This window comes from Microcoleus sp. S36b_A4 (assembly GCF_036700645.1).
GTDB lineage: Bacteria > Cyanobacteriota > Cyanobacteriia > Cyanobacteriales > Microcoleaceae > Microcoleus.
In genome coordinates this window covers 40,877-98,547 of record NZ_JAUBPI010000003.1, presented here as the reverse complement: position 1 = coordinate 98,547, position 57,671 = coordinate 40,877, and the positions used below count along the sequence as shown (strand labels likewise).

Annotated in this window: 54 protein-coding genes (1 of these 54 cut by a window edge); 27 read left to right on the top strand and 27 right to left on the bottom strand. The window is 45.5% G+C overall.

Going from position 1 to position 57,671, the window contains the following annotated elements; all coding sequences use genetic code 11:
- Positions 1-1,269: the 3' portion of a GH39 family glycosyl hydrolase gene (locus QUA03_RS02120; RefSeq protein ID WP_333209274.1), read on the top strand. 60 nt of this gene lie to the left of the window's left edge; the window shows 1,269 of its 1,329 coding nt (coding positions 61-1,329); its start codon lies beyond the left edge, outside the window; its stop codon occupies positions 1,267-1,269.
- Between the two features lie 70 nt (positions 1,270-1,339).
- Here QUA03_RS02120 and QUA03_RS02115 read toward each other — a convergent pair whose 3' ends face one another.
- Positions 1,340-1,639, bottom strand: a complete 300-nt coding sequence (locus QUA03_RS02115) for a contact-dependent growth inhibition system immunity protein (protein WP_333209272.1) — start codon at positions 1,637-1,639, stop codon at positions 1,340-1,342.
- Positions 1,636-2,175 carry an RNase A-like domain-containing protein gene (locus QUA03_RS02110; protein ID WP_333209271.1) on the bottom strand — a complete coding sequence of 180 codons (540 nt, stop codon included), beginning with the start codon at positions 2,173-2,175 and terminating at the stop codon, positions 1,636-1,638. The genes QUA03_RS02115 and QUA03_RS02110 overlap by 4 nt, the downstream gene beginning before the upstream one ends.
- 317 nt (positions 2,176-2,492) lie before the next feature.
- Here QUA03_RS02110 and rfbF point away from each other — a divergent pair, with 317 nt between their 5' ends.
- From rfbF to QUA03_RS02085, 5 genes are all read left to right on the top strand, one after another.
- The gene (gene rfbF, locus QUA03_RS02105; protein ID WP_333209269.1) at positions 2,493-3,269 is read left to right on the top strand and encodes a glucose-1-phosphate cytidylyltransferase; all 777 of its coding nucleotides are present in this window, start codon (positions 2,493-2,495) and stop codon (positions 3,267-3,269) included.
- A 205-nt stretch (positions 3,270-3,474) separates the two neighbouring features.
- Positions 3,475-4,539, top strand: a complete 1,065-nt coding sequence (locus QUA03_RS02100; protein ID WP_333209267.1) for an acyl-CoA dehydrogenase family protein — start codon at positions 3,475-3,477, stop codon at positions 4,537-4,539.
- A gap of 77 nt (positions 4,540-4,616) precedes the next feature.
- Positions 4,617-5,348, top strand: a complete 732-nt coding sequence (locus tag QUA03_RS02095) for a cyclase family protein (RefSeq protein ID WP_333209266.1) — start codon at positions 4,617-4,619, stop codon at positions 5,346-5,348.
- A gap of 109 nt (positions 5,349-5,457) precedes the next feature.
- Positions 5,458-6,204, top strand: coding sequence for a DUF1995 family protein (locus QUA03_RS02090; RefSeq protein WP_333209265.1), 747 nt, complete (start codon positions 5,458-5,460; stop codon positions 6,202-6,204).
- Between the two features lie 329 nt (positions 6,205-6,533).
- Positions 6,534-7,304: a metallophosphoesterase family protein gene (locus QUA03_RS02085; protein WP_333209263.1), complete on the top strand. Its 771-nt coding sequence runs from the start codon at positions 6,534-6,536 to the stop codon at positions 7,302-7,304.
- A gap of 312 nt (positions 7,305-7,616) precedes the next feature.
- On the opposite strand, the gene QUA03_RS02080 is transcribed toward QUA03_RS02085, so the two are convergent.
- Complete coding sequence (locus QUA03_RS02080) at positions 7,617-8,468, bottom strand: M48 family metallopeptidase (protein ID WP_333209261.1); 852 nt, start codon at positions 8,466-8,468, stop codon at positions 7,617-7,619.
- 371 nt (positions 8,469-8,839) lie between these two features.
- Between QUA03_RS02080 and QUA03_RS02075 the strand changes: the two genes are divergently transcribed.
- The gene (locus QUA03_RS02075) at positions 8,840-9,364 is read left to right on the top strand and encodes a DUF4330 domain-containing protein (RefSeq protein ID WP_333209260.1); all 525 of its coding nucleotides are present in this window, start codon (positions 8,840-8,842) and stop codon (positions 9,362-9,364) included.
- A gap of 157 nt (positions 9,365-9,521) precedes the next feature.
- Here QUA03_RS02075 and QUA03_RS02070 read toward each other — a convergent pair whose 3' ends face one another.
- Positions 9,522-10,433 (bottom strand): alpha/beta hydrolase, encoded by a 912-nt coding sequence (locus tag QUA03_RS02070; RefSeq protein WP_333209258.1) that lies wholly within the window; start codon positions 10,431-10,433, stop codon positions 9,522-9,524.
- Positions 10,434-10,962: 529 nt separating this feature from the next.
- Here QUA03_RS02070 and QUA03_RS02065 point away from each other — a divergent pair.
- Positions 10,963-11,580: a hypothetical protein gene (locus tag QUA03_RS02065; RefSeq protein WP_333209257.1), complete on the top strand. Its 618-nt coding sequence runs from the start codon at positions 10,963-10,965 to the stop codon at positions 11,578-11,580.
- Here QUA03_RS02065 and QUA03_RS02060 read toward each other — a convergent pair.
- Complete coding sequence (locus QUA03_RS02060; protein WP_333209255.1) at positions 11,548-12,501, bottom strand: hypothetical protein; 954 nt, start codon at positions 12,499-12,501, stop codon at positions 11,548-11,550. The two genes, QUA03_RS02065 and QUA03_RS02060, sit on opposite strands and share 33 nt — an antisense overlap.
- A gap of 301 nt (positions 12,502-12,802) precedes the next feature.
- On the opposite strand from QUA03_RS02060, the gene QUA03_RS02055 reads away from it, so the two are divergent.
- From QUA03_RS02055 to QUA03_RS02040, 4 genes are all read left to right on the top strand, one after another.
- Entirely contained in the window at positions 12,803-13,021 is a 219-nt protein-coding gene (locus QUA03_RS02055) for a hypothetical protein (RefSeq protein ID WP_333209253.1), read from the top strand.
- 400 nt (positions 13,022-13,421) lie between these two features.
- Positions 13,422-14,324, top strand: a complete 903-nt coding sequence (locus tag QUA03_RS02050; RefSeq protein ID WP_333209252.1) for an MBL fold metallo-hydrolase — start codon at positions 13,422-13,424, stop codon at positions 14,322-14,324.
- A gap of 393 nt (positions 14,325-14,717) precedes the next feature.
- Complete coding sequence (locus QUA03_RS02045) at positions 14,718-15,932, top strand: bifunctional riboflavin kinase/FAD synthetase (RefSeq protein WP_333209250.1); 1,215 nt, start codon at positions 14,718-14,720, stop codon at positions 15,930-15,932.
- 178 nt (positions 15,933-16,110) lie between these two features.
- Complete coding sequence (locus tag QUA03_RS02040) at positions 16,111-17,019, top strand: MoxR family ATPase (protein ID WP_333209248.1); 909 nt, start codon at positions 16,111-16,113, stop codon at positions 17,017-17,019.
- Between the two features lie 203 nt (positions 17,020-17,222).
- Here QUA03_RS02040 and QUA03_RS02035 read toward each other — a convergent pair whose 3' ends face one another.
- The 3 genes from QUA03_RS02035 to QUA03_RS02025 all read right to left on the bottom strand — a co-directional run bounded on the left by QUA03_RS02035 (position 17,223) and on the right by QUA03_RS02025 (position 19,020).
- Positions 17,223-18,422, bottom strand: a complete 1,200-nt coding sequence (locus tag QUA03_RS02035; protein WP_333209246.1) for a glycosyltransferase — start codon at positions 18,420-18,422, stop codon at positions 17,223-17,225.
- 33 nt (positions 18,423-18,455) lie between these two features.
- Positions 18,456-18,605, bottom strand: a complete 150-nt coding sequence (locus tag QUA03_RS02030) for a hypothetical protein (protein WP_333209244.1) — start codon at positions 18,603-18,605, stop codon at positions 18,456-18,458.
- Between the two features lie 208 nt (positions 18,606-18,813).
- Positions 18,814-19,020: a hypothetical protein gene (locus QUA03_RS02025; protein ID WP_333209242.1), complete on the bottom strand. Its 207-nt coding sequence runs from the start codon at positions 19,018-19,020 to the stop codon at positions 18,814-18,816.
- Positions 19,021-19,134: 114 nt separating this feature from the next.
- On the opposite strand from QUA03_RS02025, the gene QUA03_RS02020 reads away from it, so the two are divergent.
- Both QUA03_RS02020 and QUA03_RS02015 read left to right on the top strand, forming a co-directional pair.
- Positions 19,135-19,461, top strand: coding sequence for an MgPME-cyclase complex family protein (locus QUA03_RS02020; protein ID WP_333209239.1), 327 nt, complete (start codon positions 19,135-19,137; stop codon positions 19,459-19,461).
- A complete protein-coding gene (locus tag QUA03_RS02015; RefSeq protein ID WP_333209237.1) occupies positions 19,458-20,195 on the top strand; it encodes a hypothetical protein in 738 nt (245 codons plus the stop codon). Before QUA03_RS02020 ends, QUA03_RS02015 begins: the two co-directional genes overlap by 4 nt.
- A 67-nt stretch (positions 20,196-20,262) precedes the next feature.
- Here QUA03_RS02015 and QUA03_RS02010 read toward each other — a convergent pair whose 3' ends face one another.
- From QUA03_RS02010 to QUA03_RS01995, 4 genes are all read right to left on the bottom strand, one after another.
- On the bottom strand, positions 20,263-22,359 hold the full coding sequence (locus QUA03_RS02010) for a tetratricopeptide repeat protein (RefSeq protein WP_333209236.1): 2,097 nt from the start codon (positions 22,357-22,359) through the stop codon (positions 20,263-20,265).
- 19 nt (positions 22,360-22,378) lie between these two features.
- Positions 22,379-23,323: an Rpn family recombination-promoting nuclease/putative transposase gene (locus QUA03_RS02005; protein ID WP_333209234.1), complete on the bottom strand. Its 945-nt coding sequence runs from the start codon at positions 23,321-23,323 to the stop codon at positions 22,379-22,381.
- Positions 23,324-23,383: 60 nt separating this feature from the next.
- Positions 23,384-24,319, bottom strand: a complete 936-nt coding sequence (locus tag QUA03_RS02000) for an NAD-dependent epimerase/dehydratase family protein (RefSeq protein ID WP_333209232.1) — start codon at positions 24,317-24,319, stop codon at positions 23,384-23,386.
- Between the two features lie 72 nt (positions 24,320-24,391).
- Positions 24,392-24,532: a hypothetical protein gene (locus QUA03_RS01995; protein WP_333209230.1), complete on the bottom strand. Its 141-nt coding sequence runs from the start codon at positions 24,530-24,532 to the stop codon at positions 24,392-24,394.
- Between the two features lie 11 nt (positions 24,533-24,543).
- On the opposite strand from QUA03_RS01995, the gene dnaG reads away from it, so the two are divergent.
- Positions 24,544-26,562, top strand: coding sequence for a DNA primase (dnaG, locus tag QUA03_RS01990; protein ID WP_333209229.1), 2,019 nt, complete (start codon positions 24,544-24,546; stop codon positions 26,560-26,562).
- A 157-nt stretch (positions 26,563-26,719) separates the two neighbouring features.
- On the opposite strand, the gene QUA03_RS01985 is transcribed toward dnaG, so the two are convergent.
- Positions 26,720-27,235, bottom strand: coding sequence for a pentapeptide repeat-containing protein (locus tag QUA03_RS01985; protein ID WP_333042425.1), 516 nt, complete (start codon positions 27,233-27,235; stop codon positions 26,720-26,722).
- 14 nt (positions 27,236-27,249) lie between these two features.
- Here QUA03_RS01985 and QUA03_RS01980 point away from each other — a divergent pair, with 14 nt between their 5' ends.
- A complete protein-coding gene (locus tag QUA03_RS01980; RefSeq protein ID WP_333209228.1) occupies positions 27,250-27,879 on the top strand; it encodes a YraN family protein in 630 nt (209 codons plus the stop codon).
- Positions 27,880-28,077: 198 nt separating this feature from the next.
- Here QUA03_RS01980 and QUA03_RS01975 read toward each other — a convergent pair whose 3' ends face one another.
- Positions 28,078-28,467: a hypothetical protein gene (locus QUA03_RS01975; protein ID WP_333057186.1), complete on the bottom strand. Its 390-nt coding sequence runs from the start codon at positions 28,465-28,467 to the stop codon at positions 28,078-28,080.
- Positions 28,468-28,624: 157 nt separating this feature from the next.
- Between QUA03_RS01975 and queA the strand changes: the two genes are divergently transcribed.
- Entirely contained in the window at positions 28,625-29,767 is a 1,143-nt protein-coding gene (gene queA / locus QUA03_RS01970; protein ID WP_333209226.1) for a tRNA preQ1(34) S-adenosylmethionine ribosyltransferase-isomerase QueA, read from the top strand.
- A 42-nt stretch (positions 29,768-29,809) separates the two neighbouring features.
- Here the strand turns inward: queA and rpmF are convergent, their stop codons facing one another.
- Entirely contained in the window at positions 29,810-29,983 is a 174-nt protein-coding gene (rpmF, locus tag QUA03_RS01965) for a 50S ribosomal protein L32 (protein WP_006632406.1), read from the bottom strand.
- A 180-nt stretch (positions 29,984-30,163) separates the two neighbouring features.
- Positions 30,164-30,640: a TM2 domain-containing protein gene (locus tag QUA03_RS01960; RefSeq protein WP_333209224.1), complete on the bottom strand. Its 477-nt coding sequence runs from the start codon at positions 30,638-30,640 to the stop codon at positions 30,164-30,166.
- A gap of 417 nt (positions 30,641-31,057) precedes the next feature.
- On the opposite strand from QUA03_RS01960, the gene acsF reads away from it, so the two are divergent.
- On the top strand, positions 31,058-32,134 hold the full coding sequence (gene acsF / locus QUA03_RS01955; RefSeq protein WP_333209316.1) for a magnesium-protoporphyrin IX monomethyl ester (oxidative) cyclase: 1,077 nt from the start codon (positions 31,058-31,060) through the stop codon (positions 32,132-32,134).
- A gap of 142 nt (positions 32,135-32,276) precedes the next feature.
- On the opposite strand, the gene QUA03_RS01950 is transcribed toward acsF, so the two are convergent.
- Entirely contained in the window at positions 32,277-35,639 is a 3,363-nt protein-coding gene (locus QUA03_RS01950; RefSeq protein ID WP_333209222.1) for a CHAT domain-containing protein, read from the bottom strand.
- 307 nt (positions 35,640-35,946) lie between these two features.
- On the opposite strand from QUA03_RS01950, the gene QUA03_RS01945 reads away from it, so the two are divergent.
- Positions 35,947-37,461, top strand: a complete 1,515-nt coding sequence (locus tag QUA03_RS01945) for a phospholipid carrier-dependent glycosyltransferase (RefSeq protein WP_333209221.1) — start codon at positions 35,947-35,949, stop codon at positions 37,459-37,461.
- Between the two features lie 149 nt (positions 37,462-37,610).
- Here QUA03_RS01945 and trmB read toward each other — a convergent pair whose 3' ends face one another.
- The 3 genes from trmB to csaB all read right to left on the bottom strand — a co-directional run bounded on the left by trmB (position 37,611) and on the right by csaB (position 40,173).
- Positions 37,611-38,243, bottom strand: a complete 633-nt coding sequence (gene trmB / locus QUA03_RS01940) for a tRNA (guanosine(46)-N7)-methyltransferase TrmB (RefSeq protein WP_333209314.1) — start codon at positions 38,241-38,243, stop codon at positions 37,611-37,613.
- Positions 38,244-38,402: 159 nt separating this feature from the next.
- The gene (locus QUA03_RS01935; protein WP_333209219.1) at positions 38,403-39,113 is read right to left on the bottom strand and encodes a Uma2 family endonuclease; all 711 of its coding nucleotides are present in this window, start codon (positions 39,111-39,113) and stop codon (positions 38,403-38,405) included.
- Between the two features lie 22 nt (positions 39,114-39,135).
- Positions 39,136-40,173 (bottom strand): polysaccharide pyruvyl transferase CsaB, encoded by a 1,038-nt coding sequence (gene csaB, locus QUA03_RS01930; RefSeq protein WP_333209218.1) that lies wholly within the window; start codon positions 40,171-40,173, stop codon positions 39,136-39,138.
- A 410-nt stretch (positions 40,174-40,583) separates the two neighbouring features.
- On the opposite strand from csaB, the gene QUA03_RS01925 reads away from it, so the two are divergent.
- The gene (locus QUA03_RS01925) at positions 40,584-40,895 is read left to right on the top strand and encodes a DUF2499 domain-containing protein (RefSeq protein ID WP_333154630.1); all 312 of its coding nucleotides are present in this window, start codon (positions 40,584-40,586) and stop codon (positions 40,893-40,895) included.
- A 16-nt stretch (positions 40,896-40,911) separates the two neighbouring features.
- Positions 40,912-41,331 (top strand): lysozyme inhibitor LprI family protein, encoded by a 420-nt coding sequence (locus tag QUA03_RS01920; RefSeq protein WP_333209216.1) that lies wholly within the window; start codon positions 40,912-40,914, stop codon positions 41,329-41,331.
- A gap of 73 nt (positions 41,332-41,404) precedes the next feature.
- Here QUA03_RS01920 and QUA03_RS01915 read toward each other — a convergent pair whose 3' ends face one another.
- Positions 41,405-42,268 carry a DUF4037 domain-containing protein gene (locus tag QUA03_RS01915; protein WP_333209214.1) on the bottom strand — a complete coding sequence of 288 codons (864 nt, stop codon included), beginning with the start codon at positions 42,266-42,268 and terminating at the stop codon, positions 41,405-41,407.
- A gap of 260 nt (positions 42,269-42,528) precedes the next feature.
- Between QUA03_RS01915 and QUA03_RS01910 the strand changes: the two genes are divergently transcribed.
- Positions 42,529-46,359, top strand: coding sequence for a DNA polymerase III subunit alpha (locus QUA03_RS01910; RefSeq protein WP_333209212.1), 3,831 nt, complete (start codon positions 42,529-42,531; stop codon positions 46,357-46,359).
- Between the two features lie 42 nt (positions 46,360-46,401).
- Here the strand turns inward: QUA03_RS01910 and QUA03_RS01905 are convergent, their stop codons facing one another.
- A complete protein-coding gene (locus QUA03_RS01905) occupies positions 46,402-46,701 on the bottom strand; it encodes a DUF3593 domain-containing protein (protein ID WP_333209210.1) in 300 nt (99 codons plus the stop codon).
- 297 nt (positions 46,702-46,998) lie between these two features.
- On the bottom strand, positions 46,999-47,652 hold the full coding sequence (locus QUA03_RS01900) for an ATP-binding protein (RefSeq protein ID WP_333209208.1): 654 nt from the start codon (positions 47,650-47,652) through the stop codon (positions 46,999-47,001).
- 170 nt (positions 47,653-47,822) lie between these two features.
- Here QUA03_RS01900 and QUA03_RS01895 point away from each other — a divergent pair, with 170 nt between their 5' ends.
- A complete protein-coding gene (locus tag QUA03_RS01895) occupies positions 47,823-48,092 on the top strand; it encodes a hypothetical protein (RefSeq protein ID WP_333209207.1) in 270 nt (89 codons plus the stop codon).
- Positions 48,093-48,241: 149 nt separating this feature from the next.
- Positions 48,242-48,985 (top strand): pentapeptide repeat-containing protein, encoded by a 744-nt coding sequence (locus tag QUA03_RS01890; RefSeq protein ID WP_333209205.1) that lies wholly within the window; start codon positions 48,242-48,244, stop codon positions 48,983-48,985.
- A gap of 104 nt (positions 48,986-49,089) precedes the next feature.
- Here the strand turns inward: QUA03_RS01890 and QUA03_RS01885 are convergent, their stop codons facing one another.
- Entirely contained in the window at positions 49,090-50,148 is a 1,059-nt protein-coding gene (locus tag QUA03_RS01885; protein ID WP_333209203.1) for an alpha/beta fold hydrolase, read from the bottom strand.
- Between the two features lie 118 nt (positions 50,149-50,266).
- A complete protein-coding gene (gene gatA, locus QUA03_RS01880; protein WP_333082744.1) occupies positions 50,267-51,727 on the bottom strand; it encodes an Asp-tRNA(Asn)/Glu-tRNA(Gln) amidotransferase subunit GatA in 1,461 nt (486 codons plus the stop codon).
- Positions 51,728-52,978: 1,251 nt separating this feature from the next.
- Between gatA and QUA03_RS01875 the strand changes: the two genes are divergently transcribed.
- From QUA03_RS01875 to QUA03_RS01865, 3 genes are all read left to right on the top strand, one after another.
- On the top strand, positions 52,979-53,434 hold the full coding sequence (locus tag QUA03_RS01875) for a helix-turn-helix domain-containing protein (protein WP_333209312.1): 456 nt from the start codon (positions 52,979-52,981) through the stop codon (positions 53,432-53,434).
- A gap of 308 nt (positions 53,435-53,742) precedes the next feature.
- The gene (locus tag QUA03_RS01870; RefSeq protein ID WP_333209201.1) at positions 53,743-55,044 is read left to right on the top strand and encodes a serine hydrolase; all 1,302 of its coding nucleotides are present in this window, start codon (positions 53,743-53,745) and stop codon (positions 55,042-55,044) included.
- A gap of 56 nt (positions 55,045-55,100) precedes the next feature.
- On the top strand, positions 55,101-55,937 hold the full coding sequence (locus tag QUA03_RS01865; protein ID WP_333209199.1) for an alpha/beta hydrolase: 837 nt from the start codon (positions 55,101-55,103) through the stop codon (positions 55,935-55,937).
- Positions 55,938-56,065: 128 nt separating this feature from the next.
- On the opposite strand, the gene QUA03_RS01860 is transcribed toward QUA03_RS01865, so the two are convergent.
- Together QUA03_RS01860 and rlmB are read right to left on the bottom strand one after the other, a co-directional pair.
- Positions 56,066-56,344, bottom strand: coding sequence for a DUF1816 domain-containing protein (locus QUA03_RS01860; RefSeq protein ID WP_333037226.1), 279 nt, complete (start codon positions 56,342-56,344; stop codon positions 56,066-56,068).
- Between the two features lie 293 nt (positions 56,345-56,637).
- Positions 56,638-57,671: 23S rRNA (guanosine(2251)-2'-O)-methyltransferase RlmB (gene rlmB / locus QUA03_RS01855; RefSeq protein WP_333209197.1), on the bottom strand; the 1,034-nt coding region annotated here is incomplete at its 5' end.

The following is a 57,671-nucleotide window of genomic DNA, read 5'->3' as shown; positions in this document are numbered from 1 at the left end:
GTCACTGTTCTGTTAATAGCCTATTTGGGACAGCCAAGAGCGATCGCCCAACTGCGATCGAACGTTACAGTAGATTTTGGACAGCCAGCCACCGGTACAATTTCCATGAGCGGCATCCTGCACGGAATCGACACCGCAAAACCGCCGGATAGTTCTATCAAACCCTTGCAGCCCAAACTTTGGCGGGCGGGGAGACTCGATATTTACGATCGAGTAATCGCCAGCGGAGCCGAGTTTCAGTTAGTAGTCAGCGATTTGTGGGGCTACGGTAGCAATCCCAATGGGTGGCCCTATCAAAACTACCCTGCATGGGAAGCATTCATCCGACAGTTAGCCCAGCAAAATAAAGGCAAAAAAATTATTTGGGATGTATGGAATGAACCAGATTGGAAAGATCCATTTTGGAACGGAAGCAGAGAACAATTCTTTGAAACTTACAAAAGAGCTTACAAAATCTTGCGGGAAGAATTGGGGCCGTCAGCAATGATTGGCGGGCCAAGCCTCGGCCGCTACAGCAAAGAATATCTCGCGGCTTTTTTGGATTACTGCAAGGCTAACAAACTTGAAGTTAATTTCCTCTCATGGCACGAACTTAACGACGCGATGATTTTATTTGTTGACGATCACGTAATTGAGGCTAAACGCAATTTTCAGCAAAGTCCTTCTTACAAGGAACTGAAATTGCAAAAAATTTACGTCAACGAAATTGTCGGGAACTTAGCGCAGTACCAGCCGGGGGAAATCTTAGGTTATTTGTATAACTTAGAGTATGCAAAAGCTGACGGTGCTTGCAGAGCTTGTTGGGAGAGTAAAGGGCCAAATAAAGTTAGCAATTGCTTCAACAATACGCTGAGTGGGATGGTCACGCCTAATACTTTTGAGCCAAGAGCAGCTTGGTGGGCTTACAAAGCTTATGCTGACGGAGTTAATTCGCGGGTGCGGAGTTGGTCAAATAACAATCGCCTTGTCGCTTTAGCCAGCAAGTCAAATCATGAAGGTAAAGCACAGATACTTTTAGGTTATTTCGACCCCAATTTTTCCTCAGCAACAACGGTAACATTAACCCTCGGAAATTTGGAGCAGCTAGGTATTCAAAGGGGTCAGAAAATCACTCTAAAGTTAGAAAAGATACCCAACAATCAAGAAGGAGCCGTGCCACAGCTTGTCACAGTTAAAGAAGAAAGTTTGTCGGTGGGTAGCGGCAGCTTGGCGTATGTTATCCCTAATTTTAATGTCCACGAAGGCTACTTATTGACGGTTAGCAAGTGATATCGTTTTCGGTTGCATAAGAATTATATAGAGGACACGGCAGTGCCGTGTCCCTACAAATATATAGATTTTATCTAGGATTATTCAAAGATTTTTGCACCGATTCCAACCACTCTCGGACTGTTTGATTTTCGGATTGTGGATCGTAGTAACACCCTAATTCATCGAGGATGAATGCTTCTAAATCGGCTGGGGCGATCGGCATTTCGAGCAGTTTGCTGAGTTCTTGCGATGCAGCTTCAACACTTGCGGGCGGTTCGCTGCTGCGGTAGTTGTTCACTACATCGCTAGGAGTGTCAGCTTCTAATGGCCAGTCTTGGTGAAAGTAGGAACTGAAAAATTGGGTTAAATGAGGAAATTGATTGATCATTGGGGATAGGCTGTGAGAATAAAGTATCCGGGAGGTAATTTGGCACTGCGCTGGAGGACGATTCTCAGGCGAGATGTTGAAGTTGCTTTGGATGCGCGGCGACGCAGAGTAATGCCAATTATTCTGTTGGTGTTGTAGTCGATCGTATAACGATTGCCTCGACTTTTCACCCAGGAGTCGATCGCACTTTGATTTCTGTTCATTGCTTCTGCAATAGCCGCTTCGGCGACGGAACGATCAGTAAAAGAAGATGCTGCAGAAATTCTCGTTTCGCTTGCGAGTCGCTGTGCTAGTTCTGCTTCTGTTTTACCAACGTGTCTTTCTAAAGTGTGTCCTCCTGCTGATTCGTGAAAGTCTAATCCGCCGCCCGGTATGTTCGGCACAAAAGCTAGGGTGGTTTGTGCTATAGTTGATCCTTCCGGTACAACAACCGTGGCGTAAACACCAGGTATAGCCGATTGGAATAATATAATTATTGAGGCGATCGCACAGAGGATACCTAAAAACTTTTTTAGGCGATCGAGTTGATTTTTCATTGCTGTTGAATCTATTTCTTATATTTATAATAGGTATTTGCTGTTCTTTTGTCTATTTATTAATCGACTCTTAATAGTTAAAAATTGCGCTGTAGCCAAATATACTGTCCGCAGTACCCACCCTACTGTTAGTTAGAAATTGCGCGCAGCATTTAAATATACGGTGCGGTCGCGCGCACCCTAGAATTATTTATAAGAGTTCGTGATTTCTGCAGTTTACAAAGCTTCACTCACTATGAGAAAATGTTAATAATTCTTTGAAAAAAATCCTGATGATTGATGATAAATTAATTTATCATCTTTAAAAATGTGACAAAATGCAAGTAGTTATCCTAGCTGGCGGTCTCGGTACTCGTCTCAGAGAAGAAACAGAATTTCGTCCCAAACCCTTAGTTGAGGTGGGAGGCCATCCAATTATTTGGCACATCATGAAGATCTATGCACACTATGGTTTCCAAAACTTTATTGTGTGCTTGGGCTATCGCGGCAACATGATTAAGGAATATTTCCTCAATTATGAAGCCATGAATAATGACTTTACTATCTGTCTGGGACGCCAAAATACCATCACTTATCACGAGGAACATCTCGAACAAGATTTTAAAGTGACACTAGCTGAAACTGGCGCCGCAAGCATGACAGGAGGGCGGGTAAAACGGATCGAAAAATATATCGATCGCGAGAATTTCATGGTGACATACGGCGATGGAGTAGCTGATGTCGATATTGACGCCTTGATGGATTTTCACAAATCTCACGGGAAGCTGGCCACTGTCACTACATTTCGTCCGATTTCTCGCTTTGGAATTTTGGAGGTAGACAGCGATAGCAGCGTAGTTCAATTTACTGAAAAACCTCAAATCGACGGCTGGATCAGTGTTGGATATATGATATTTAACCGCCGGGTATTTGAGTATTTGGGGGGAGATGATTGTATTTTAGAACAAGAGCCGATGCAGCGTTTGGCGGCAGACGGAGAGTTGATGGCTTACCGTCATGAGGGGTTCTTCTTTGCGATGGATACTTTTCGAGAGTACAAGTATTTAAACGAACTTTGGGATGAAGGGAAGGCTCCTTGGAAAGTGTGGAAATAAATTAGTTTGGGGGCGAGGTTTAATTTCCGCCCCACACAAGTTTGACTAAAAATTACTATAAAATTACCTCATAAATCCGGTTGCTTCGTAGATTTTTCGTGAGTTGTCGCAAAAATCGTAGTAACTGGGTTTTTATAGCTCCCTATCCGTGGGAAATGAAACTTTCCCAAATAAGGTAAAACTCACTATAAAATAATTATAAAAAATGGATTCCCAAGATATTCTCAACAGCACAGAAACTTACCTACAAAAGTGCGTTTCACCCCACGCGGAAATTATCGACAGCGACTCCGAAGCCCTGAAAACAGCAGTTGCGGGATTGGAAGATCGATCGCTCTTAGCGTTGCGAGTTCCCCACAAATGGGGCGGTGCCGAAGTTGCACCGGAGATTTTTTACAAATATCAGGAATTGACGGCTCGATATTCCGGCGCTTTGTCTTTCCTGCAAACTCAGCACCACAGCGCAACTGCGATGCTTGCCAACAGCGACAATGAAATGCTAAAAAGCAGATACTTGCCCGCGATCGCCCAAAAAGAGTTACGGTTGGGTATTGGGTTTTCGCATTTAAGGCGATCGGGCGATCCGGCTGTCACCGCAACTCCCACAAAATCGGGCTATTTACTGTTAGGAAAAGTTCCTTGGGTAACAGGTTTTCGCTTGTTTCAAAAGTTTATTGTAGCTGCGGTACTTCCTGACGAACGCGCTGTTTTCGGTTTAGTGCCTTTTGCCAATATTGAACGCGAATCGGGTAAAATAGCTTGTAGCGAAATCCTGCAGTTAATTGCCATGAACTCGACTAATACTGTGACAGCAACTCTCGATAATTGGTTGCTGGATGAATCGGAAATAATTTCAATTAAACCTGTCGGCTGGATTTCGGAAAACGACAGCAAAAATATACTGAATTTTGTTCCGGCTACTTTTGGCTGTATTCGAGCCGGATTGGATGTAATTGCAGCAGCAGCGGCTGCTAAGAATTCACCTTTTATAACGGCAGCTTGCCAAAAACTAGAGCAAAAGCTCGATCGGCTAAAACAGAATTTCTCACAATCTCAACATAGCTCGAAAGCAGAACAATTAGCGCTGCGAGCTCAAGCCATTGATTTAGCGGTGCGTTGCGGGCACGCGGCGGTTGCAGTTTCTAGCGGTGCTGCTAACGGTGTGCTACACCCCGCCGGGAGAGTTTATCGAGAAGCTTTGGTGTATACTGTTTCCGGGCAAACCAAGGATGTGATGGAAGCAACGCTCGATCGACTAATCGAATTTTAGATTTTAGATTTTAGATTGAGTTCGCAGAAGGTAAAAAACTCAACTGTGTTTAATAAATAATAGATATATTTAACCTGATGACAAACAACTTTAAGTCAAATAACTTAAAAACTATCGCCTACAGCAAAATTGTAGACTTAACCCATGCAATTCACCCAAATATTCCCATTTGGCCAGGAGATCCAGCGACAGAAATTACCACAGTAGCTCAAATAGAAACAGACGGGTATTTCCTGCGAAAATTATCGATGGGAGAACACAGCGGCACTCACATCAACGCACCCAACAGCTTTTATGTAGGAGGCGCCAGCATTGATAATTATTCCCCGCAGTCGCTCGTTGTGCCGGCAATTGCGATCAATATCCGAGAGCAAAGTCTTGCCAATCCAGATTACACTTTAACCATAGACGATGTATTAAATTGGGAACGGCAGCACAAACTTATAGAACCTGGAAATCTAGTTTTATTGTATACTGGCTGGCAAGAAAAATGGGATAATCAGGGAGCATTTTTCAACCGAGACGATCGCGGAATTTGCCACTTTCCCGGATTTAGCAAAGCAGCAACTCAATTTTTGCTAGAAGAACGCTCTATTGCGGGAGTTGGAACCGACACTCACGGAGTCGATACCGGGCAAGATGAAAGTTTTGCGGTTAACAGATTGGTATTGGAAAAGCAGCGAATAGTGCTGGAAAATCTGGCAAATCTCGACTTGTTACCTGCGGCTGACATCACTTTAGTTATCGGAATATTGCGCCTTTTGGGAGGTTCTGGCTCGCCTGTGTCGGTGTTAGCTTTTGTTGCTTGAGGCGGTAAAACTTACATCTTGCACCATGCTCAAGAACAGGTAATTGAGAATGGTGCAATATCTCAGGTAAAATTAGATAGAGAGAAGTCGAGTAAAAACAATAAGATTAATGACAGAACTGCCCAAGGATCTCAACGAGGCAATCGCCCAATCCCGCATTGCCACCGCCGCTGCCCTCTCGGACGGCAAAACTCTACTGCAAGTCGAATTAGTATTTCCAGAAATCGCCCTGCAAGCACAGTCTATCACCTTACAATTTCTCCCAGAATTTGAGGAAATCTACCCCGGAGTAAAAGTCTTTTTTCCCGACACCGGTGCGGCAGCCCTCGCGCGCCGCGACTGGGGAGAAACACCGTTTAAAGTCACTGATTTGGGTAGTAGTCGCACCCCTGTTGAAGATAAAATAGCACCGGAAGATCAACTTTTCCTTTTGATCAATCCAGCAGCCGTAGAAGTTGCCCAAGTCGAAAAAATTTATATAGCTGCGGCAGGTCGCCCAGTAATTCTACTCAACCCCCGCCTGGAAGATGTTGCCACCATAGGTATAGGCTATGCGGGCCGCCAATTGCGCGATCGATTCCTCAGCAAAATTGAATCCTGCTACTATATCAGACCCCTAGACACTGCGGCTTTATTCCGCTGCTACCCCCAATCCTGGCAAGTGTGGCTGGAAACAAACGACGAATACGAACTAATTTCTGAAACCGCCCAAAAACCTGTCGGAGACGATTTAGAGCGGATTTTAGCCGGTTCTCTCCCAAGCGCCGATCCTGACTCCACCACACCTGCCAAACCCTTAAAAAAGAAAGGTTTTTTGGCAGAACTCCAGACATTTCTCAAAGCTTTGACTCAGTGACCATTGTTAAGGCTCGATCGTATTTTACGGTGTGTCAGCTAGGATTATTTTCGACTTAATCCGTCGGCTAATCGCTGATGCACCCTAAAGAGTGAAATAACTCAAAGCTTTGCCTCAGTAACAGCAGTTGCAGAAGCAGAATTAGCAGCTTGCCTGTGTTTCTATCAGTAGCTACGCAAACAGCTACTGGTGAGCTTTACAGAATCTTTATAAAAAGCAGTATAATGGGTGACACCCCTCCCCCGTAAAAGAGGGCAGGCAAATAACAGCAAAATCAGATGCTATAAGCTAGAGATGGGGCTTTTGAGTCAGGGAAGCGGATAAACACAATGGAGCACCGGCGCATTGTTATCGGGGACGTACACGGGCATTACGACGGCTTAATGACCCTGCTAGAGGCACTTGCCCCCGGCTTGGACGATCGCGTCTATTTTTTAGGAGACTTAATCGATCGTGGCCCCAAAAGCGCTCAGGTATTAGATTTTGTGCAGCAAAGCCCCTACCAAACTCTGTTGGGCAACCACGAACAACTGATGCTGGAGGCTTTGTCGGGGACGCCGATGGATATGCGAGCGTGGCAATCTTGGCTCTACAGTGGCGGCGATGCGACAGTAGCAAGCTACAGAGATACAGGGATGATGCCGTACAAACACTTAGAGTGGCTGCGATCGCTCCCTACGTACCGGGACTTAGGGGACATCTGGCTGGTTCACGCGGGCGTTGACCCCCATCTGTCGATCGATGAACAGTCGATCGAACAACTGTGTTGGATTCGCAGGGAATTTCACACCATGTCGAAACCCTATTTTCCCAATAAATTAATTATCACCGGTCACACGATCACCTTTACCTTTCATGGGGTTAGACCGGGCGAATTAGTCAGGGGCGAAGGGTGGTTGGATATTGACACGGGTGCTTATCATCCCAAAAGCGGCTGGCTGACAGGATTTGATCTCAGCTACCGCAGAGTTTATCAAGTAAATGTATTTAACCATCAAGTCCGAATTTTGCCGTTTGACGAAGTTGTTCGGCAATTGAAGCCGCAGCCGATTGCACCCCCGGAACCTGCGATCGATTCTGTTGTTCCACAGGAGTGTTAAATCAAGTTTTAGTTGTAGGGTATGTCAGCTTAAGTCCGATCTATTAAATCGAAATTAATTTGCTGCTGACTTACCCTAGTAACTGGATTTATTTTTTAACGAACCGCGAAGACGCGAAGATCGCGAAGTAAGAAAAGAGAAGGGAAGAGAAGAGAAAATACTTCTTGCAAAAGTCCTTTTAAGCAAAGTTTCGGACGGGCAAAATGCCCATCCCACAATAGAAAAAACTTTTTGTGGGATGGGCATCTTGCCCGTCCCAGCTATTTCTGTAAGAGGTCTAAAAGAAGAGAGTGCCTGATAGATTTACCTTTGCTACGAACCTAAAAGTCTGCGGATCTCTAGCCTGTAATCCTCATTATCTAAACCTTCACCGCTAGCAAGATCTGGATCTATAGCCTGCGAAATAGCAGCAATGCGATCGCCAGTTGCCGGGTGAGTGCTCAAAATGCTCGGAGGAGAAGGCTTATTGAGCAACTTTTTCATAAAATCAACCATCCCAGATTGAGCGTAGCCCGCTCGCCCCATAGTTTGCAATCCCAACTGATCCGCCTCATACTCAGCTTGGCGACTGTGGGGGCGCCGCAAAGCCAATTCCACCCCAATCTGAACCGCCTGAGATCGATCGAGCCCTGTCGCCGAAGCTACACCAGAAGCTATGGCCATTTGACGCATTTGTTTAATTGCGTGGCGAGCATTAATGTGAGCGATTTCGTGGGCGATCACACTTGCTAATTCTGCCTCATTGTCCGCCGCCGTCATCAAACCTTTATTCACATAAACAAAACCGCCCATTGTCGCAAAAGCATTAATATTGTCGTCGTCAATCACTTGAAAAGTATAAGGAATATTTGGGCGAGTGCTTTCTTGAGCGAGTCGTTGACCGATGCGGTTGATATATTCTGTAGTGTCGCGATCTCGGTCAATCTTAAACTCGCTGTTCGTTAACTGCTGATTAATTTGTCGGCCAATAGTCACCTCTTGGCGATCGGACATATTCGACAATTGAATAACTTGAATGCCGCGAAAAATTAGTTCAGGCAAAGAAAATGCTTGAGTGGGTTCCGGGGAAACCACCCAGATACCCGCAGCCACAATCAGGGACAGAAACAGATAAATCCCCCGGCCACAAGTATGCCGGCAAGTCAACCAAAAACTTTTTAACATGAGTGATAGGTGCCAGAAGTTAGATAAAATTGTAGGAAAAACTCGAAAAGTCACTAAATAGGCAGACGTAATTTGAGGCTGCTTAGTTGCTATTCTAGCTTTTTGTCAATTTTTAACGGCGCCACCAGCTTATGGGCGATCGAGCCAAGGCCAACCAACCGCTGTCAACTCCCTTCTGGGTTAAGTGCCCCAGTCATGCGGATTTTGGGCGATCGTTGTGGTAATATCTTTTAGCTTCATGACTTACGCATCAATAAAGTATGTCATTGCCAGCGGTAGCTCAGCAATAGCAGCATCTGTTTTTCATCGATGTCTGGGTAAGTCCTGAGCTTGTAAACATACTCCTGTCGCTATCAGTATAATAGGCGATTATGAAAATTTTGGATTCTCAAGGCCGACTGTTCGGCAAACTCAGCATTCTAGACGTAGGTGCGGCTCTGATCGTACTGCTAGTTGCAATCGGAATCTTTTTCTTTCCCGGCACTTCTGGCGGTTCCGTCGCCCAAGTCGGCACCAGTGTCAAACCTGTAGAAATTGATGCAATTGCGATCGGTCTCAAAGGAACAAACGTTCAAGATTTGTTCAAAACAGGTGATAAAATCAATGTGGTGATCCGCAATCAACCCTCCGGTCAGATTACCATCAAATCTGTCAAAACTCTCACCAGAACCCTAGCAGTTCCTCAGCCCAACGGCACTCTGAAAGCTCTCCCCGATCCAAGAGAAGAAGAAGCTTTCAGCAAAAATATGATGTTTACCTTAGAGGGAAAAGGTCAACTTACTGAAAATGGCCCGGTTTTAGGTAATACGAAAGTCAAAATTGGCACCACGCTAGAGCTTGAAGGTAACAAGTACATTTTCAACGCCAGCGTCATCGACGTGCGAGTAAAAGAATAATTAGTAGTCAGTAGTCAGTAGTCAGTAGTCAGTAGTCAGTAGTCATTAGTCATTAGTCATTAGTCATTGCTAATGGGGAAGGGGGAAGAGGGAATTCATATTCCTTCTTCCTTCTTGCTTCTTCCTTCTTGCTTCTTCCTTCTTCCTTCTTCCTTCTTTACCCTTCCGAAAGCAATTTTAAGTATTGCCGAAGTAAGCCAATCGTAACAGCGGGAATTTCTAACTGCGGAGTCAAACCTACGTTTTCCAGAGGTTGAAAAACTTTGATTGCTTCGGGGTTGAGATTTGCCAACCGCTGGCCGATATCGGGCCCGGTAAACTGCGATTTTTCTCCCCAAATAATCGCTGTCGGCGTTGTTAGCTGAGTGATGTACAGCGACAAGTCAAAGCACAAATCTCCCCGCACAAAAGACAGGGCGGCATATTCTGCATTTGGTTCCAAAGCAGATTGGAGGTAAGCATCAACAATTTCTTGGTAAACGCGACGCGAATCGGCAAATTGGCGTTGTTCTAGGAAGCTACGGATGCCGCCGTCTGTGGCGATTCCGGTACTGTAGAGCAAGCGATCTAATATCGGCGTGTTGACTAGCTTAGCGAAGAAACTGCTGCCGTAATCTTGTCCGAAGTCCGACAAACCGCTGGGTATGGTCAAAATTAGGGATTTGAAGAGATCCGGCCGTGCGATCGCAGCTCGAATCGCGATCGCCCCTGTTAGCGAAGAAGCAATCACCTCTGTCGGACTGTCGCAAGTTTTTTCGAGAAATTCGATCAAAGTTGTGATATAATCTTGAACCTGATAATTTCTTGCCGGATGTTCCGATCGCCCCCAACCGATTAAATCCGGTGCTAAAATTCGATATTCTGCCGCAAAAGCCGGATAAACTTTCGACCATTCGTAGGCACTCGACCCGCCGCCAAAACCGTGAAAAAATACTAAGTTCGGCTTATTCTTATTTTCCGAAGTTGAGGTCGGCAACCCCATCCAAGGCATTTTTTCAGCAGTGTAGTAGACCATTCTGCCGAGAGAAGTAACTATTGATCGCTGACCGAAGCCGAGGGGTACAAGCATAAACTAACCTTAATCGCTGTTATATTTTAGATTCTTTTCCATCGCCCCGTCTTTGTTTAAAAAACTTGCAAAGCTGGTGGCGTTTTTGTAAAGATTGAGTAATGATTTAAATCTATTTTAGTACAGGTGAAGCGTGAAACTACAGACAGCAAGTAAGTTTTGCGATTTGGGCAATTCGGCTGTGTAGTTATCCTTACCCTTGCAAACTAGCGCCGATCGGAGATAATAGCAAAATGATGGGTGAGACCCCTCAACAAAATAGAGTCTGTTCGCCAACCCCGAAAGCAGGCGCTCGGAAAGGAGGACTATTAGAACTCGCTTTCAGGCAGGCGGCAGGTTGGCCGACGCTCGCCAATCACAAATCATTAATCACGATATTTTGCGGAGCAGTGGCTTTTGAGGTCGAAAGTCTTTGTTGGATGGCGGGCGATGGGGTTTCGATTCCTAATTGCAAGTTTGGCAATCACTGGCATCGCCGTTATCAATTCCAAAACAGAAGAAACAACTAATCTCAGGGAGGTCTACTAAAATGCAACTGCTCAGAAAAAGGGATCGCGAGGGTTTTATGGTTGATGCGAAAAGTCTTCAATCAGACGGGTTTGCAGAATTTGACACAGCCTATCGAAGCATGGATTTAAACAGCAAAAAGTCTTTGGTCGCCACTCCAGAACGCTCAGGCGCGGCTTCAGATGTGCGATCGCGCGCCACAACGGTACCTGCGATCGTCCGCGTAGCTTTAGAAGACTTGAAATGCTTTGAAGTAGTAGAACACCAGTTTGCACATTGGGGGGTGACTTTTAGCAATGCCGTCGCCATCCAACCTTCAAACCCAGCATTTTTCACTGGTTCTGGGGCAACAGTGTTAATGGGGGCCCCCAAAAGCGGACTGATAGAAGTAACTTTTAAGTATCCAGTTCGCTGGGTGTCAGGGCTTGTCACCAGTTCGCGACGAACTGTTTTATCTGCTTGTGACATTGACGGCAACCCAATTGTTCAGGATGAAATGCCTGCGCCCAATCTGGTCGGGTCTAATTCTCCGATCGCCCCTAGGGCTCCCCTGCGCGTAAAAGCTCCGAATATTCATCGAATTAGTTTTTACGCTTTTGATGGTCAGCTAATAGTCGATGACTTGATTTTTGGATTTTAAAGCCATGCCATAAGTAGTGTCCCAAGTCTGCAAACCTTCGAGAAGGGCATTGCGGACTACAGCTTCTGGTTCCCGACTCAGCATCAGGCGAAAGCACTCCGCAGCGCGGGAACGGGCGATCCTCTGCGAGGGCTCTGCTAACGAACTTTTGACAGAGCTCACAGCACCAAACCCACCCTGATTCACCAAATCGGTCATTTGCCGCACAGCAATTAAACGCTTCACGGGGTCAGCATCAGTCAAATCCGCCAAGATGCGATCGAGCGCCACTTCATCTTTTGCGGCCCCCAGACTCAACCCTTGCCGCAGTAACAGCCCTGCAATCGCGATCGTCCCCAAATTCTGCAAAATTAGGCTCAAAGCCATCCAGTGGCTGCTTGAGTCCGCCCAAACCGCCAAACTCATGTAAGCGCCCAAGGTAGCAATGCCGCCGGTGCCGACGGCTAAAACGAACCGACGGTTCGGGCCATCCCAAAATTGCTCGCCTTTTGCCCGCAGCAATTGCCAGTCCCACGACTGCCCTCGGTAAACCAGCATCATCGCTGCTATCCCCAGGCCTGTGGAAAACAGTAACTGACTGTTCCACCACCCCCAAACTGCTGCCAGGGTGACAATTCCCAGCCAACCTTTTGAGCGAGTCAAACTCTCTAGCAGCCATTTGAGAAACGCAGTAGAAACCACAGGCGATCGGGCCCACTCGCTCTTGCCATCTACCCTCCGGCGTCTTGTTGCGGCAGTGCGGTCTGTGGCTGTTGGGGCTCCCGGCAGGCGATCGTCCAAACTAAATTCTCTCAAAGCTTGACCATCAGTTATTTCTAAAGACAGGTCGCTCAACGGAAGATTACCGAGTTCTAAAGTGCGATCGGACACTTTCACAGGCGATCTATTCAGCTTGGTTGTAGTTTTTTTAACTTGATTCATACTGACTTTTTGGAAAAATAACTTAAAGTTATCCAGGCTTTTTTAGCACTGATTTAGATTCTCGGCAAATAAGACTCTAAGCTTCTATGATACCGGAAATTCAACCCCGTGGCGAGTACCGGAACTGCGCCGAATTCCGAGAAATCCTTACCAAAAATAGAGCACTTGAAGATTTTTGAGAAAATCACGAGAGGTTAACAGCGAATATTTCTGCCTCACTCTGGAGACAGAATGGCGATCGGAGTTGGCATGATGGCAAAAAATCGAAATTTTTTAATTTCCGAAAATATGGGAATTTTGAGTGATTCAATTCGTCCGCCAAGAAATGCACGACGAAAATTTAGCCTTTTGCCAGCAGGCCCGGACTCTCGCTGCTACTCCGGTGTCAGATGAGGCTGGGTTCAGCTTGACCGCTTGCGGGACGAACCGCAGCCTCCGGGCGGGCCGAGAATCCAGACACAGACAGTATTGTTGGATAATTAGCAGGAGCATTCCTAAACTGCTAAGATTTTTGAATTAATGGGAGTTGAGGAAGCCCATCATCCGGGTTCAAACCGGTAAAGCAGGAAGGCAAACAACCGATCTATCGTGTTCGCCAAGTGCGGAGGCTGGAAAAACAGCGGCTTTTGACCAAACTCATACAGAACTACTGCCCCAAAGTGTGTCTGCGGAGGTTAGGCTAGTGAAGAGACGAAAAGAATAGTTACGATCGAGACTTCATTAGTCTACCTTGTAATTTATTGCTCAGTTGTCAAGCCCAACAGTTTTGCATTCTCGCGATGAGCGAGACTCTTGGCACTTCCAACAAGTGGGGAACTCGACCGTCAAAGAACTTGGGTTTGATGGTAAAGCCCTTAGTAATATGTAAACACCTTATCGATAACTCGCCAACTCGCCGGAACAATCTTGCAAGAAAACCCATGTCTAGTATGCAAAACCAATTCACGGTTCACTTCTGGGGCGTTAGAGGTAGCATAGCGTCTCCCGGGGCAGAAACAGTACGTTACGGGGGCAACACGCCCTGTGTAGAAATGCGAGTGGGTGACAGTCGCCTAATTTTCGATGGCGGTACTGGATTGCGGGTTTTGGGACAAACTCTCCTGTCCCAGATGCCCGTAAAAGCTCATATGTTTTTTACTCACTCTCACTGGGATCACATTCAAGGATTCCCCTTTTTTGTCCCAGCTTTTATTCCTGGGAACTGCTTTCACATCTATGGGGCTATTGCTCCTAATCAGGCTACTATCCAGCAGCGCCTCCATGACCAGATGCTGCACCCCAATTTTCCGGTACCCCTGCAAATTATGGGGGCAGACCTGAAATTTAACGATATAGAAGTGGGCAAACCGCTGGAAATCGGAGAGATTAAGGTGGAAACTGCTTTGCTGAACCATCCTGGGGAAGCTATAGGCTACCGCGTCAACTGGCGGGGGTATGCGGCTGCTTACGTGACTGATACCGAACATTTTCCCGATCGTTTAGACGAAAATGTGCTGCATTTGGCTCAGGATGCTGAGGTGCTGATCTACGATGCTACTTATACCGATGAGGAGTATTATGCCGAGAAGAGCAGCAAGGTCGGCTGGGGACATTCGACTTGGCAGGAAGCGGTGAAGGTTGCAAAGGCTGCTAATGTCAAAAAGTTGGTGATTTTTCACCACGACCCGCTGCACAATGACGAGTTTTTAGACAGGGTGGGAGAACAAGTGGCTCAAAGGTTCCCGAACAGTTTGATGGCGCGGGAAGGTTTGTCGTTACAATTGTTGCCTCCTAATAACGATTTGTCTGAAGCGTCGGTGCAAGCGCCTCAAGTTCATGTCTGATGGATGTGAGCTTGTCAGATGGTTCTGAAATCTCGATCGGTGAAATCTGACATTTAAGCGAGGTCTGACCGAAAGCATTTAGGATACAAGCCCCCGGATTCATTCCGAAAGCAGACTCATGGCCCAGAAATAAAAAACCTGTATCCGATAAATGAACCCCCGAATTTATCTCGCGCAAGTCAATGCTTCAATCGAAAATCGAAAATCGAAAATCGAAAACCGATTGACCTCACTTAAAGACGGATACCGTGCCACTTACTTCTGTCGTGGAAAACCAAAAAGTTTAGACCAAAGTTCAAGCTTCCAGATTTATCTGTGGAGTCAATTCTAAAATCTAAAATCTAAAATCTAACATCGACTGGCGATCGCACTAAGTATGTCAAAATTTTAAGCGTGTGGGTAACTTCTTCTTGTACCGCTGCTCTGACTCCAACTTCTGTTGCCTTGGGAAACTTTGATGGTTTGCACCTAGGGCATCGACAAGTCGTGCAGCCAATTTTAAATCGATCGCCTGAGCAAAATTCTGCGACGATTCTTGCGTCGGGGCCAAACTTGCGCTCCTACGCTGGCAGAGATGAAAATTTGGAAAGCGAACCTCCGGCGACCTGCTACAACGACTCAGCAGCACCGCCCGATCGAGTCGGCAGCAGCCATAATTTCGATAGTTTGATAGCCCCCAAGGCAGATGGCAACAGCCTCTCTGGGATCGATTCTGATGGGGTCGATCGGCTTTACAGCACTGTGGTGACATTCGATCCGCACCCGCAAGAATTCTTTACGGGTCAACCGAAAAAACTGCTGACGCCTCTGGCAGAAAAGGTAGAATTGCTCGCAGCAATGGGCGTCGAGCAACTTGTGCTGCTGCCGTTCGATCGAGAACTGGCAGCTTTGACTGCTTCTGAGTTTGTCGAGGAAATTCTGGTGCGACAACTAAAAGCGAGTCGAATTAGTGTGGGGGTGGATTTTCGGTTTGGACGGGGACGCGCTGGGACGGCTGTGGATTTGCAGTCGATCGCCTCTGGTTACGGTATTGATGTTGCTCTTGTACCCCTGCACAATTGCGGTGAGGGCGATCGGATCAGCAGTTCTGCAATCCGCGAAGGTCTGGCATCAGGCGACCTCACAAGAGCGAATCAGTTGCTGGGGCGACCTTACAGTTTAGTCGGGACTGTGGTTGGGGGACAGCGGCTGGGTAGGACGATCGGATTTCCTACTGCTAATATCGAACTGCCGCCGGAAAAATTTTTGCCACGTTTTGGCGTGTACGCGGTGCGAGTCTCGGTGAAGCAGGGAGGGGAAAAGATGGAAGATGGAAGTTCTTCCTATCAGCCGGAAAATGCCAAATCTCTAATCCCCGGAATAGCATCAACTTTATTTTTTGTCAATGGGGTGATGAATGTTGGCTGCCGCCCGACAGTAGACGGCCTGCAACCCACTGTGGAAGTTCACCTGTTAGATTGGTCTGGGGATTTGTATGGTCAAACCTTGAGTGCGAGTTTGGTAGAGTTTTTGCGACCCGAACAAAAATTCGCTTCTCTGGATGCTCTCAAAACTCAAATTCAGGCAGATTGCGATATTGCTAGAAGCCTCTTAACTGCTAAAGTCTAATAATTATGTGATCTAGAACAGGCGATCGCTTTTAAAAATGGTGCAAGATGAGTCAGACTAAATTCTAGTTGTACAAATACGAAGTCCGCAAGGCAAAGACTCAAGATTTTGGCAATCTTGATATCTTTTCAACAATTAGCAATTAGCAATTCGCAATTAACAATTAGAAATCAGGGATATGAGACAACATATTGAGCGGCTCAAACAAAATCTAGGCAAAACTATTGTTGGCAAAGCCGATGCTATTCGCTTGGTGTTGGTAGCGGTGCTTTCCGGCGGACACGCGCTGCTAGAAGACGTGCCTGGTGTGGGAAAAACGCTGCTGGCGAAGTCTTTGGCGCGATCGATCGATGGCAAGTTTCAGCGGATTCAGTGCACTCCCGATTTGTTGCCGACGGATATCACCGGTACTAATATTTGGAATCCGCGCAGCGGAGAGTTTGAGTTTTTGCCCGGGCCAGTTTTTGCTAATGTTTTGCTTGCCGATGAAATCAATCGGGCGACGCCACGAACTCAGTCAGCTTTGCTGGAAGTGATGGAAGAAAAGCAGGTGACAGTAGATGGAGTTTCTCGAAATGTTCCGACGCCGTTTTTTGTGATTGCGACTCAGAACCCGATCGAATATCAAGGCACTTTTCCCCTACCGGAAGCCCAGATGGATCGGTTTACTTTGTCTTTGACTTTGGGCTATCCCGCTGCGTTGGAAGAGTTGCAAATGTTGGAACGGCTTTCTGATAGTTTTGCTGTTGAAGATTTGCAGCCTTGTATTTCTTTGGAAGAAGTGCAGGAATTGCGTCGTTTGTGCGCTGGTGTGAAGGTGGAAGCCTCTTTGAAACAGTATATTGTAGATTTAGTGCGATCGACGCGAGAGGATGAGGAGATTACTCTGGGGGTGAGTCCCCGGGGTGCGGTGGCTTTGCACCGGGCATCCCAGGCTTTGGCATTTATGGAGGGCCGGGATTTTGCTACCCCGGATGATGTGAAGTATTTGGCGCCACACGTACTTTCTCACCGGTTGATTCCGGCGGGGGGAAGAAGGGCTAAGACGATTGTTGACAAGTTGTTGCGGTCTGTTCCTATTCCTTAAAAAGTTTGTAAGTAGGTTGTTTTATTTAAAGGAACAGGCAAGATGCCTGTTCCACAAACAATTACAGCTTAATTAAAGGAACAGGCAAGATGCCTGTTCCACAAACAATTAATTTTCCTGTGGGGTGGGCAGGATGCCCACCCTTGAAAGACTTCTTAATAATGATGCAAGATGTCAGTTAATCAATAGGTTTTGCACCATTCTCAAGGACTCTCAAACAGCGCCACTAATTTTTTTGCCTCTAAATCAACATTGTGTTGTTGAGCAACTCTCTCTGCTCCTGTTTTCCCCATTTGTTCTAGTTTTTCTACAGGTGCTTCCAATACCGCGCGCATTGCTACGGCTAATGCTTCTGCGGAACCGGGAGGAACTAACCAACCGCAAACACCGGGTTCTACGAGCTCCGGGATGCCAGCAACATAAGTGCTAATTACGGGCCGGTTGAGAGCGAGGGCTTCCATAATGACGACGGGCAAACCTTCAGCAAAACTAGGCAATACCATTGCCCGTGAAGCTAAAATCTCTTGCTGAACTCGATCGCCACTGGCCCAGCCGGTAATTTCTATATGGTTTTGCAGGCCGAGTTGCTGAATCTGCTTCTCAATATCCGATCGCAGTGGCCCGTCTCCTACGAGTACCAACTTAAACTCTAAGCCTTGAACTGCTAGCAAGTTAGCAGCTTCTAGCAATAACAAATGACCTTTTTGTTCGCTGAGCCGGCCAATGCAAGCTAAGCGGGGTGCTGCGGGTATGGGGACGTAGGGTGCAGCTAAAAATGCAGCATCTACGCCGCAGTGTATGACGTGAATTTTTGACCAAAAAGTGCGATCGCACCACCGAAAAAGCTGACTTTTACCGAAGGAACTAACTGCTGCTACAAAGGTCGATAGTTTAATTTTTTCGTCTAAGGAAAGAAGTGTAGCTTTATCAAATTCTTCCGGACCGTGAACGGTGAAACTGTAAGTCGGGCCGCCAAGGACGCGGCACAGCATTGCGACTGTTGTAGAATTTGTCCCGAAGTGAGCGTGAACGTGTGCTGTACCCGATTCTGCAAACCAATTTAAAAGAATACAAGCTTCTGCTAAATAAGCTAGATGCAGCAAAATCCCCCGTTCCGAGTGCCAGCCAACTTTGAACATTAACCGCACAGCTTCGATGAATCGAATTGGTCTAGTTGCGGCAACGCGCAGCAAACCCCACGCTAACCCCTGTACACCAACTCCTAAGATTACTTTAGTCAATTCTTGCTCTAGTTTGTCGGCCTCATCAACGAGTTCTGACTCGCACGATCGGATCGAAAAACGTGCGACTTTCATGCCGCAATTTTCAACGGCTAGCACTTCTCTGCGGACAAAGCTGTGGCTGACTTTGGGATATTGGTTAACTAAATAAGCGATGTTCATGAACGGGGAGAAAATTTTATGGTAAAACTTAGATTAGTTTAGCCTTTGGCTGCATTCGGTGGGCAACAAATTTAGCTGATTTGTTGAGCTTATTTGAGCAGGGGCGAAGGGCGATCGCTTTTGGTGGGATGGGGGAAGTGACAGCGGGGCGATCGCTATTCCGGTGATAGCAAATCCATCCACACATTTTACATTTTTAATACAATAGTCACGACAGTTTTTAGGTAGTAGTCACAAACCCTTGATTTTCATGTAGGCAGCGCGATCGCCGAATCGCCATGAAAGCCTTTTTTTAGGGTTAGCCATTAAAAACTGTCCGAAGTGTTTTCATATCCAAACTACTCCCAATCAGATTTGACAGCCCCAGATTGTCTCAATAATTGGTAATTATTTAACGTGCAATTCCATCTAATTTCCTATTGTCACCTAAATTTTCCCGAAAATCACCAGCCCGAAAAATAATCGCCCAAATCCCCAAAAAACCAGCAACTCTCGCAACTCTCACAACTCGCCCAACACTAACCACCAAAGATTTTTCTGAGGCGACTTGCTCTGCATCTACCCAAGATGACAGCAAATAAGGTAAAGTAAACGGCACAAGAGTCTAGAACTCTCCAACGACCGCAACTCGGCAAACCCGCCCCTGACCAGCAAAACTGGCCGGTACAGGCGGCATTAACCGCTAACCGTCAACCCCTAACAACCGAGAAAAATGCAAACCTACTACTACGTTTTAGCCAGCCAACGCTTTTTGCTAGAAGAAGAAGCCCTAGATGAAGTGTTTAAAGAAAGAACCCGCAACTACAACGAACAAGAAAAACAAATAGACTTCTGGTTGGTCAAACAGCCGGCTTTTATAGAAGCACCGACAATGACAGAAGTTAAAGCAAAATGCCCTCAGCCAGCCGCTGCTATTATTTCTACCGATCCAGTCTTCATCACCTGGTTGAAACTGCGATTAGAATATGTACTGACAGGTGAATTTCAAGCACCGTCAGCAACTATTCCCGATGCCCTCGCATCCCTACAGACAGCATGAATAAAAGAGCAGAATATCCGACAAAACAACTAACAACAATTAGGGGTAAATTGTACAAATTTATTTTGTCTCTTCCCCTATTTTCTGCTACTTCGATCGCCCTTTTGGTATTGACAATTTTATCGAGTTCTGTTAAGGCTCAATCGAGCTGCCAACCGCCCCAGTCCGATGAATATCTACTGTTAATTGTCACCCCAAAACCCGAACAGCAAGAAAGAGCAAAACGCTCTTTCCCTGGAAATACTAACAACACAGTTTGTCGGTACATCAATGACACGGTGACGCGAGTTGGTGGCTTTCGCGACTCGCAAATCGCCAGCGATTGGGTTAAATACATCGAAGATGTTGTCGGATTGCAAGCTTACGTAGTACGATCGCCCGCAGCGGCACTACCCCAAAATTTGCCAGTCTACAACCCTCAGCCAGCACCAGGTTCTGAACCAATCACCAATTCTCCAACGGGCAATCTTGCCTTCAATCCCCAACCCCTCGGCCCTGGTTATGCAGTGTTAGTAGATTACTTCAACCAGCCTGAATTAGCCGCCCAAGTCAGGCAAGCATTAGGCACGCAAGTAGGCTTAGCTTCCTACGGCCAGCGTCCCTTTTTATTCGTCGCTTATACAACGGATCAAAACGCCGCTACTGATGCGGTAAAAGCATTGAGCGATCGAGGTTTTTGGCCGATGTTAGTAGACAGCCGTCGAGTTACCGTAATTGCTCCCGCTGTTCGCTAAAATATAAAAGTTGGCAATTAAAATTGCTTCTTGTCAAACAAAGTCCGCTTAAGGTAACTAATAACAATTATTGTTGTTGTTCGGATTCTAGCGGACTTCTTCCTAGCTGACTTTCTGCCCGCTTTTTTGCTTCGATTGCCGCTCCGTAATCTGGTTTGTAGCGAATTGCTTTGTCATAGGAGGCGATCGCATCTTCGTATCTTTTTACCGCTACAAGTGCATTGCCGTGGCTGTACCAAGCTTCCGAGTAGTCAGGCTTGACATAGACGGCTTCATTGTAAGAGACGATCGCATCTTCGTACCGCTGCAAATTGTACTGAGCATTGCCTCTATTGTACCACGCTTGAAATTCTTTCGGGTTTAAATCTAAGGCTCTGCTGTAACACTGAATTGCTTGTTCGTACTTGCGTAATTCGTGGTATGACCAACCTAAATTGTACCACGCTTGATAATAATCAGGTTTTAATTTAACAGCTTTTTCGTAAGCTTCTACCGCTTCTTCATGCCTCCGCATTTTCAGCAAAGCGATGCCTTTACTGTACCAGCCTTGATAAAAATTGGGCTGAAACCGCACGGCTTTTTCGTAGGCTTCAAAAGCTTCTTGGTTTTTGTTTAATTCGAGGAAAACATTGCCTAAATTGTACCAAGCTTCAGAATTATCGAATTTAATTTCAACTGCTTTTTCATAGGATTCTACGGCTCGATCGTACTGTTTTAATTTTTGATAAGCTTGTCCCCGATTGTACCAAGCACCGTACAAATTGGGCTGAAACTGTACCGCTTTTTCGTAGGAGGCGATCGCTTCTTCGTACCGCTGCGAATCTAACAGACTATCGCCTCTGCCTTCCCAGGCGGAGGCATAGTCGGGCTGGATTTTCAAAGCGTTATCAAAAGATGCGATCGCCTCTTGAGACTGCTGCAATTTATCCAAAGCATAACCGCGTCCCGTCCAAGCTTCTAAGTATTCCGGCTTTAATTCTATGGCTTTATCATAAGCTGACTGCGATTCTTGGTATTTTTTCAATTTGTACAAAGTTTTTGCTTTTTCCTGCCAGACTTCCGCGTACTCTGGTCTGAGATTTATTGCTCGCTCGTAAGCGGCAAGAGCTTCTTCAAATCGGCTTAAATTGTAAAGAGTATTACCTCGGTTGTACAGGTCAGTTGCATTGGCAGAATTAAAAGTGTTTACACCATAAATAGATGCTATAATACTGATGCCAATCAAACTCGCGATCGACAATATTTTTAAATACAGTTTTTTTCGGGATTTTACAGTCTTATTCGCAGCAGCAACCGGAGGCAATACAGGAACTGTACCGCTGAAAGAATTTTTCAATTCTTTAATAGCTTGCAGCGTTTCGCCGGCACTAGAATAACGTTGCCTAAAATCGTACTTTACCATCTTATCTAAAATCTTCGCAAATTCAGGACTGACTGATGTTTTGTCCTGCCAAATAATTTCCTCTGTATCGGGGTTCCTTGGCATTTGGTGAGGATTTATGCCAGTGAGGAACTGAATTGCGATCGCACCTGCGGCATAGATATCGCTGCTGAGTTTGGGGTTGCCGTGAGCTTGTTCGCTGGGCATATAACCGGGAGTACCAATGCTGACACTCAAGCTATTTTTGGGCTGAGACGTGGTGATTTGAGTAGTAATTTCTTTGACGGCGCCGAAGTCAATTAAAACTAATTTTCCGTCTCTATCTCTGCGGAGGATATTGCGGGGATTGACATCGCGGTGAATCACATTTTGCTGGTGTACAAAATCTAAAATTTCCAGAATTTCTTGCAATATACAAATAACTTGATCTTCCTGCATGACTCCCGCATTCCCATGAGAAGCGGCCGTAATTTCTTGACTTAAATCGTGACCTTCTATAAATTCTTGAACTAGATAAAACTCTTGATTCTCTTCAAAAAAAGCAAAAAGTCGGGGAATGCGATCGTGATTTCCCAACTTGTACAAAACTTGTGCTTCCGTATCGAATAAACGTCTAGCTACCTGTAGAGTTTCGGGATCTGTTGCTTGAGGTTTAAGCTGCTTGACGACGCAGAGGTGATTGCCTGGTAGCTGCTTATCTTCAGCTAAGTAAGTTTGAGCAAATCCGCCACCTCCCAAGTGACGGATAATGCTGTAGCGACTGCTGAGTGTGATTCCAAGCATGAGATTTACCTAATATTTCTTAGTCTTTTGGAGAATTAGCTTCTAACCAAGCTGTCAAATCTTCGGCGTTTGAAAAATCTAACAGGGCTTCTGCAAGATTTTCTAATTTGTGGATGGGCAATTTGCTAATTTTGGTTTGACTGTCGGGGTCTAGTTGACCTAAACAGCGACTCAGCAAACGCATAATTAACTTTACTTGTCCTTGTTGCTGGCCTTTTTGTTTTGCTTCTTCTTGCCCTTCTTTTCGACCGTCTTTTAGGGCTTCCTCAACCAAAGTTTGCATATCGTGCACAAAAAACTCTTGCTTCTGTAACGTATCAGATTCCTGAAAATTCAAATTACCCTCCTTAGCAATTTCAAAAGCTCTCTGAATTTGCGGAACTTCACTCATTTGTGCTGGAATTTCTTCTAAAATACCACAATGTTTGAGAAAGTAAATCCACTTATCTTTAATGGTTGTCAGTTGCTCCAATTTCTTATTGAATTTTGGCAATTCCACAAAAATCAACTCAATCTGATTGTAGGGATAATCAAACAGGTGAGTTTTTTCTTTGAAAACAAATCGTGAAGTAACATCTTGACAATTCTCAAACATTTCAAAGTCCGCTATCATCAAAGAAATTATAGGTTGAAATCCCTTGTACAATTCTCCCATCATTAATTGAGTCCCATAAGTCTTTGCACTATTGTACAAAACTAGCTTAGCCAATGTCTGCACGTATAGAACTTGGATTTCAATAATTATAGACGTGCCGTTGTTAAGTTTTGCTAGAATATCTAAGTAGCTATCTTTGGCTCCGAGTATTTGGAGGACAACATAAGGGTCGATGATCTCTAAGCTTTCAATTATGGGTTGCCCTTCATAGAGCATAGCATTCAAAAAACTAATCAGAAGCTCTGTATTTTTGGCCGAACCAAATATTTTATTGAATGCAAATCTAATTTTGGGGTTGATAAATCTCATGTTATTTTTCTCCTTAGACATTGGTATGGTGCGCGCTGCACACCATACTTTAATTCTACTTTAAACGGCTTTCAAAATCTCATCATCGACTGAAAAATCTATCTCGGCTTTGTCCCGTCCCGAAATGAGATAATCATTCTGGAATGAATCTTTTAGCCCCGAAACTAAGTCAAACTCCGGCTTCCAGCTAAGATCGGTGACAGCTTTATTAACTGAAGCGAAAAAGTGCTGCAATCTCATCGGAAAAGCTTTCTTTTTGCCGAAGTCAAATTGTTTCGGATCGTACTGTACAATCTTAATAGCATCAGGGGATTTGCCTGCCGCTTGAATGCAGGCGCGGGCTAAACCGTCAAAGGTGACAAATCGATCGCCCGAAACGTTGTAAATTTGCCCGATCGCCCTAGAGTTGCCCAAAACCGCCGCCATTGCTTTAGCCAAATCCTGACAGTGCCCCAACTGCGTGAAGTGCATTCCGTTACCGGGAATCGGAATCGGTCGATCGCGCACAATGCGATCGAAAAACCAAGCCTCTAAATCGTTATAATTTTGGGGGCCGTAAATGTAAGTCGGACGAATCGAAGTCCAAGGCAAACCGGACTCGGCCAAGTAATTTTCGGTTTCGCATTTACCCAAGTGCCGACTTTTAGGATCGGTAGCGTCCCCTTCGATATGAGGCATTTGATCCGACTTCAAATAAACCCCCGCAGAGCTCATGTAAACAAAGTGCTGCACCCGCCCTTTAAATATTTCAGCTAAAGGCTTTGTATCGCTGAGTTCGCGGCCGTTGTTGTCAAAAACCGCGTCAAACTCGACCGTCGATAACTTTTCTTTCAATTGTTCGACATTTGTGCGATCGCCCTGAATCTGTTTTACGCCCGCAACCGGTACAGGCTTGTTGCCCCGGTTAAACAACACCACTTCATGCCCTTGTGCTGCTAAAATCTTAGTAAGATAAACCCCAATAAACCGAGTACCGCCCATCATTAAAATTCGCATTATTTTCGATGCTCCTTACAGTTAGTGTAAATATCTTACAATAAAGTTATGCCTTACGGAGAAACCTGGTTTTTAAAGAAAACACATATTAACAGCGATCAGCCCTGGTACAAAAAACCGGAACGCTTGAGTTTTTGTGTGCAATTCCTGAAAGTCAGTTTTATAATTTACTAAAGTGCGATCGCTCACAATAAACATAATTTTAATTGGCATAAAATAGCCCTATGCAAGTTCCCCGGCTGCATCCAGAAACAATCGAAGAAGTTAAACAAAGAGCAGACATAGTAGATGTCATTTCCGGTCGCGTCGTGTTGCGAAAACGCGGCAAAGAATTTGTAGGTTTGTGTCCTTTTCACGATGAAAAATCTCCCAGCTTTACCGTCAGTCCCGGCAAACAAATGTATTATTGTTTCGGCTGCGGCGCAGGTGGCAATGCTTTTAAGTTTCTCATGGAATTGGAGAAACGCCCTTTCAGCGAAGTAGTATTAGAATTAGCTAAAAATTATCAAGTCCCGGTCAAAACCGTCGAACCCGAACACCGACAAGAATTGCAGCGGCAAATTTCCCTGCGGGAACAACTCTATGAAATCTCAGCACTAACAGCCAACTTTTACGAACACGCTTTGCGACAAACCCAAGGAGAAGAACCCTTAGCATATCTCAAATCAGAGCGACAGCTCAGCGAAGAAACTATTCAACAATTTCAATTAGGTTATGCACCCCAAGGTTGGGAAGCACTTTACAGTTATTTAGTAGAACAGAAAAACTATCCGGCGCAATTAGTAGAACAAGCTGGATTAATTGTACCCCGAAAAAATGGCGGCAGCGGTTATTACGATCGCTTCCGCAATCGAATTATGATTCCCATTCGCGACACCCAAGGCAGAGTCATCGGTTTCGGCGGCCGAGCTCTCGGCGACGAACAGCCGAAATACCTCAATTCTCCCGAAACAGAACTCTTCGATAAAGGCAAAACTTTATTCGCCTTAGATACAGCAAAAACAGCCATTAGCAAAGCCGATCGCGCAGTGGTTGTAGAGGGGTACTTTGATGCGATCGCACTTCAAGCAGCAGGCATCTCCAACGCCGTCGCTTCCCTCGGCACAGCCTTAAGTTTAAACCAAGTGCGGCAGTTATTGCGGTACACGGACTCCAAACAAATTATCCTCAACTTCGACGCCGACAAAGCAGGAACTCAAGCAGCAGAACGCGCTATTGGAGAAATAGAAAAACTCGCTTATCAAGGAGAAGTCCAACTGCGGGTGCTCAACATTCCCGACGGCAAAGATGCCGACGAATATCTCAAAACATACTCCCCAGAACAATATCGAGAATTGCTGGAAAATGCTCCCTTGTGGCTCGACTGGCAATTGCAACAAATGCTCGTCAATCAAGATTTGAAGCAAGCCGATACTTCCCAGCAAGTCACCAAAAAAATCATTAATTTATTAACCAATATCACTGACGACAATCAGTTAGCACATTACCTGCAAAAATGTGCAGAAATTCTCAGCAAAGGAGATTTTAGACTCACAAAAATGATCGCTGAAAACTTGCTCAATCAAGTAGTTAGCGATTGGGCAAAGCGGCAGAGTCAAGACGAATCATTGACAATGCCCCTGTTAATCAGAAACAAGCTGAAGCCGAACAAACAATATAAAAAGCAACGTGCAAGCAGCGACAACAAAAGCTCAAAATCCAGCTTATCTGCCGTAGCCCGCAGTCTTTTAGAAGAAGCAGAAGCGCAATTATTGCAGATTTATTTGCACTGTCCCGAATACCGCCAAGATGTCAGAGAAGCAATAGAAGCTAGAGACGTACAGTTTAGCCTTTCTCACCACAGATTTTTGTGGCACCAGATTGTGAATGCAGAAATATTGCACAAAATGTCTTTACAAGTAGCGCCTTCTGAGTTAATATTGAAATTGCAAGATAGCTTCATTGAATATCCAAATCAACTCAATCAAATCTCGCATTTATTTCACTTAAATGAGTTCTCAGAAAGAAACGTTTATCGCGCACCTCTAGTCATTAGATCTGCCCTCGCCTGTATCGAGCAAATTATCAGCATGAAGCGCCGCAGGATTGCACTCAATATGTGGGAAAAAGCCAAGGCCGCTAGCAGTGGCGAAGAGGCTATAGAATATCACCAACTATTCTGTGCCGAACAAGAATGGCTCAAGGAATTAGAGAGGCTGCGTCAAGTTAATTTTTACGATTTAACATCCGTACCTTGGGGCTAATACTCTTTTAGATTTTAGATTTTAGATTGGGGATGACTCGTTCGATAGATGTTGGAAGGTTGCCTGCGGTTACATTGTTTTAACTTAGATAAGTAAAAAATTCCTTAGTACAAGCTTGTTTGTACTAAGGACTTTATTCCTTTATTCAACGAGCATTTTAATAGTCGCAAAAAAGAGTTTCGCGAGTATCTCTACCTGTCACTGGATTAGTACCTTTTGCCACTTTACAAAGTTTTTCTATCATATCGTCTCGCAGCAGTGTCTCAGTAAAATCAGCACCGTCAATAATAGCTCCTTCCAGCCTGGTATTGTAAGCGAAAGCACCCTCAAGGATAGCATTAGTTAAATTCGCTTTCATCATGCGAGCCAAATCTAAAGTCGCACCCGTGAAATTAGCGCCTTCTAAATTTGCTTCTTCCATATTGGCTGCAAAAAAGCTGACGCCCCGCAAATCTGCATTAGTAAAATTGCTGTTGCGAAGATTGGCTTTATTAAAGCTGTCGTCAGTCAGAACTTGACCAGTAAAATCAGCGCCTACTAGGATTTCTTTGTCGTGATCCAAAGCGAAAGCAGGTGCGGGATTAATACCGATCGCCCCAGCGGCAATTACTGCTAAAATAACAAAACTCAGCAAGAAAGTATAAATATGTTGGCGAATTCGAGAAATCATCATACAAGTTCAAGCTAATGAGCAGTCGTGACAGTTCAGAATTGAATTCTACCAGAAAGCGCGTCAAGCGTAGCTATCCCGTAGGGAATCGCCCGCTTGCCACCGCTGACTCCAATTCCCCCCAATCCCCAAACTCTAGGGATATCGGCACATTGGGAGAAAACTTAGTGGCCGACTGGTTGCAGCAGCAAGGTTGGGAAATCCTGCACCGGCAGTGGCACTGTCGCTGGGGAGAGATTGATATCATCGCACTCGGAAGAGATGAAGAAAGCGAAATCAACAGAGGTAACGAAAATTCCCCATTCCCCATTCCCCATTCCCCATTCCCCATTCCCCATTCCCAAACATTAGCATTTGTTGAGGTAAAAACTCGCCGTCGAGGAAATTGGGATGCTGGTGGAATGTTGGCTATTAATACCACAAAACAAGCCAAACTTTGGCAAACAGCCGAAATATTTTTAAGCACTCATGCAGATTTAGCCAATAATTATTGTCGTTTTGATGTCGCTTTAGTCAGGTGCGAACCTTTACAACAAAACACTAAGCAAATATTACCACCATTAACTGCAGCGCATTCTCTATCCGCCGTTGCAGGTAACTACCGACTCACCCTGCAAGAATACATTCGCTCGGCTTTTAGCATTTAAAAATATATAATTAAAATTTAGAGGGTAAAATCTCAAACCAATGCCAGTAGGTAATTTTTAATTGTTAACTTGCCTAGGCTGTCGCGCATTTTTCTCTTGAGATTTAACGGAGCTGAAAAAAGCGTTAAATCTTCTCCCGCTTGCCCATTCTCTCCCTCTCCTGTTCTGCCATCACAGTTAATGTATATGCGTAGCAATCTAGGCCAGAGTTTCCGGGCAATATCCCAGACCCTTGACAAACTGCTGGCGAAACGCTTCAATTTCTTTGCGGTCAGGGCAGCCGTGACAAACCACTGCCACCTGGTAGCGGCGCATCACGCTCAGCGGCGACTGTCCCGTTTCCAAACTCCAAAGCGCCATTTGCAAGCGAATTTCAGGATCGTAAGGAATCCCGAGTTCGTTCATAAAAGCCCGAAAATCCCCGTGCATTTCGGGAGTTAAATATTGGCTCATTTTCACCTTTACCACCCATCCGTCAATTTGGTGAATAACAGTGATAAATTGCAAAGGAAGATGATGAGCCGTGCGTAGGTAATCCACGACTCTCAGAGTAAGGCTAGTATTGGCGATGTAGTAGAGGTATTCCATAACGATCCTTATGAGCCTTATGAGCAAAGCTGATGCTATACCTCTATCGTCGCGGACTCTACCCGCCACCACAAGGGGAAAAGCACCCGACTTTGAATGGGGGTTTTTACCCAATTTGTTACCCAGTTGACAGATCGATCGCACAGGAATTCACTCGATGACAGAGATGGACTGGTCTTTGGACGGCTACGACTACGAACTCCCGCCCTCGCGCATTGCCCAAAATCCCGTAGTGCCGAGGGACAGTTCTCGCTTGCTGGCTGTAGATTCTCCCAGCAGCCACCAACACCGGATTTTCAGGGATTTACCCGATTTGCTGCAACCGGGCGACTTGCTGGTACTCAACAACACCCGCGTGCTGCCAGCGAGACTCTACGGGCACAAACCCAACGGCCCGGCTGTGGAGATATTGTTGATGGAAGAACGGCAGCACAACTGTTGGCTGGCTTTGGTTAAACCGGGGAAACGCTTAAAGTTGGGAGCAAAAATTGAGTTTGATCCCATCGCCCCTGCCTGTGAGGACTCGACCACAGCTCCTTGCTGCTGCCTTCCCGATGCCACGATGCCCCCCCATCGTCGTCGATTGACTGCAACAGTTATAGAGAGGGACGACGCAACAGGGGGACGGCTGCTGGAGTTTGACATCCCCACTGATGAGAATCTGGTGAAGTTTTTGGACGAATACGGCCACGTACCCCTGCCACCCTACATCGAAAATTCCCAAGCTTCAGCGGAACAGTACCAGACTGTTTATGCCGATCGGCTTGGGGCGGTGGCGGCCCCCACAGCAGGCCTGCACTTCACCGAAGAATTGTTCAGCCGCTTGGAACAGCGGGGAATCGAAAAAACTTTTGTCACCTTACACGTCGGAGTAGGGACGTTTCGCCCGGTGGAGGTAGCAGACGTGACGGCTCACAAAATGCACGGCGAATGGGTGGAAGTACCCCCCGGCACCGTTGAGAAAATCCGGGAAACTAAAGCCAGAGGCGGGCGGATCATTGCCGTGGGTACAACAGCAGTGCGAGCTTTAGAGGGAGCCGCAGCCGCGAGTGGCGATTTTTCCTTGCAACCTTTTTGTGGCCCGACCCATTTGTTTATCTACCCTGGTTACAAGTGGCGGGTTGTAGAGGGGATGATTACCAATTTTCACTTGCCCCGCTCTACTTTGATGATGATGATAAGTGCGATGATTGGAAGGCTTCGGCTGTTGGATTTGTACCGAGAAGCGATCGAGCATCAGTACCGCTTTTATTCCTTTGGCGATGCCATGCTGATTTTACCAGCAGCAAAAAAGGATTGATCGATCGGGCATCGGGTTCGCCCCATGCCCGGTATTCCGTTTCTATTCTTCCTCCTCTTCTTCATTGCCGGGATACACGAAGCTGTTGGAACGTCCAGTTAGAACAGATTTGCCCAGAGACAGAGCTTTCTGAGCTGCCACTACAGCTTTGCGCTTCCATGTGGCCTTACGCATATTCTTCTTGGATTTGGAGGTTTTCTTCTTAGGGACTGCCATGACGCTAAATACTTTTTGCTTGCTTATATAGACAAACAAACATTCTAGCCGATTTTGTCGGCAATGCTTACTCGAAAAACCCCAATAACTGCTCGGTAAGCAATATCAAGTAGTAGGGTGCGTCAGCGATTAGCTTCTGGAAAAATAGACCAAATCCCATAGGTAACGCACCCGCAGCAGCTAAAGTTCGTGAAAGTGGTAGATCACAACGCCAGTTACGGCATCGTTCTCGATACTCACATAACCCGTTTTGAGCATTGCCGTGAAAGCCTCTTCCACTTCGGCAAAAGTAGCGCCGGTTGCCATCACCCCTTGGGTAACAGATAATCTTCCGTTCTTGGTATAAGCTGCCTTCAGGAGTTTAACCCCTAACTGGTCTGGAGTTGGCTTGGGGTATGTCGCGGCGATCGCCCCGCTGACTGGATATAGCGGTATACCTTCGCGAGATACGCCGAGTTTGCCCCTGAGACTGGCATTGCGTTCGTCCACCATGTTCGGCAGCAGCAGCAAGTCAAACAATTGCCCAAACCCAAACAAACCAAAGGTAAACAGCCACAGCAAACCCGTACCAATCTTGCCGTTGTAGAGGCGGTGGAGTCCGAATGGGCCGAAAAAACAAGCTGCCCATAAAAGGTAACTAACACCTAAATTGCTCATTTTCTGACCGTCCTGCCTGATAATTCTAAGAATTGGAGTCCCTGTATACATTTTGTACTTTCTATCTGGTCTTTGAACAGTTTGACACCAGCAGATATTTGTGCATAGTCCGAAGTTATTGTTTATTTACTACCAATTCCCCATGCCCTATGCCCCATGCCCCATGCCCCATGCCCCATGCCCCATGCCCCATGAGTAATTTTGCGTAGCAATTCTTAACGCCCGCAACATATTTGCGCGGGCGAGAGCTTGGTAAACTGGAGGGCGTGGAAATTACAGCAGCTTAGACCTGGATTCCACACGGAGCGCCAAACCAAGCGCGCCGCCAGCGCTGGCCGGAAATACACGAGCGCGATCGCCCGCAGTACCCGACAATGGAAACAAGCGAGTAGTTATAAGCAGAAATCCAATAAAAATATGGTAGATTCCCTCAAAAAACCCACTTTTGAAGAACTGCGGCCGGGAGTGAAAGCCCCAGCCAAAGAAACTATTCTCACGCCGAGATTTTACACAACAGATTTTGACGAGATGGCCAAAATGGACATCTCGGTAAATGAAGCCGAACTAGAAGCAATTATCCAAGAGTTCCGCGTTGACTACAACAAAAACCACTTCGTGCGGGATGAGGAGTTCGCTCAATCTTGGGATCACATTGACGGCGAAAAACGCCAGTTGTTCATTGAGTTTCTAGAACGTTCATGCACCGCTGAGTTTTCTGGGTTCTTGCTTTACAAAGAATTGGGACGCAGGCTCAAAGACAAAAATCCAGTGCTCGCCGAGGGTTTCAACCTGATGTCGCGCGACGAAGCGCGGCACGCCGGATTCCTCAACAAAGCGCTGTCCGACTTTAATTTGTCCCTGGATTTAGGTTTCTTGACAAAGAGCCGCAGTTACACATTCTTTAAGCCGAAGTTTATTTTCTACGCGACTTACTTGTCTGAAAAGATCGGTTATTGGCGCTACATCACGATTTATCAGCACTTAAAAGCCCATCCTGAAGACCAGATTTATCCGATTTTCCGATTCTTTGAAAATTGGTGCCAGGATGAAAACCGCCACGGAGATTTCTTCGATGCCGTGATGAGAGCTCAGCCTCAGATGTTGAACGATTGGCGCGCTAAGCTTTGGTGCCGTTTCTTCTTGCTGTCAGTGTTCGCGACAATGTATCTCAATGATATCCAGCGCGCGGGTTTTTATCGATCGCTCGGTCTCGATGCTCGCGAATACGACATCGAAGTGATTAAAAAGACCAACGAAACAGCAGGCCGCGTATTCCCCGTCATGCTGGACGTGAACAATCCAGAATTTTATGAACGGCTGGATGTTTGCCTCAAGAACAATCAGAAGTTGACTGCAATTGTTGCTTCTAATACTCCGAAATTCTTGCAATTCTTCCAAAAATTGCCTTTGTATCTGTCGAACGGCTGGCAATTAGTGAAGCTGTACTTCATGAAAACAATTGAATCACCTTCAGTACAGGGCGCTGTGCGTTAAGTTTTGATTTTTCATCCTCTGTGACGGCGGTTCTGCGACAAGCAGAACCGCTTTTTTTTGGTATCCAGATTCACCGCAAAAAGTTCTCGCCCGACTTACAGTCGCCCGGAATTGGAATTAATGCTGGTTTCTTTCATAAAATTTATCGCCATTCCCCCTGAAGGTTAAAAGCCGCCCAATAATAAGGAGAACGCCACTTTTCCTGCTTCCACATTTCGAGTTGCGCCGCCCTTAAAGCAGCCGCTGGCGTTAACCCTTTTTGCAGCATTCCCTGATAGAAACTCGACATTAAGTTAGCCGTTCCTTCATCATCCACATTCCATAAACTCACCACAACTCGCTTCGCCCCTGCATACATAAATCCCCGCGTTAATCCTACCATGCCCTCGCCTTGGATGTTCTGCCCTAATCCGGTTTGACAGGCACTTAACACTACTAAATCGGCTGCTAACTTCAGATTGAAAATATCAGTAAGTCGCAGGAATCCGTTTAAAGGGTTGCCCTTTTCATCTATCAGCGACAAGATGATTCCTGATAGTTCCGGGTTAGTGCTATTCGCTAAACCGTGAGTGGCAAAATGAATGATTTTATATTGGCTTAAGTTCTGACTGGTTGCTGCGGCGCGGCTGGCTGCAAAATCCAAAGATGCGGTGCGAGAATTGGCCGGAACTAACGCTTGAATGATTTGAGCTTCTTGGCGTGTAAATTTTAAACGGCTCAACTGTATGTTATTGGCGCGGCTAGAGCGGCTTAAACCGAGATTTACTGATTCTATTGCTTGGGGATTGGCGCTATTAGACTGGGTTCTGACTCGTTCATCGTCACCGCTAAAAACTGGATCGGCGAGCATTGCTAAAGTCCGAGTTGGGGGTTGTCTGTCATTGTAGTTTTGTCTTAAGATTCCCAAGGTGGAGGCGGAAGGCAGCAGCACGATTTCATGGTCTACAATTAAAGGCGGATTCGGATTTTTACCGGGTGTTTCGGGGAGCGAAAGGGCGGAAAAGGGGAGGTAATTGAGAATGCCATCGCCAACAATCAGCAGGCGCTTTTGACCGAGTTGTGCTGCTACGGGCTGTAAAATAATTTGACTAAGCGTGTTGTTAGCTTCAGCAACTCGAGCGGGAATGTTTCGGTAGAGCGGGCTAGTCACAGCATTGCGGAAATTGCGGGCGGCTTTTTCGATGTCAACCTGTTTGGGCAATTCATAACTGGTGATACTGGTTTTAGTCACAGCCCAGAGATAGCTACGATTTTTCCCTAAAGAATACTGGAGTAAAATGGTATTGTCATCGAGGATTTGTTGTTGAATCTGTGCCAGCGTTAGAGGTTGCGGTTGGGTGAGGGTGGCGTACCGGGGACTGGTGGAGCGGATTTGGGCTTGAATGTCCTGATATTGTCCTAGTAAAGTTTGCCGTTTTTGGTCTAATTCTGCTTTTTCTGCGGGGGTATGATTGGGGCGGCTTATAGTTTCGATCCGCCGTGTTTCTAAGGCATCGAGTTGCTGTTGTAAATTGCGTTCTTGCTGCAATAATTCCGGGGCGACACCTTGGCGAATATCGGCGTTTGCTTCTTGAAGAAGTTCTAGGAGGCTGCGGGCGCGGGAACTTTCGCTGGCTTCTAAGGCTTTGCGATCGTAACCAGAGTTGGGATTGGCTTTGTGCAGTTCCATTAACAGGTCAATGTATAACTGGTAATAGTGTTGTACGGTGGCAAAGTATGAGATGCGGAGCTCGTGGTTGGTAATTTTTGTGCGGAGGTTTTCGATGATTTTGATGGAGGTTTCAATGTCAGTGATGGCTGCGATTAAATTGCCTCGATCGCCTTTGAGAATAGCCCTATTGTAGAGGGTGAGGGCTTCCCCAGGACGATCGCCCACAGTGCGAAACAGCGGCAGGGCTTGGTTGAAATATTCTTCTGCTTTCTCCAGTTTTCCCAATTCTGAGTAAGTATTACCTACATTGTTGAGGCTGTTGGCTTCTCCACGCCTATCGCCCGCTTTTTGTCTCAAATCTAGGGCTTGTTTGTAGTAGTCGAGGGCTGTTTGTTTTTCTCCCAAATCTGAATAGACTAAGCCAATATTGTTGAGGATAGTGGCTTCCTTAGTCCGATCGCCCATAGCGCGGAATAAGGTAAGGGCTTGGTTAAAATACTCTTTTGCTTTCTGTTTTTCTCCAAAATCTTTGTAGGCTAAGCCGATGTTGTTGAGTGTGGTGGCTTCCGCAGTGCGATTGACCGAAGATCTATCGCTGTTTGCGGGTAGGTTCGAGATGTTGCTGAGGTTGATACTTGCTTCAGGGCGATCGCCCATTTCCCGAATTAGGGAAAGGACTTGGTTATAGTAGTCGATGGCTTGCTGTTTCTCTCCCAAAGCATAGTAGACGGCGCCGATATTGTTGAGGATGACGGCTTGTTTAGGGCGATCGGCTAAAGTCTGATTCCAAGAAAGGGCTTGCTTGTAGTAGTTCAATGCTTGCTGTCTGTCTCCTAATCTATTAGTAATGAAGCCCATTTGATGCAGCGTGTAAGCTTCCTTCTCCCAATTTCTAAGCATTCGATAAAGCGAACGCGCTGCATCAAATTTTTGCAATGCCTCCTGGTAAGATGCTGCTGTTTCCTGAGCCAATAGTCGCTTAGCTTCCTGAAGCAATCGCTCGGCTTCATCTGTTTTTTGATTTAATCGTTGTTTGTTTTTCTCAATTAATCGATCGGCTTCCCCATCCGGGATTTGATTTCTACTGAGATCGAGGGTTGTCAAATATACCAATCCCGCTAAAGGTTTGGCATCTGCGATTTGATTTCTACTGAGGTCTAAGGCGGTCAGATTTGTCAATCCAGCTAAAGGTTTGACATCTGCGATTTGATTGGATTCGAGGAAAAGCAGTATCAGATTGGCCAATCCCGATAAGGGTTTCACATCTGCGATTTTATTGCCACTCAAATAAAGAAAATTCAACTCCGTCATTGTCGATAAAGGTGTCACATCTACAATTTGATTAGATGCGAGGGACAGCCCTGTTAGATTAGTCAACCCAGCTAAAGGTTTTACATCTACGATTTGATTGGCTTCGAGGAAAAGCTCTGTCAAATTAGTCAGTCCCGATAATGGTTTCACGTCTGAGATTTGATTAAAATTGAGGACGAGAAATTTTAGATTAGTCAGTCCCGATAATGGTTGCACATCTGCTATTTGATTTAAACTGAGGTTGAGCTTTCTCAGATTGGTGAATTTTGATAAGGGTTTGATATCGACTATTTGATTGCGAATCAGGGAAAGTTCTGTGAGATTAGTCAGGGTTTTTTGAGCGTGATCGCACTCTTGTGTTTTTGCTTTTGATAGCAACACCTCCACCGTATGTCTGGTTTCAGGGGGCAAATTCTCTTTGTTTGTACAAAAATCAGCAAAGCTTTCAAATGTTTGGGGATTTGGCGCGGCAGCAGATCCCATCAGGATAGTCGCACCTACAGCTAACCCCCAAGGCCCCCAAATCGAAAGTATGGGATTCATAAGCACTCGCTCACAAAAGACATGATAGCTGCTATCATAATCTATCGCACCTTGTGATGCACCCTTTTCCTTCCTGCTTGCCAATTAGATCGGGAGCATTTGATGAAACAATAGTCGCTACTCCTTCTCGCTGCACTCTCCAAGCATTATTAGAAACCGGGTTTAAGAAACCGGGTATTTCAAAAAAACCCGGTTTCTCCTCAAAAATTCTGTTTCGGCGCAAGTCCTATTTTACGTTACTCTATACTCAGGAATTTTAAATTAGCGATCGCCCTCAAATTTAGTATCTATTATTTGCTGCTGTTTTATGAAAATCAAGAAAAAACAATTTAACAAATCGAATGTTATTTTCTCCCTAGCAATGCTCGGCATCTTTCTATTTTCCTTAACTCTCCGCTTTTGGGAACTAGAGCGATTTAACACTTTAGTATTTGACGAGGTTTATTACGCTAAATTTGCCAACAATTATCTCACAAAAACTCCTTTTTTCAACGCTCACCCGCCTCTGAGCCAGTACATAATTGCGATCGGCATTTGGATCGGCACTCACCTTCCCTTCGGCAAAACAGCCGTCAACAGTATGGCTGGTTCCCTGCTTTCTCCTTGGGATTACCGCTGGCTGAATGCTCTTACAGGTTCCTTTATTCCGCTAGTTGTGGGAGCCCTGGCTTATCAGCTAGTTCCGCGCCGCACCTTTGCTTTTATTGCTGCTTTATTGATCGCTTGCGACGGTCTGTTTTTAGTTGAGTCTCGCTACGCGCTGAACAACATTTATCTGGTTTTATTTGGAATTTTAGGTCAGTTATTTATTTTAAAATCCGTAGAAGCCGAAGGCAAAAAGCGCTGGCTTTGGCTGGTACTCGCCGGAATAGGTTTCGGCGCATCTGCGGCTATCAAATGGAACGGATTATGGTTTCTTTTCGGTACTTATCTAATTTTAATCTGTGCTTGGGTCGTTCGTTTTATCCAGGGTAACAGAGGAAATGAAGAACAAAGCCGCGAGGTAGATTCACCTCTAATTCCTGCCGAAAGTCCAGTACAAAAACTGACTAAACTCAATTTTATAGAACTCTGCTTGAGTCTAGCTATTATTCCTATTCTAGTTTACAGCATCTCTTGGATTCCTCACCTGCACTTTAATCCAACTCCCAATTTCTGGCAGATGCAAACGGAAATCTTGACTTATCACCAGCGGATTAAAAGTGGCCCAGATGTGCATCCTTACTGTTCCGCGTGGTACGGCTGGCCGTTGATGCTGCGCCCGATAGTTTACTTCTTCAAAAAAGCTAGCAACAATGCACAATCAGATCCGGTTTTGCCGCCTTTACCTGAAGGTGCAACTGAGGTAATTTTTGACGTTCATGCAATGGGAAATCCCTTCCTTTGGTGGCTGTCAACCTTAGCTTTACTGCTAGTAATAGGAGTTTTAGTTCACCGAATTTTGGTGTGGCTGCAAACGCGCAACGAGGCTTCTGTTGAAAGGATAGAACAGCAGCAGCCGATTTTGTTTCCGCCGACTGCTGAAATGTGGCTGGCGTTATATTTAATAGTTAATTGGGCCGCTAATTTGCTGCCTTGGGTGAAGGTGACTCGCTGCATATTTTTATACCATTATATGGGCTGTTCTGTGTTTTCAGGCTTAGCACTTGCTTGGTGGGTTGACAGGTGGCTGCACAGCCCTCAAACTAGACTCCGAGGGATGGGGGTAACAATTATTTTTCTGGTTTTGGGTGCTTTTATTTTCTGGATGCCTATCTATTTGGGACTGCCTTTGTCGAAGTGGGAATTCAATATTCGGATGTGGCTGCCGTCTTGGGTTTAAGTTAGAAATAATTCTTTTATGAACGGGCTCTCCGGCCCGTTCCACAAAAAAATTAAGTTTTGTGGAACAGGCATCTTGCCTGTTCCTAACCAAGGTGCAAGATGTAAGTTATAACATTTATGACAAAGGTGAGTTTGCGAAAGCAAGCATTATTTTTGATAGAGTGCTCGATAAACTGGTTCACCCCGTTTCAGAGTAGCAATTTCTCTTTCTGTAGCCACAGGCAGGGGATTTTCTGCTAACCATTCGCCGCCATTTTGACGTTTAAAAATCGGGTGAGATGAAAAGCGATCGCACATTTCTCTTTCTACTTCTTCAATATCTGACTGGATAAAAACTTCCCCACCAATTGCCAGATAATTTGCCAATTCATTGACTAATTCCTGCTGCACCACCCGCCGTTTGTGGTGCTTTTTCTTGAACCACGGATCTGGAAATTGAATGCTAACTCGCTGCAAAGTGCCTGCGGGTAAAGTTTCTAAAATTGGCTTCAGGGAACTATTCGCATTGCAAAACAAATAGTGCAAATTTGTCAAGCCTTTTTCGTCCCGCCAAAGATTCGCTTCTTCTACCAGAGGTTCGCGAATTTCTAATCCGAGAAAGTTCCAGTCTGTTTGGATTTGCGCCATGTGCCACAAAAACCGTCCTCTGCCGCAGCCAATATCTAAATGCAGCGGTAAATTTAAGTCGGCATAGATTTTAGTCCAATCCGGGGGACTTGCAGATGCTTGATATCTAATTGATAGGGGATTGACGTGTTCCCGCACTCTTACTCTTGCCAATTTTGCTGTCTCCTGAATGTAATTTTGAACCGCTGATGAAGGCAGATGAACGTGGATTAACGCAGATAAATATTGATTTTTTCGAGGTTGTCTAATACTTTTTAAGGAATTAGAAATGAAAAATCGTAAGTCTGCCATTTTTCATTTCTAATTATTGCATTAGGCTTCTGGTTCAATGCCTGCTGCTCTTAATTGGGCAGCTAGTCGATCGGCCCGCTGCCGTTCCCTATCTACCATTTCTGCTCCCCACAATAACATCTCTCCCCTCTCATCCCACCACCGCAACCAATATCCTGTTCTTTCGGCTTTTGTTCCCTGCCAAACCCCCAGAAATAACCCAACTCCTGCGATCCAATAACGGCCGTTTAAATCTGGTGGTTGTACTTCATATTTTCCTGATGAATCCAACTGGTAGACTTCTAAAACTCCAGCGGATGGCTCAAAAAGTGCATAGATTGGAACTCGCAATACTTGTTCGTAAAAAAACCATTGTCCCGGCGGATAAGTTTGTTTACTAGAATATTCATCGTTGGGACTAGCTGATAAAAATTCCATTACGATCGCCGGGACTTCCCCTTCTAAGTTGGGAGTGTAACTGCGGCGAATTTCTTGACTAGAAAGCGGCTGGACGTTGCGGGCATAAAACCAATCTGGAGCTTTGATAACTAGCTTGCCGTTTAATGTAGCGCAAATTCCCATGTTTGGGGCAACTAATATTCCTGTTAAAATTAGCCCTGCGATTTCTAGGATTTCCCGCAAGGCAGCGGCTAGCAAGGGTTGGTCGATATTTTCCACTGGTTCCTCGTCTAAAATGAAGTCGTCTGGCAATTTTTCCCAGGTAATTTTTAAGTCTGCTGTACTGACTGTCATTGTATTTCACCTCTCAATGAGATTACTGGAGCGCGGTTCGCAATACTTCGCGATGAAAAAGCGATCGCTCTACTATAAATTTTATCCTGTCTGACGATAAGGCGTCGCCGTTAGCATAGTGTTCGATCCAGGTTTTGCTGATTAAATAAGGATCGTCTGGCAATTCTGATAATAAGTATCCCGGCATTTCTAGCTCTTCCATTAACTGGCTGACTTTCGGATCGTAGCTGAGGGCAAAACAGCGGCATTCTTCCGATGCTGCCATAATTAAACTGTGGTAGCGCATCCCGATCGCCATTTCGACTCCCCGGAACACTCCTTTCAATTTTCTCGGATCGTCTAAACTGAGGATGCGACTCCTTTTGGGCAGGGCTTCGTGCAAATGTTGGGCAATTTCTAAGTCGTGAGACGCTTGAAAAGGCAGCAGCAAAATTAAGGTGCGAGTTGCTTTTTGAAAGTCAACTAAAGCTTGAGTTAAGATTGATAAACGGGCGGTAGTTAGTGTAGGATGAGAACGCAAACAAACAGCTACTCTGGGCGCAGGTAAATCCCACAAACCCGACACGGGCGAGTTCTCCAAAGCCCACACCGGATCGGGCGCTAAAGTAAAGGGAATTTTCCAATCTGCAAGTAAAGTAGCTGAACCTTTATCCCGCACGCTGACGCCGGTGCATCCCGCAAAACAGCGCTGAGATAACTTGCGAGTCATTTCGCGCTTCAAAGGCCCAATTCCCTGGGCCCAGGCAACAGTTTTTAAGCCCATCTGCTGCGCTAATCCCATCAAACCACCATAATAGAAAGGACTCACAATGCTAGTAGCGTCTTGGATTAAACTACCGCCGCCCCAGATTAGGGCGTCGGAGGTGCGGAGTGCTTCGAGAACTTGAAAGGCATTCATGCGATCGCGCGCAGCTACCCCGTACCGCTGATTTGTCTCAACAGGATTGCCAGACAGGACGATCGGCGTCACGCCATCTGGTAACATTTGCAGTAGCGATGCCAACAGCGCCTCGTCGCCGCCGTTGCCTTTACCGTAATAGCCGCACAAAATTGCTCGCATTTCTACTCTTTTGTTTGTTTGTGATGGAGAATCTAACTATTTTAGATTTTAGATTTTGGATTTTAGATTTTTTTGAGATTTGAAATTTGATAATACTACTACCAAAAAAAACGCTACTGTCAGTAAGCTTCAAGGCTTTACGTCATCAGTCAGCTCAAATCGCAAATCTAATAAAATCTCGAATCGCTAATCTAAAATTGTATGACCAGCCCAAAAACAGGTACAAGCCCCGACTTAAGTCGTGGATGCTCCTAAAATTTTAGACCAAAGCTCAAGCTCCAAGATTCATCTGTGGAGTAAATCTAAAATCTAAAATCTAAAATCTAAAATCGACTGACTCATCATACTTTATATGACCGTTGCGTAAGTCCCGATCGATAAATCTTTCATCTTCGTTCACAATACAAAAAATGCACGCTTTGTCAATTCCCACCTGGATTATTCACGTCTCTAGCGTCGTCGAGTGGATTGCCGCCATCTGGTTAATTTGGACTTACGGCGAAGTCACTCAAAACCGAGCTTGGTGGGCCCTTTCCGCCGGAATGCTGCCCGCTCTCGTCAGCGCTATGTGTGCCTGTACATGGCACTATTTTGACAACTCCCCAGCCCTAGAATGGATAGTTACCCTGCAAGCGGCGATGACTCTCTTCGGCAATTTTACTTTGTGGGCGGCGGCTTGGTGGATTTGGCGATCGGCTCAACCCGAAAAAATTAAAGATTGAAAAAGAGGTAAATATTTTGAAAAAAATCACTATTTGGGTCAAATTAGCCACGAGTTCGCTGTTGTTAACAGCCGGATTTTTGCTTCCTAGCAAAGCCAGCAACACTTCCTTGCAACTCGCTCAACAGCCCAACTGCAAAAGTCCTCAAACTACACAGGAGCAGAATGCGTGTTCCAGTCAGGAGTTTCAGGCAGCCGACAGGAAACTCAATCAAGTATATCAGCAACTTCAGCCGAAACTCAACAGCAAACAAAAGCAAAGATTGATAGTAGCACAGCGTAGTTGGCTCAAGTTTAGAGATGAATCTTGCAATTATGAAATGGGGCAGTTTGAAGGCGGTTCTTTGGCTGCTTCTACCTACGGTTATTGCAGGGCAAGAGTGACGCAAGAACGGATTAAAGATTTGGAGCGTTATTTGCAACAAGCAAATTTGTAAAAGTTCGATCGCTATTTAGGGAGGTGCACACTGCTAACCCTAGGATATGGCACTCTGTTTTTTTTGCACTTACCTAGTTAGCGAGAGAATTAGTAGCAATTAAACCTGCCTCAATCAACAAGTGATCGAGACTGTCAACCAGTCCATCAAGACAATGTAAAATTTGGCGATCGCCTGCAGGTAACGAAATAGAATTAGTTAGACTGTGAATTTGGCTTTCCAAATCTTCCGGCAATTTTGAACACAAAGCTGTTGCCCTTTCTACCAGACGCTTTTCGCCCGGATGAGGGATAGAATTAACAGCAAAAATAATATCAAAATAACTGCCTAAAAAAGCGGCTGTTCGGTGGATAATACTTACTGAATCGCGGCGCAAAACAGCGGATTCTAGCTGGTGGCGAAATGAAAAAATCTGGTGGCGCAAAATCGGATAATTTTTGGCAATTATGGCTTGACGGAGTTGTTCTGGATAAGGTCGATCGACATTGGCTTGAAATTGCTGAAACCAACCGTCTCTGTCATACAATGATACTGAGGTGAGAATGTTCCACCAAAAACAGGTTGAATAACCTACTGATGCTTGATATTTTACCAGGATGCGATCGAGTTCTTCTTCGATCCATTCGGGCCTGCGGTACATAATATCTATACCGCAGCCAGTGTTAATATCTATCCACTCGTCTCCGGGTTCCCAAAATTGATTGTTGATTGAAATGCGATCGGAAAATTGTCTCGCTATCGCCTCCCGTATGTCAACAGGAATTTCCTCTTTAACATATACGTAAAAATCAAAATCCGATGACTCATCCGTAACGAGAGTTGTTCGAGAACCTGCTAAAACGACGGCTACAACTTGAGGCAAACTGCTAAACTGCTCCCCAATAGTTTGAGCCAGTGGGGGAATTTGTTCGAGAGCTAGTTGATAATTGTGCAGCATTTAATTACCTTGTTTTGCACTTAAAAAATCACAGCAAATGCTTAACTCTAGCGATCAAGATTTTAACGCATAACTTTGAACTCCTAACTCAACAATTGATAATTGTTAACAAATACGGCGGAGGCGAACTGATGCGCTGCGGTCTCGTATCCCCTACCAAAATTATCTCAAAAGTAACATAAAAGTTTGTTTTTTATTTTACACTTTGACACGCGGATAGTGTAGAATCTAAAATCTAAAATCTAAAATCTAAAATCCCTATGTCCTTCGTTGGTTTGCACATTCACAGCGATTATAGCTTACTAGATGGGGCTTCTCAGCTACAACAGCTCGCAGAACGGGCGGTGGAATTGGGGATGCCCGCGATCGCCCTTACAGACCACGGCGTGATGTACGGCGCGATCGAACTCATCAAAGTTTGCCGAAATAAAAATATTAAGCCGATTATTGGCAATGAAATGTATGTCGTCAACGGCGACATTGAAGTAAAAGTTCGAGGTAGAAGAAAATACCATCAAGTTGTTTTAGCTAAAAATACCCAAGGTTATAAAAACCTCGTCAAACTAACCACAATTTCCCACTTAAAGGGAATGCCTGAAAGAGGTATCTTTGCCCGCCCCTGCATTAACAAGGAACTGCTAAAACAATACTCCGAAGGTTTAATTGTTACCAGTGCTTGTTTGGGTGGCGAAGTTCCCCAAATGATTCTGCAAAACAAGTTAGATGCTGCCCGTGAAGTAGCCAGTTGGTATAAAGAAGTATTTGGGGAAGATTACTATATAGAAATTCAAGACCACGGTTCCCCGGAAGACCGGATTGTTAATGTTGAAATCGTTAAAATTGCCCGCGAACTCAAGATTAAAATAATTGCCACCAATGATTCTCACTATATTTCCTGCAACGACGTAGAAGCACACGATGCTTTGCTGTGCATTAACACCAACAAACTGATTGAAGAAGACAAGCGGATGCGCTACAGCGGTACTGAATATCTTAAGTCCGCCGAGGAGATGGCGCAACTGTTTCGAGATCATTTGGATGATGAAACAATCAAAGAGGCGATCGAAAATACCCTAGAGGTCGCAAATAAAGTATCGAGATACGAGCTTACAGGAGAAGCTCGAATTCCCACAATTCCAATTCCTCCAGAACATACAGCCGATACTTATGTAGAAGAAATATCCTGGCTGGGACTGTTAGAACGCCTCAAAGCCCGCACCAGAAATGAAATCCCCCCAGTCTACAAACAAAGACTAGAATACGAACTGAAAATGCTTCAGCAGATGGGATTTTCGGAATATTTCTTAGTAGTTTGGGACTACATAAAATATGCTAGAGATAACGATATCCCAGTAGGGCCAGGACGCGGTTCTGCCGCAGGTTCTCTAGTTGCATACGTCCTCAAAATCACCAATATCGACCCCGTACACCACGGACTACTATTCGAGCGATTTCTCAATCCCGAACGGAAATCTATGCCAGATATTGATAGCGATTTCTGCATAGAAAGACGGGACGACATGATTAAATACGTTACGGAAAAATATGGTAGCGAGCGCGTAGCGCAAATTATTACTTTCAACAGAATGACATCAAAAGCTGTCTTGAAAGATGTTGGGAGAGTGTTAGGTATTCCCTACAAAAAAGCCGACGAAATGGCTAAACTAATTCCCGTGTCCAGGGGAAAACCGGAAAAACTTAAAGTGATGATTTCCAATGACACACCTGCACAGGAATTTAAAGACAACTATGAAAATACAATTTGCATAAATGCAGAAACTGGTACTGAAGTCCCCGTTCGTCAGTGGATTGACATGGCAATTCGCATTGAAGGAACTAACAAAACCTATGGTGTTCACGCGGCAGGTGTGGTAATTTCCTCAGAGCCGTTGGATGAAATTGTACCGCTGCAAAAGAATAATGAGGGTGCTGTGATTACCCAATATTTCATGGAAGATTTGGAATTTTTGGGGCTGCTGAAAATGGACTTTTTGGGATTGAAAAACTTAACAACGCTCCAGAAAACTGTTGATTATATTAAGCAAACCCAAAATCTAATTGTCGATCCAGAAATGCTACCTTCTGATATAGAGCGCAGAGCTCAAGAGACTTTTGGCAGAATCAAAAAGTTACCCGATGATGTAGATAAAACCTATAGACTTTTAGAAAGAGGAGATTTAGAAGGTATTTTTCAGCTAGAATCATCTGGAATGCTGGATGTAGTGAAAAAACTCAAACCTTCCTGTCTGGATGATATTTCTTCTATTTTGGCACTTTACCGACCTGGGCCGCTGGACGCAGGTTTGATTCCTCAGTTTATTGACTGCAAGCATGGTAAAACAGTTGAGTACGATCATCCGCTATTAGAGCCGATTTTAAAAGAGACTTACGGAACGCTTTGCTTTCAAGAGCAAATTATGCGGATGGCTCAAGATTTGGCGGGCTATTCTTTGGGTCAAGCTGACTTGCTGCGGCGCGCAATGGGCAAGAAGAAAGCTGATGAAATGCAGAAGCAAAAGGAAACATTTATCGACGGCGCCACTAAGAATGGAGTCAGTCAAAGAATTGCTGAAAAGTTGTTCGCGCAAATGCTACAATTCGCGGAATATTGTTTTAATAAATCCCATTCAATGGCCTATGCGTATATCACTTATCAAACTGCCTATTTAAAGGCGAATTATCCTCTAGAATATATGGCTGCACTGCTGACGGCTAACAGGGGCGATCAGGATAAAGTACAGAAATATATTGCCAATTGTCTGAAGCTGGGTATTGAGGTTGAGCCGCCCGATGTTAATAGCTCGGAACTTACTTTTACACCGATGCCGAAACAGATGACTGGCTCTGCAAAAGATAAAATTTTGTTTGGGATTTCGGCTGTTAAAAATGTGGGAGAATCGGCAATTGAAAATATTTTGGCTGCGCGACAGGAAGGGGGTAAGTTTAAATCGTTGGCTGATTTGTGCGATCGCGTAAATCTCCATTCTGTCAACCGCCGCGCTCTAGAAGCTTTAATTCAATGCGGAGCTTTTGATAAAATTGAGCCCAACCGTCATCAATTAGTAAACGACATCGAAGGGGTGGTGAAATGGGCGCAAGACCGCAAAAGAGATCGGGAAAGTGGCCAAGGCAATCTCTTTGATTTGTTAGGTGCGAATAGCTTTGGTAAGTCGGTCAATACCTATGAGTCGGCGCCAAAATCTAAATTGGTACAAGATTATGACAAACAGGAAAAATTGCGTTTAGAAAAAGAATTACTTGGTTTTTATGTGTCAGAACATCCTCTAAAGTTTCTCATGCAAGTAAACCCAGACCCCGATGTGGTGACTCTCGAACAGTTAGCAGATAAAAAGGGGAAAGTATCAGTTATTGTCATGATCAGCGCTATCAAGCTGGTAGTGACTAAAAAAGGTGATGCGATGGCAATTTTGCAATTAGAAGATTTGACACATCAAATAAAAGCGGTTGTGTTCCCCAAGGCTTACGAACAAGTGAAACCTTACATCGTAGAGAATGCGATCTTACTGATTAGTGGAAAACTTGAGAAAGATGGGGAGGAAATTCAGATAATTGTAGACACTGCCAAGCCGGTTGAAACAGTACAAATTACAGAGGAAATCGAGAGGGGGGAACCGGAAATAAATAACCATTGGCCGGCGGAACCAGTCAACATTGTACGATCGACAAAACCTGTCGAAGTTTTAGAAATGGTGATTTTCAAGCTTACACCGCAACAAGTACAAGACGGGAAAAAACTCAATTCCCTCAAAGCTATTTTGCAAGAACTTTCCAATCGGGGAGAAGATGCTAGCGTTTCTTTGGGGGGAATTGTTGTCGGTGAATATTCATGTCAACCCCTTCGCATTAACCCACAATTGTGGGTGCAAGATGGCGAGGGAACTGTTAGCCGTCTCAAGTCGGCTGGATTTGATGCTTGGGTTTTTCCTCTAGACAATCGCGGAGATACTGTGGCATTTCGAGAAATGCGATCGCAACTTAATGTACATTCTTGGGCTAGTCGTTTACTTGACACTGAAACCGATCGCCTTCACAAGTATGTCACTTATCTCGCCCAACTAAACAGACGCTAGCCAAATGAAAGTTTCGCATTAATCCCAACTACCCTCTCAAGTTTATTCGGGCGAGGATGCTTTGGCTTTAATCACCGCTTCTCTAAAGCCTAAAACTAATAAAATATTGGCAAGTGTCAAGAATAGTTCCGCAGAACCGTGCAGCCAATCGACATTTGCTAGTGACTCGTTGTAGGCAACTTTTGCGTAAATTGCGGCGGGAATCGTCACCGCTACAAAAACGAGAGTGCCGTAAAATCCCATCAGAGCTAAACGGGGTGTTTTTCCCGATCGAGTCAAAAACCAGAGAAATCCCAAGTAGGGAAATAGAGACAGAACAAATAAAGTTTCTTTGGAAATCATTAGTAATTGGTGAGCAACCAGATACTATGATAAATTAAAAGCTCAAAAATTATTGTGAATAATTTTTAACTTTTAATGTTTAGTTTTTAATATTTAATTAGACAGATGCACCCGTTTCAATCGAACTGCTTTAGAATTACCCAAGACCATAGCTCTTAACCCAAGCTGCAGCAGGTTGGCAGTATTTAAAACCCCTCACCCACGCGGAGACAAAACCCGTAACTTTTCCCCTAACACCGTTTTTAGCATAACACATTTTTCACCGTGCCAGTCTGTTAATTGTCCATCACCCCAAAGCTACCCAGCAATTAGAAATAGAGACGGTTCCAAAGTTTTTTGTCTGCTAGGCATCAAGCAAGCATCGTTCAAAACCTCTAAATCCAAGCAGTTATTTCTATTTGCTACCAGAATTTCCTTCAGCTTAGCATCAAAATCAAAACAAGGGCCACAATCCCAAACTTTGAGTTCCAACCGTCCGTTAAACACCATAATTTCCAGTTGAATAGGAGTTTCTACTGGCAGATTTTTGTGAGCGTGGCGAACTGCATTAGTGAAACCTTCAGCCAGCGCCAACTGAAACTTCCACCAAACCTCATTGGGGAGCGATAAATCTTTCAACTGCTCAAACCACAACAAAACTTGAGTTAAAGCATTCACATCTGTGTTGACTTGCAGGCTAATATGTTGAATACAAGTTTCATGGAACTCTTCTTCCTGCTGCTGTTTACTCTGCCAATCCCAGGTGTTTAATAAATTCATTAATCCATCTAAAACGCTAGCTTTTTTTATAAAATTTTGGGATCGCTTGCGACCTTCTACTTCGTAAGTTTTGGTCAGCCACAAACAGTTTCGATTGTCGAGAGTCCGGGTGTAACTGATCTCGTCTGCAATCTGCCACATGAGTTTGATCCCCCTGCCGCCTTCTGCAAGTTGATCTATGCTGTTAGACATCTATTTTCCTCGTATGAAAGTATTAGCTGTACCCTATTTTCCCGCCCGCCGAGACACCCGGTATCTTTTTTATACTTGCTGGCTCGGTATTATTTCGGGGATCACATAAAAATGCTATCTTTTTTATAGAAGGCAGCGCATCAGCAATATGTCTTAAGAGTCTAAGCCAATTGGCTTATTTACCGATCGCCTGTACGGAGAACGATCACCCTCCGCAGCAAAATCCCACTGCATCGATTACAAATACTTATGCGCTGTCGGAGTCAACCACTTGCCGCAGCCGTCGCAAGCTCCAAAATCCCTGGTATTCAGGGACTCCGGCAGTTCGCTGTTCGCTGCAAGGGAGCCTTGAGGCGCGCTCTCATCCCAAAGGCGTAAGTAATATCCGGACTCGTGAGCGCGATCGAACCTTACACCGTCGAGGCGCGTCCATCCACTAGACTAGGACTTGGGCAAACAACCCGGTTTCTGCTAAGAATATTGCGTTTGACAGCGAGAAATTAACGAGGAAACCGGGTTTTTCACCCCGCGCGCGTAAGTCCAGCAGACAAATCGGTGATGAAAGGCAGTTACAGGACTTACCCAAACTATGACCAAAATCCAACTGAAAATTCTGACTGCAGCGATAATGCTACTCCCATTTTGCGCCGCACTTCCCTTGCAAGCTCAAAATCTGTCTCTAGTCAAGCGGCTGCTAGAAACCAGAGGATGTCCCGGATGCGACTTATTTGGCGCTTCCTTGAGCCGTGCAGATTTGTTTGGCGCTTCCTTGAGCCGCGCCACTCTCAACAGGGCCGACTTAGTTGATGCCGATTTGACTGCGGCTGATTTAATGGAAGCTAATTTAAACCACGCCAACATGAGAAACGCCTTTTTGGCTGACGCCGACCTCAGCAAAGCCGATATGAGCAGGGCAGACATCAGGGGAGCCAACTTAGAAAATGCCAACCTCAGCGAGAGTTTCCTGCGAGGCGCATCCCTCCAGTTGGCTAACTTAAAATGCAGTAATTTGAGCGCTGCTAAACTAAATAGAACCGACCTGAGAAATGCTGATTTAAGCGGTGCAAATCTCACCGGTGCCGACCTCCAAGAAGCCGATTTAAGCGGTGCAAATCTCAGCGGTGCCGACCTTAGATCGGCAGACTTGAGGGATGCGAGATTGAACAAAACTAATCTCACAGGTGCCAATCTCTGCGGCGCCCGGATGCCGGATCGAAAAACATCTCGGCGCGGCTGCGAAGTTAAGAAAGAACAAGCTATAAGTACGAACAATTATTGCAATTATTGCTATGCCGTGAATGACTGGTGGCTGAATGTATTAAGGTTATACTAAGCGGTATCATCGGGATAACTACTCCGCTTTAGATATCTACTGTTAGAAGTGCGAGCAGGCGGTACAGATATCAAACTTAACCTGTTACCGCCAATAGCTTTTATCTACTTTGAAGAACCTAAAAATTGGCTCAGTATTTGCAGATATTCTGCGCCCCCGATCTGTGCCACATTAGTGTGACCTCCATCAGGAACTATGTAAAGCTGTTTGGGTTCAGGTGCTGCATCAAACAGTTTTTTGGTCATTTCCACTGGAACTACATTGTCAGCAGTTCCGTGAATAAACAGCACGGGCATTTGCAGGCGATCGACTTTTGAAAGAGAATCAAACCGCTGTGTCAGCAAAAAATCGATCGGAAACATCCAAAACAAGCCTTTTTGGAAATTCACCATCGCCCGCGTCGAAGTAAAAGATCCTTCTACGATTAACCCCGCCGCCTCCGGGTGACGCACGGCTAGATCGATCGCGATCGCGCCTCCCAAAGAATGACCGTAGATATAAATTTGATTCGGGTTAATCCCCCGCTGTTTCACCAAATAATCCCAAGCAAGTTGAGCATCCTCATAAACCTGAGATTCACTCGGAAAATCGCCCTGGCTTTTTCCATAACCACGATAATCCATCACAAATACCGACAAACCTAATCGATGAAATCGATGAGCGTGTTCGACATTTGATCCCACATTTGAAGCATTGCCGTGCAGGTACAAAACTACCCCCCCTAACCCCCCCTTGTTAAGGGGGGGAAGCGGAGCGACTGTCGGTCTATCACTTTGCGGGGACGTTCCGACTCCTCTAGCTCCCCCCCTTGGCAAGGGGGGGCTGGGGGGGCTATCCGAGCCTCCGGTGTTAACAGAGGGAACAGCCTCTCCCTTTCTTGCTCTCCCTCTTGCTAAGGGGGGGCTGGGGGGATTTTCCGAGGCAGGAATCCACCACCCGTGCACGCTGTCAACCGCGCCTGTTTTAGTTGAAATTGGCAGCCAGACATCTTGATATTTCAACTGAAAATCATCTGGCGTAGTTTCGATCGCCCGCGCAGGAAAAAAGATAAACTTACCTTGCGCTACAAATAGGAATACACAAGCAGCAGAATAAGCAACGGCCAAAACTATCCCAAAAGCTATTAGCGATTTAGACAAAAGGAATACTAGCAAATTGTTCATAGATAGAGCACGCGGGAAATTAGAGATCGCTCAAAAGCTAATGGCCAATTATTAATTTAGACAATTAGCCAAGATCGATTACTAACTTCCGCCACCGTATTCCGCCGATTTTCAAAAATTAATGCAATTCCGGGTGGTGTAAGTGCCAATTCGTAGACTGTTCGTAAGCGTGAGCCACTTGAAACAACCGAGATTCTTGCAAAACATTACTAATCAGTTGTATACCCACGGGCAGTCCTTTATCATCAAATCCGCAGGGCAAACTCAAAGCTGGCAAACCAGCAAGATTCACGGGAATAGTCATCAAATCTGACAAATACATACTCAGGGGATCATTGAATTTTTCGCCTGCCTTAAATGCGGTAGTAGGAGCAGTGGGACAGACTAAAACATCAACTTGAGAAAAAGCTTTTTCAAAGTCTTCTTTAATCAAAGTCCGAACTTTTTGAGCTTTTAGATAATAGGCATCGTAATATCCAGCCGACAATACGTAAGTGCCGATCGCAATCCGGCGTTTAACTTCCGCACCGAACCCCTGAGAGCGGGTTTTGGCATACATATCCAAAAGATTATCGGAGTCTGGAGATCGGAAACCGTACTTCACTCCATCATATCGCGCCAAATTTGCCGAAGCTTCCGAGGGAGCAATGATGTAGTAAGTGGGTAAACCGTAGCGGAACCGGGGGCAAGAAATGACTTGAATTTCTGCGCCCAATTGTTGAAATTGCTCGATCGCCTTAGTAACAGCGTCTTTAACCCCCGAGTCCAGCCCTACACCAAAAGTTTCTTTAATTACACCAATTCTAATTTGACCCTTGGGTCGCAAACTGGGTCTTAAAGCTTGAGCGTAGTCAGGAATTGGGACATTAAGACTCGTGGAATCTCTCGGATCATAACCCGCGATCGCCCCCAACAAAATCGCCGTATCCTCAACAGTCCGGCCAAAGGGCCCGATTTGATCGAGAGAAGAAGCATAGGCCACCAAACCGTAGCGAGAAACCAACCCATAAGTTGGTTTCAGCCCCACCAACCCGCAAAAAGCAGCAGGTTGGCGGATTGAGCCCCCAGTATCCGAACCCAAACTCACGACGCATTCTCCAGCGGCTACCGCTGCGGCAGAACCGCCAGAAGACCCTCCGGGCACGCGCTCCAAGTCCCAAGGATTCGCGGTAACTTGATAAGCAGAAGTTTCTGTCGAGCTCCCCATTGCAAACTCGTCCATATTCGCCTTACCCACAATCACCGCACCGGCTGCTTGGAGTTTGGAGACGACGGTTGCATCGTAGGGAGGCACAAAATTCTCCAAAATCCGAGAGGCGCAGGTTGTGGGAACGCCCTCGGTGCACATATTATCTTTAACGGCGATCGGGATGCCGGCCAACAGGCCAATTTGCTCTCCGGCTGCGATTTGGGCATCCACTTTATGGGCCTGCGCCAGTGCGCTGTCTGCCGTCACGCACAGAAAGCTTTTCAACTTCGGCTCTAGCTGGGTAATTCGGTCTAATGCTTCTTGAGTAATTTCCACAGCAGAGCGTTCTTTATTGACCAGTTGTCGGTGCAACTCGCGGATGGATGCCATGCTCGTACCTTTATTCTTTCTACTTTGAGACAATACAGTTAATATAACTGGCAATTGTACCTGCTTACAGCCCGAAGGCAAAGTCGGCTATTTTTGTGGCGAAAGTTCGAGCCTCAAAGAGGACTCCGCTAACGGGCGATAGGTCATTTTATCTACAATAGATTAAATTCCCCAAATCCCACCGAACACAAAATAGCGATCGAGTTTTTTACCTCATCTTTTAACAAACCAAGAATGCAACTGTATCAAAACTTATGCAACAAGTGGTTGGACTCGCGAATTATTTGAAGAAGGGGTAATGTGTGCAATGAGACCCCTACATAATTAGGTTATGCCTCCAAGAATGTGTATGCAAGATCACAATCATTAGGAAATTAGTCATTCCCAATTCTGCAATCTAAATTCTCAAATATTAGATAGAACCTAGCTTTTCTTCGACGCAACCAAGTATTTAGGGAAGAAAAAGAAGGCATAGAAAATAAACCAATTCCCGGTTATGAATGCTTTATTCCGGGGAATTTTCAGAATATTATAGTTCACAATACATATTTGTTTATTAGGCTTAAGTTATTTTAAAGGGCATAATTAGCAGCATTTAAGCTGATTTTATAGAAGATTAATCTCCTGTAAACATATAAATAAATAAACTTAATATAAAAAATATGATAATAAAAGATTAGATTATGGCGGTATATAGCCTAATAATTAGGGTCAGATTATGAAGAATACTTTTTTAGTCAAAAATGACTAAAAGTTATCATTCAGCCGAGTGAATTAAGGGCCGCTGCCCGATCGAAGAAAATAGCGATCGACCTTTTCCGATCCACGCCCCCTGTGCCAGAGGTCAATCGATTTTAGATTTTAGATTTTAGATTTTAGAATTGAAGCATTGACCCCACGGATAAATTCGGGGGGCAAGTTTCATCGGATACAGGTTTTTTATTTCTGGATCCTGAGTCTGCTTTCGGAATGAATCCGGCGGCTTGTATCCTGGATGCTTTCGGTCAACAAGCCTGTCATAAATCTGGGGTTCACAAAAAAGCTGGGAACGCTCACCGCCACGCCGTGGTCTCCTGTTGCGCGCACCTGCAAAAAAACAGCAGTCCTTCCTCAATTGCGACTAGCTGCGTGCATCTGCGGTAAAAAAAGCTACTTATTTGCCCGATCGATCCCCAGGAAAATAATTTCATCCGGAATTATCCCCAAAACCCAAGATATATGGTAAGAAGTTCCCGATGCCCCGTTGGAGGAATGCCACCTAAAGCTCACTTAGAATCCCACCTGACGGCAGAGGAACTCAAAATTCGCTACCGGCAGGCACAAAACACCACAGAGTCGCGCCGCTGGCACTTGCTGCTGTTAGTTTCCCGAAATTGGACTATCAAACAAGCAGCCCAAGTCGTAGGCCTCAACTACGACTACGCCAAAGAAATTGTCCAGCGCTATAACCGAGAAGGGCCTACCTCTGTCAGGAACCGCAGCGGAGACCGCCAGCCCCCTCCTGCAAAATCCTTGCTGAATCCAGAACAGCAAGAAGAACTGCGACAAGCGCTGCAAGGCCCTGCCCCCGACGGCGGAGACTGGACAGGCCCCAAAGTCGCTCGCTGGATTGCCGAAAAGATTGGTAGCGATCATGTCTGGCCCCAACGCGGCTGGGATTACCTCAAGCGGTTGGGTGCTGACTGGCGACGGCGGCGCAGAAAGTAGATAGTTCGCAATATTTAAAGGGGGTTGATTGCTTTGGTGCGATCGCTCCCTTTATTTTGGTTATTTTGCTGCAATCTAACTTTCGGATTTCACATTGTAGATTGTAGATTTGTTCTGCAATCTAAAATCTAAAATCTAAAATCTAAAATCTAAAATCTAAAATCTAAAATCTAAAATCTAAAATCTAAAATCTAAAATCTAAAACCTAAAATCTAAAATCTAAAATCTAAAATCTAAAATCTAAAATCGTTTGACTGATGTAACAATAGCTGCTTATATTGAATGTGGTGGTGTTGAGGATGTTAAATATGCGAGATATTAGGTGTTTTTTGTCGATCGCCAACAAGATGGCGGCAGTAGTAGCCGGCATTGGACTGGTTCAGATGTTAACCATCGCAAGTTCATTCTCTCAATCATCTAACCCGCGTTCCCTCGACGAACTCTACAAAATTCGCGATGGGCTGATCACCGAATTAGAACAACCCTCATCTCCCTCCCCAGAACCAACCATCCTTTCCGGCTTAGTTCCCTTCGCGGCTAATCCTCAAGAACAACTGCTACAGCAGTTGCAAGCGGTGGAAGCTCAAATATTAGTAGAACAGAGGGCTAACGACAACTTACAGCAAGCAGTCCGTTTAGCCAACAGAGCCGTAGAAACTAAACGGCAGCCAAATAAGTCGATCGAATCTTCGCAGCAAACTCAATTTTTCTGGCATCAGGCCCTCAACAACTTGCAGGAAGTTCCTCAAAATTCATTTTTAGCTTCCGTCACTGCCTCAAAAACTCAAGAATACCGGGAAAATTTAACAGCAGCAACCTTTCAAGTGCAGCAAGCAAAATCTGATTTCTTGGGTGTGCTTGCCCGAGAAAGCGGTTTGTCGGCTCAAGCTTCGATCGGTATTTGCAACCTTTCTAGAGAATGCGTAAACCTCCGGGGCGATGTACCTCCTGTCAGTCCAGCCAGCTTAATTAAACTGCCGATTGCTGTCGCCCTGATGCAAAAAGTCGAAAAAGAAAAAATTAGTCTGAACCAGGAAGTATTCGTCACTCGGAGTAATTTCACCGAAGACGCATCGGCAAAGATTACGTCCAATCGCAATTACCCGCTACAGCTACTGTTAGAAGAAATGATCTATCGCAGCAGCAATATCGCCACCAATCAACTGATCGATTATTTAGGTTCTGATTACATCAATCAATATTTAGATAATAGCGGCTACGAAGTCACCCGCGTGAACTTCAAGTTGATGGGGGAAAGAATTATGCCGTCCAACCCCGGTTCGGGTCGCAACCGCGTGACTGCTAACGAACTCACCGAAATGATGGTGCAAATTTACAACGGCGAAACACCCGGTGCTAAACTGTTAATAGAAACTCTCAACCGCCAGTACGATCACGCTCTGGGATTTGCTGCCTTGGAAGGAACTAAAGCTCAGTGGTTGGGGGAAAAAACTGGTCAAAATTCCTGGGTACTCGGCACAACTTTAGCGATGAGCATTGACGACGAGGCCTATGTGATTACTGTGATTGACAGCCGCAGCGGCGAGCTACAAATGCGCCAGTCTATTTCTAAAATTGCCGATTACATGGTCCGAAACCCCAGCTTTTAACCGCTGGAATGTACAATTTATAGCGGGGGACAACGCACCGCCCAAGCAGTTAAAAAATGCCGCATCAACAACTCAGTGTTTCCGTCGAAGGTAAGGGATTTCCGATTCTTTGCTTGCACGGCCATCCAGGTTCCGGCGATTGTATGTCGGTATTCACAGAACACTTATCAAAACGCTTCCAGACGATCGCCCCAGACTTGCGCGGCTACGGCAACAGTCGCACCTCAACTTTCTTTGAAATGACCGATCATCTGGTGGATTTAGAAGCACTATTAGACAGATTAGGAGTCGATCGGTGTTTGGTGATCGGATGGTCTTTGGGAGGGATTTTAGCGATGGAATTAGCCATGAAATATCCCCAGCGAGTTACAGGTTTGATTCTACTCGCATCCGCAGCCAAACCGCGAGGAAGTCACCCTCCCATCTCTTGGCAAGATAACCTTTACACGGGTTTAGCGGGAATTATCAATTGGGTGATACCCGGTTGGCAGTGGAATATTGATACTTTTGCGAGGCGATCGCTCTTTCGCTACTTGATACAGCAGCATAACGCCACCCCTTACCGCTACTTAGCACAGGCAGGTACTCCCGCCTACCTCAAGACTTCCAACACGGCCACGAAGGCATTAAATACCGCTCTCAGGGCAGGATACGATCGACTGCTCCACCTGGGCGACATTCATTGTCCGTGCTTAGTGTTGGCCGGAGAAGGCGATCGGCACATCACCTCAGCATCCAGTCTAGAAACCGCCCGCCATCTGCACGACTGTCAGTGGCAGTGCTATCCCAATACAGCCCACTTGTTTCCTTGGGAAATTCCCGATCAGGTAATCGCAGACATCGATCGCTGGATTGAGAGTCATCCCGAAGCAGTTGGCAATTGCGAGTGTTGAGTTTTGAGTGTGTCAGAAGCAATTTATCACCCAACAGTCAAATGTTTTGAAGTTACAACTCACAACTCAAAACCGCACAGCGTTGCTAGGGAAGCGTAGGCCTCTCAAAACTTAAAACTCCCCTGTTTCTACTGACCGCTCAAAACCGGCCACAGCCCTCCATCACCAAGCTTTCCCAAATCTTCTGCAACCGTCAAAGTAATTGGTTTGCAGCGGTGAATAGAAACACTAACACCTTCTGCCCCCTCATTTTCTATGTCTTCTACATATCCTGCTTTTGCAGCTTCCGCCTCTCCATCGGTTAAGAACGGGCCAAAATAGTAAATGCACCGCGGCGCTGAAGTTTTAACTTCAACCCACCAAGCCAATCCGAAAAAGTTGAGCAAGCTAATCAAGAATTCTTTCATCTGCTTTTCTAATGTATTTGACGGTGTTTTCTGGGTGCTGCGAACACGCCTAGGCTTTTGTTATTTACACGTGGCTGACTGCTGCCAAGAACCGATCCAAACCTATTTAAATATATCTAAATAGATGGGTGTCGAATTCTTGTTTGAACGTAGGAGCTATGCCCCTTCTACTTTCGCATGAACAAGTAACGACAGTCGATCGGCTATCCTTACTTGTTCCGGGTGTGGTGCCACTCCATTCTGGGTGGCATTCACAATAAGCTACTCTGTTGTGCTCTTTTTTTCAACCACCTTTACGATCCGTGTACGTGAAACTTTTTGGGCCCACGCTGACGGTAAATTTCGTATAAAGCCATCCCCGTTGCTACCGAGACATTCAGGCTAGGAGTATGGCCTCTTAAAGGAATTGAAACTAATCCGTCACATCCGCGCTGTATCAAAAGGCTCAAACCGTCAGCTTCACCACCCACCACTAAAACAGTGGGCCCGGAGAACTTGACTGTCTCTATAGATTGACCGACGCCTGCTGCAGTGCCATAAATCCAGAATCCAGCCTCTTTGAGTTCTTCCAGCGCCCGGTTAAGATTGACAACCCTCGCCACTGGCAGGCTTTCCAATGCCCCTGCTGCCACTTTTCTCACTGCCGAGGTAATCCCAACAGCCCGTCGCTGCGGAATCACCATGCCCTGAGATCCCAATGCTTCTGCGGTGCGAATGATCGCCCCAAGATTGTGCGGGTCGTTGAGTCCTTCTGCCACCACAATTACTGGATCTTCGCAAGCCGACTTAGCCTTTGCGATCAGTTCGCTCAAATCCAGGTATTCGTAAGCTGATACTTGGGCGGCTACGCCTTGGTGGTTCGCTTTGCGCGTGATGTAGTCGAGGCGCAAATCGTCAACTTCGTCAATAATGCTGCCGTTGGCTTTGGCTTCGGTTAGCAAGCTATGAAAGCGGGGATCGTAGCGCAGGTGGGGGACAACCCAGATCCGGTTTAGAACTTGGTTTGTTTCTAAAGCCGCTTGCACCGCATGGCGGCCGTAAATCATGTCGTCTGTGTCTGCGTCTGGTTGCACGACTGTATTTGAGGCAGTGTCAACAGGGCGAGTGTCTCTGTCTTTGTCTCTGTCTCTGAAATGGTTGCCCCGGAATTCCTGCGGGCTCTTGTCTTTGTCTCTGTCTTTGTAATAATTGCCCCTGGATTCCTGGGGGCTGCTGTCTCTGTCTCTGTCTCGGAAATTGTTGCGGGCCGGCTGGGGGCTGCTGTCTCTGTCTCTGTCTCGGAAATTGTTGCGGGCCGGCTGGGGGCTGCTGTCTCTGTCTCTGTCTC

What these genes read in the sequence shown, in the direction of transcription:
- QUA03_RS01870 (WP_333209201.1), top strand. Translation starts at nt 53,743, where the DNA reads ATGCGAGATATTAGGTGTTTTTTGTCGATCGCCAACAAGATGGCGGCA.
- QUA03_RS01910 (WP_333209212.1), top strand. Translation starts at nt 42,529, where the DNA reads ATGTCCTTCGTTGGTTTGCACATTCACAGCGATTATAGCTTACTAGAT.
- QUA03_RS01980 (WP_333209228.1), top strand. Translation starts at nt 27,250, where the DNA reads ATGAGCAGTCGTGACAGTTCAGAATTGAATTCTACCAGAAAGCGCGTC.
- QUA03_RS02075 (WP_333209260.1), top strand. Translation starts at nt 8,840, where the DNA reads ATGAAAATTTTGGATTCTCAAGGCCGACTGTTCGGCAAACTCAGCATT.
- QUA03_RS02080 (WP_333209261.1), bottom strand. Translation starts at nt 8,468, where the DNA reads ATGTTAAAAAGTTTTTGGTTGACTTGCCGGCATACTTGTGGCCGGGGG.
- QUA03_RS01900 (WP_333209208.1), bottom strand. Translation starts at nt 47,652, where the DNA reads ATGTCTAACAGCATAGATCAACTTGCAGAAGGCGGCAGGGGGATCAAA.
- dnaG (WP_333209229.1), top strand. Translation starts at nt 24,544, where the DNA reads ATGCAAGTTCCCCGGCTGCATCCAGAAACAATCGAAGAAGTTAAACAA.
- QUA03_RS02060 (WP_333209255.1), bottom strand. Translation starts at nt 12,501, where the DNA reads ATGAATCAAGTTAAAAAAACTACAACCAAGCTGAATAGATCGCCTGTG.
- QUA03_RS02095 (WP_333209266.1), top strand. Translation starts at nt 4,617, where the DNA reads ATGACAAACAACTTTAAGTCAAATAACTTAAAAACTATCGCCTACAGC.
- QUA03_RS02110 (WP_333209271.1), bottom strand. Translation starts at nt 2,175, where the DNA reads ATGAAAAATCAACTCGATCGCCTAAAAAAGTTTTTAGGTATCCTCTGT.
- QUA03_RS02010 (WP_333209236.1), bottom strand. Translation starts at nt 22,359, where the DNA reads ATGCTTGGAATCACACTCAGCAGTCGCTACAGCATTATCCGTCACTTG.
- QUA03_RS01950 (WP_333209222.1), bottom strand. Translation starts at nt 35,639, where the DNA reads ATGAATCCCATACTTTCGATTTGGGGGCCTTGGGGGTTAGCTGTAGGT.
- QUA03_RS02040 (WP_333209248.1), top strand. Translation starts at nt 16,111, where the DNA reads ATGAGACAACATATTGAGCGGCTCAAACAAAATCTAGGCAAAACTATT.
- csaB (WP_333209218.1), bottom strand. Translation starts at nt 40,173, where the DNA reads ATGCGAGCAATTTTGTGCGGCTATTACGGTAAAGGCAACGGCGGCGAC.
- QUA03_RS02115 (WP_333209272.1), bottom strand. Translation starts at nt 1,639, where the DNA reads ATGATCAATCAATTTCCTCATTTAACCCAATTTTTCAGTTCCTACTTT.
- QUA03_RS02070 (WP_333209258.1), bottom strand. Translation starts at nt 10,433, where the DNA reads ATGCTTGTACCCCTCGGCTTCGGTCAGCGATCAATAGTTACTTCTCTC.
- QUA03_RS01865 (WP_333209199.1), top strand. Translation starts at nt 55,101, where the DNA reads ATGCCGCATCAACAACTCAGTGTTTCCGTCGAAGGTAAGGGATTTCCG.
- QUA03_RS01985 (WP_333042425.1), bottom strand. Translation starts at nt 27,235, where the DNA reads ATGATGATTTCTCGAATTCGCCAACATATTTATACTTTCTTGCTGAGT.
- rfbF (WP_333209269.1), top strand. Translation starts at nt 2,493, where the DNA reads ATGCAAGTAGTTATCCTAGCTGGCGGTCTCGGTACTCGTCTCAGAGAA.
- QUA03_RS01925 (WP_333154630.1), top strand. Translation starts at nt 40,584, where the DNA reads ATGCACGCTTTGTCAATTCCCACCTGGATTATTCACGTCTCTAGCGTC.
- QUA03_RS02050 (WP_333209252.1), top strand. Translation starts at nt 13,422, where the DNA reads ATGTCTAGTATGCAAAACCAATTCACGGTTCACTTCTGGGGCGTTAGA.
- queA (WP_333209226.1), top strand. Translation starts at nt 28,625, where the DNA reads ATGACAGAGATGGACTGGTCTTTGGACGGCTACGACTACGAACTCCCG.
- QUA03_RS02085 (WP_333209263.1), top strand. Translation starts at nt 6,534, where the DNA reads ATGGAGCACCGGCGCATTGTTATCGGGGACGTACACGGGCATTACGAC.
- QUA03_RS01875 (WP_333209312.1), top strand. Translation starts at nt 52,979, where the DNA reads ATGCCACCTAAAGCTCACTTAGAATCCCACCTGACGGCAGAGGAACTC.
- QUA03_RS01915 (WP_333209214.1), bottom strand. Translation starts at nt 42,268, where the DNA reads ATGCTGCACAATTATCAACTAGCTCTCGAACAAATTCCCCCACTGGCT.
- QUA03_RS01935 (WP_333209219.1), bottom strand. Translation starts at nt 39,113, where the DNA reads ATGACAGTCAGTACAGCAGACTTAAAAATTACCTGGGAAAAATTGCCA.
- QUA03_RS02005 (WP_333209234.1), bottom strand. Translation starts at nt 23,323, where the DNA reads ATGAGATTTATCAACCCCAAAATTAGATTTGCATTCAATAAAATATTT.
- QUA03_RS02000 (WP_333209232.1), bottom strand. Translation starts at nt 24,319, where the DNA reads ATGCGAATTTTAATGATGGGCGGTACTCGGTTTATTGGGGTTTATCTT.
- QUA03_RS01995 (WP_333209230.1), bottom strand. Translation starts at nt 24,532, where the DNA reads ATGCCAATTAAAATTATGTTTATTGTGAGCGATCGCACTTTAGTAAAT.
- QUA03_RS01975 (WP_333057186.1), bottom strand. Translation starts at nt 28,467, where the DNA reads ATGGAATACCTCTACTACATCGCCAATACTAGCCTTACTCTGAGAGTC.
- QUA03_RS01890 (WP_333209205.1), top strand. Translation starts at nt 48,242, where the DNA reads ATGACCAAAATCCAACTGAAAATTCTGACTGCAGCGATAATGCTACTC.
- gatA (WP_333082744.1), bottom strand. Translation starts at nt 51,727, where the DNA reads ATGGCATCCATCCGCGAGTTGCACCGACAACTGGTCAATAAAGAACGC.
- QUA03_RS02090 (WP_333209265.1), top strand. Translation starts at nt 5,458, where the DNA reads ATGACAGAACTGCCCAAGGATCTCAACGAGGCAATCGCCCAATCCCGC.
- QUA03_RS02015 (WP_333209237.1), top strand. Translation starts at nt 19,458, where the DNA reads ATGAATAAAAGAGCAGAATATCCGACAAAACAACTAACAACAATTAGG.
- rpmF (WP_006632406.1), bottom strand. Translation starts at nt 29,983, where the DNA reads ATGGCAGTCCCTAAGAAGAAAACCTCCAAATCCAAGAAGAATATGCGT.
- acsF (WP_333209316.1), top strand. Translation starts at nt 31,058, where the DNA reads ATGGTAGATTCCCTCAAAAAACCCACTTTTGAAGAACTGCGGCCGGGA.
- QUA03_RS01860 (WP_333037226.1), bottom strand. Translation starts at nt 56,344, where the DNA reads ATGAAAGAATTCTTGATTAGCTTGCTCAACTTTTTCGGATTGGCTTGG.
- QUA03_RS02035 (WP_333209246.1), bottom strand. Translation starts at nt 18,422, where the DNA reads ATGAACATCGCTTATTTAGTTAACCAATATCCCAAAGTCAGCCACAGC.
- QUA03_RS01945 (WP_333209221.1), top strand. Translation starts at nt 35,947, where the DNA reads ATGAAAATCAAGAAAAAACAATTTAACAAATCGAATGTTATTTTCTCC.
- QUA03_RS01960 (WP_333209224.1), bottom strand. Translation starts at nt 30,640, where the DNA reads ATGAGCAATTTAGGTGTTAGTTACCTTTTATGGGCAGCTTGTTTTTTC.
- QUA03_RS01885 (WP_333209203.1), bottom strand. Translation starts at nt 50,148, where the DNA reads ATGAACAATTTGCTAGTATTCCTTTTGTCTAAATCGCTAATAGCTTTT.
- QUA03_RS02065 (WP_333209257.1), top strand. Translation starts at nt 10,963, where the DNA reads ATGCAACTGCTCAGAAAAAGGGATCGCGAGGGTTTTATGGTTGATGCG.
- QUA03_RS02100 (WP_333209267.1), top strand. Translation starts at nt 3,475, where the DNA reads ATGGATTCCCAAGATATTCTCAACAGCACAGAAACTTACCTACAAAAG.
- QUA03_RS02020 (WP_333209239.1), top strand. Translation starts at nt 19,135, where the DNA reads ATGCAAACCTACTACTACGTTTTAGCCAGCCAACGCTTTTTGCTAGAA.
- QUA03_RS01905 (WP_333209210.1), bottom strand. Translation starts at nt 46,701, where the DNA reads ATGATTTCCAAAGAAACTTTATTTGTTCTGTCTCTATTTCCCTACTTG.